This window comes from Paracidovorax anthurii (genome assembly GCF_003269065.1).
In the GTDB taxonomy this organism is placed as follows: domain Bacteria; phylum Pseudomonadota; class Gammaproteobacteria; order Burkholderiales; family Burkholderiaceae_C; genus Paracidovorax; species Paracidovorax anthurii.
The window spans coordinates 55892-99376 of sequence record NZ_QLTA01000015.1 but is presented as its reverse complement, the minus strand read 5'-3'; the positions used below and the strand labels follow the sequence as shown (position 1 = coordinate 99376).

Annotated in this window: 52 protein-coding genes and 1 tRNA gene (1 of these 53 running past the window's edge); 40 read left to right on the top strand and 13 right to left on the bottom strand. The window is 67.5% G+C overall.

The genetic code is table 11. The features are described 5' to 3' along the window. Positions 1 to 763: 763 nt before the first annotated feature. The 4 genes from AX018_RS09935 to AX018_RS09930 all read left to right on the top strand — a co-directional run bounded on the left by AX018_RS09935 (position 764) and on the right by AX018_RS09930 (position 2398). The gene (locus AX018_RS09935; protein WP_245951500.1) at positions 764 to 1315 is read left to right on the top strand and encodes a hypothetical protein; all 552 of its coding nucleotides are present in this window, start codon (positions 764 to 766) and stop codon (positions 1313 to 1315) included. Continuing rightward, on the top strand, positions 1315 to 1491 hold the full coding sequence (locus AX018_RS25235) for a hypothetical protein (RefSeq protein WP_170146224.1): 177 nt from the start codon (positions 1315 to 1317) through the stop codon (positions 1489 to 1491). Before AX018_RS09935 ends, AX018_RS25235 begins: the two co-directional genes overlap by 1 nt. 65 nt (positions 1492 to 1556) lie before the next feature. Continuing rightward, the gene (locus AX018_RS25230) at positions 1557 to 1739 is read left to right on the top strand and encodes a hypothetical protein (protein ID WP_170146223.1); all 183 of its coding nucleotides are present in this window, start codon (positions 1557 to 1559) and stop codon (positions 1737 to 1739) included. Between the two features lie 131 nt (positions 1740 to 1870). Next, positions 1871 to 2398, top strand: a complete 528-nt coding sequence (locus AX018_RS09930; protein ID WP_111877124.1) for a Dps family protein — start codon at positions 1871 to 1873, stop codon at positions 2396 to 2398. A 99-nt stretch (positions 2399 to 2497) separates the two neighbouring features. On the opposite strand, the gene AX018_RS09925 is transcribed toward AX018_RS09930, so the two are convergent. Beyond that, positions 2498 to 3442 carry a LysR family transcriptional regulator gene (locus tag AX018_RS09925; RefSeq protein ID WP_111877123.1) on the bottom strand — a complete coding sequence of 315 codons (945 nt, stop codon included), beginning with the start codon at positions 3440 to 3442 and terminating at the stop codon, positions 2498 to 2500. 80 nt (positions 3443 to 3522) lie between these two features. Here AX018_RS09925 and AX018_RS09920 point away from each other — a divergent pair, with 80 nt between their 5' ends. Genes AX018_RS09920 through ubiA form a run of 5 tightly spaced genes read left to right on the top strand, consistent with a single transcriptional unit; the run spans position 3523 to position 6718 of the window. Beyond that, positions 3523 to 4164, top strand: a complete 642-nt coding sequence (locus AX018_RS09920) for a DsbA family protein (protein ID WP_111877122.1) — start codon at positions 3523 to 3525, stop codon at positions 4162 to 4164. 40 nt (positions 4165 to 4204) lie between these two features. Then, positions 4205 to 5104 (top strand): MBL fold metallo-hydrolase, encoded by a 900-nt coding sequence (locus tag AX018_RS09915; RefSeq protein WP_111877121.1) that lies wholly within the window; start codon positions 4205 to 4207, stop codon positions 5102 to 5104. 17 nt (positions 5105 to 5121) lie between these two features. Then, entirely contained in the window at positions 5122 to 5517 is a 396-nt protein-coding gene (locus tag AX018_RS09910; protein ID WP_111877131.1) for a nuclear transport factor 2 family protein, read from the top strand. A gap of 16 nt (positions 5518 to 5533) precedes the next feature. After that, positions 5534 to 5791 (top strand): hypothetical protein, encoded by a 258-nt coding sequence (locus AX018_RS09905; protein ID WP_111877120.1) that lies wholly within the window; start codon positions 5534 to 5536, stop codon positions 5789 to 5791. Between the two features lie 42 nt (positions 5792 to 5833). Next, entirely contained in the window at positions 5834 to 6718 is an 885-nt protein-coding gene (gene ubiA / locus AX018_RS09900) for a 4-hydroxybenzoate octaprenyltransferase (protein WP_111877119.1), read from the top strand. 127 nt (positions 6719 to 6845) lie between these two features. Here ubiA and AX018_RS09895 read toward each other — a convergent pair whose 3' ends face one another. The 6 genes from AX018_RS09895 to AX018_RS09870 all read right to left on the bottom strand — a co-directional run bounded on the left by AX018_RS09895 (position 6846) and on the right by AX018_RS09870 (position 14917). Beyond that, a complete protein-coding gene (locus AX018_RS09895; RefSeq protein ID WP_111877118.1) occupies positions 6846 to 7484 on the bottom strand; it encodes a LysE family translocator in 639 nt (212 codons plus the stop codon). A gap of 200 nt (positions 7485 to 7684) precedes the next feature. Continuing rightward, the gene (gene proC / locus AX018_RS09890) at positions 7685 to 8530 is read right to left on the bottom strand and encodes a pyrroline-5-carboxylate reductase (protein ID WP_111877117.1); all 846 of its coding nucleotides are present in this window, start codon (positions 8528 to 8530) and stop codon (positions 7685 to 7687) included. A 136-nt stretch (positions 8531 to 8666) separates the two neighbouring features. Continuing rightward, a complete protein-coding gene (locus AX018_RS09885) occupies positions 8667 to 11327 on the bottom strand; it encodes a hypothetical protein (RefSeq protein WP_111877116.1) in 2661 nt (886 codons plus the stop codon). Positions 11328 to 11537: 210 nt separating this feature from the next. Further along, positions 11538 to 12272: a hypothetical protein gene (locus AX018_RS09880; protein ID WP_111877115.1), complete on the bottom strand. Its 735-nt coding sequence runs from the start codon at positions 12270 to 12272 to the stop codon at positions 11538 to 11540. Between the two features lie 216 nt (positions 12273 to 12488). Further along, on the bottom strand, positions 12489 to 14066 hold the full coding sequence (glpK, locus tag AX018_RS09875) for a glycerol kinase GlpK (protein WP_111877114.1): 1578 nt from the start codon (positions 14064 to 14066) through the stop codon (positions 12489 to 12491). 86 nt (positions 14067 to 14152) lie between these two features. Next, positions 14153 to 14917 (bottom strand): DeoR/GlpR family DNA-binding transcription regulator, encoded by a 765-nt coding sequence (locus AX018_RS09870; RefSeq protein WP_111877113.1) that lies wholly within the window; start codon positions 14915 to 14917, stop codon positions 14153 to 14155. A gap of 177 nt (positions 14918 to 15094) precedes the next feature. Between AX018_RS09870 and AX018_RS09865 the strand changes: the two genes are divergently transcribed. From AX018_RS09865 to AX018_RS09740, 26 genes are all read left to right on the top strand, one after another. Next, positions 15095 to 16174, top strand: a complete 1080-nt coding sequence (locus tag AX018_RS09865; RefSeq protein WP_111877112.1) for an ABC transporter ATP-binding protein — start codon at positions 15095 to 15097, stop codon at positions 16172 to 16174. A gap of 1 nt (position 16175) precedes the next feature. Beyond that, entirely contained in the window at positions 16176 to 17252 is a 1077-nt protein-coding gene (locus tag AX018_RS09860; RefSeq protein ID WP_111877111.1) for an ABC transporter ATP-binding protein, read from the top strand. Beyond that, positions 17249 to 18145, top strand: a complete 897-nt coding sequence (locus tag AX018_RS09855) for a carbohydrate ABC transporter permease (protein WP_111877110.1) — start codon at positions 17249 to 17251, stop codon at positions 18143 to 18145. Before AX018_RS09860 ends, AX018_RS09855 begins: the two co-directional genes overlap by 4 nt. After that, the gene (locus AX018_RS09850; protein ID WP_111877109.1) at positions 18138 to 18950 is read left to right on the top strand and encodes a carbohydrate ABC transporter permease; all 813 of its coding nucleotides are present in this window, start codon (positions 18138 to 18140) and stop codon (positions 18948 to 18950) included. The genes AX018_RS09855 and AX018_RS09850 overlap by 8 nt, the downstream gene beginning before the upstream one ends. Before the next feature lie 13 nt (positions 18951 to 18963). After that, positions 18964 to 19272 carry a DUF2160 domain-containing protein gene (locus AX018_RS09845; RefSeq protein ID WP_111877108.1) on the top strand — a complete coding sequence of 103 codons (309 nt, stop codon included), beginning with the start codon at positions 18964 to 18966 and terminating at the stop codon, positions 19270 to 19272. An 89-nt stretch (positions 19273 to 19361) separates the two neighbouring features. Next, a complete protein-coding gene (locus AX018_RS09840; protein ID WP_111877107.1) occupies positions 19362 to 21095 on the top strand; it encodes an ABC transporter substrate-binding protein in 1734 nt (577 codons plus the stop codon). A 149-nt stretch (positions 21096 to 21244) separates the two neighbouring features. Then, the gene (locus tag AX018_RS09835; protein WP_111877106.1) at positions 21245 to 22837 is read left to right on the top strand and encodes a glycerol-3-phosphate dehydrogenase/oxidase; all 1593 of its coding nucleotides are present in this window, start codon (positions 21245 to 21247) and stop codon (positions 22835 to 22837) included. A gap of 194 nt (positions 22838 to 23031) precedes the next feature. Then, positions 23032 to 23400, top strand: coding sequence for a 50S ribosomal protein L14 (gene rplN, locus AX018_RS09830; protein ID WP_013593070.1), 369 nt, complete (start codon positions 23032 to 23034; stop codon positions 23398 to 23400). A gap of 9 nt (positions 23401 to 23409) precedes the next feature. Beyond that, positions 23410 to 23730 (top strand): 50S ribosomal protein L24, encoded by a 321-nt coding sequence (rplX, locus tag AX018_RS09825; protein WP_111877105.1) that lies wholly within the window; start codon positions 23410 to 23412, stop codon positions 23728 to 23730. A 9-nt stretch (positions 23731 to 23739) separates the two neighbouring features. After that, complete coding sequence (rplE, locus tag AX018_RS09820; protein ID WP_111877104.1) at positions 23740 to 24279, top strand: 50S ribosomal protein L5; 540 nt, start codon at positions 23740 to 23742, stop codon at positions 24277 to 24279. Positions 24280 to 24287: 8 nt separating this feature from the next. Then, positions 24288 to 24593, top strand: coding sequence for a 30S ribosomal protein S14 (rpsN, locus tag AX018_RS09815; RefSeq protein WP_111877103.1), 306 nt, complete (start codon positions 24288 to 24290; stop codon positions 24591 to 24593). 20 nt (positions 24594 to 24613) lie between these two features. Beyond that, positions 24614 to 25009 (top strand): 30S ribosomal protein S8, encoded by a 396-nt coding sequence (gene rpsH, locus AX018_RS09810; RefSeq protein WP_111877102.1) that lies wholly within the window; start codon positions 24614 to 24616, stop codon positions 25007 to 25009. Positions 25010 to 25034: 25 nt separating this feature from the next. After that, a complete protein-coding gene (gene rplF / locus AX018_RS09805) occupies positions 25035 to 25568 on the top strand; it encodes a 50S ribosomal protein L6 (RefSeq protein WP_111877101.1) in 534 nt (177 codons plus the stop codon). A gap of 11 nt (positions 25569 to 25579) precedes the next feature. Continuing rightward, on the top strand, positions 25580 to 25945 hold the full coding sequence (gene rplR / locus AX018_RS09800) for a 50S ribosomal protein L18 (protein ID WP_111877100.1): 366 nt from the start codon (positions 25580 to 25582) through the stop codon (positions 25943 to 25945). A 17-nt stretch (positions 25946 to 25962) separates the two neighbouring features. After that, the gene (gene rpsE, locus AX018_RS09795; RefSeq protein ID WP_111877099.1) at positions 25963 to 26481 is read left to right on the top strand and encodes a 30S ribosomal protein S5; all 519 of its coding nucleotides are present in this window, start codon (positions 25963 to 25965) and stop codon (positions 26479 to 26481) included. A 14-nt stretch (positions 26482 to 26495) separates the two neighbouring features. Continuing rightward, on the top strand, positions 26496 to 26678 hold the full coding sequence (gene rpmD, locus AX018_RS09790) for a 50S ribosomal protein L30 (protein ID WP_111877098.1): 183 nt from the start codon (positions 26496 to 26498) through the stop codon (positions 26676 to 26678). Between the two features lie 8 nt (positions 26679 to 26686). Next, on the top strand, positions 26687 to 27118 hold the full coding sequence (gene rplO, locus AX018_RS09785) for a 50S ribosomal protein L15 (protein ID WP_111877130.1): 432 nt from the start codon (positions 26687 to 26689) through the stop codon (positions 27116 to 27118). A 26-nt stretch (positions 27119 to 27144) separates the two neighbouring features. Then, positions 27145 to 28464 carry a preprotein translocase subunit SecY gene (secY, locus tag AX018_RS09780; protein ID WP_111877097.1) on the top strand — a complete coding sequence of 440 codons (1320 nt, stop codon included), beginning with the start codon at positions 27145 to 27147 and terminating at the stop codon, positions 28462 to 28464. 145 nt (positions 28465 to 28609) lie between these two features. Further along, the gene (rpmJ, locus tag AX018_RS09775; RefSeq protein WP_011793797.1) at positions 28610 to 28723 is read left to right on the top strand and encodes a 50S ribosomal protein L36; all 114 of its coding nucleotides are present in this window, start codon (positions 28610 to 28612) and stop codon (positions 28721 to 28723) included. Between the two features lie 22 nt (positions 28724 to 28745). Next, positions 28746 to 29111, top strand: coding sequence for a 30S ribosomal protein S13 (gene rpsM, locus AX018_RS09770; RefSeq protein ID WP_111877096.1), 366 nt, complete (start codon positions 28746 to 28748; stop codon positions 29109 to 29111). An 18-nt stretch (positions 29112 to 29129) separates the two neighbouring features. Further along, the gene (rpsK, locus tag AX018_RS09765; RefSeq protein WP_011793799.1) at positions 29130 to 29534 is read left to right on the top strand and encodes a 30S ribosomal protein S11; all 405 of its coding nucleotides are present in this window, start codon (positions 29130 to 29132) and stop codon (positions 29532 to 29534) included. Between the two features lie 100 nt (positions 29535 to 29634). After that, a complete protein-coding gene (rpsD, locus tag AX018_RS09760) occupies positions 29635 to 30258 on the top strand; it encodes a 30S ribosomal protein S4 (RefSeq protein WP_111877095.1) in 624 nt (207 codons plus the stop codon). Between the two features lie 112 nt (positions 30259 to 30370). Beyond that, on the top strand, positions 30371 to 31363 hold the full coding sequence (locus tag AX018_RS09755) for a DNA-directed RNA polymerase subunit alpha (RefSeq protein ID WP_092952097.1): 993 nt from the start codon (positions 30371 to 30373) through the stop codon (positions 31361 to 31363). Between the two features lie 95 nt (positions 31364 to 31458). Continuing rightward, complete coding sequence (rplQ, locus tag AX018_RS09750) at positions 31459 to 31863, top strand: 50S ribosomal protein L17 (RefSeq protein ID WP_111877094.1); 405 nt, start codon at positions 31459 to 31461, stop codon at positions 31861 to 31863. A gap of 19 nt (positions 31864 to 31882) precedes the next feature. After that, positions 31883 to 31959, top strand: a tRNA-Met gene (locus AX018_RS09745). A gap of 114 nt (positions 31960 to 32073) precedes the next feature. Then, positions 32074 to 33321, top strand: a complete 1248-nt coding sequence (locus tag AX018_RS09740; protein WP_111877093.1) for an Hsp70 family protein — start codon at positions 32074 to 32076, stop codon at positions 33319 to 33321. A gap of 213 nt (positions 33322 to 33534) precedes the next feature. Here AX018_RS09740 and rsmI read toward each other — a convergent pair whose 3' ends face one another. Beyond that, a complete protein-coding gene (gene rsmI, locus AX018_RS09735; protein ID WP_111877092.1) occupies positions 33535 to 34488 on the bottom strand; it encodes a 16S rRNA (cytidine(1402)-2'-O)-methyltransferase in 954 nt (317 codons plus the stop codon). On the opposite strand from rsmI, the gene AX018_RS09730 reads away from it, so the two are divergent. The 3 genes from AX018_RS09730 (at position 34488) to AX018_RS09720 (ending at position 36252) form a co-directional block, all read left to right on the top strand. Continuing rightward, positions 34488 to 34874, top strand: coding sequence for a YraN family protein (locus tag AX018_RS09730; RefSeq protein WP_111877091.1), 387 nt, complete (start codon positions 34488 to 34490; stop codon positions 34872 to 34874). The genes rsmI and AX018_RS09730 overlap by 1 nt on opposite strands. 107 nt (positions 34875 to 34981) lie before the next feature. Beyond that, entirely contained in the window at positions 34982 to 35584 is a 603-nt protein-coding gene (locus tag AX018_RS09725) for an SIS domain-containing protein (RefSeq protein WP_111877090.1), read from the top strand. Further along, complete coding sequence (locus AX018_RS09720) at positions 35581 to 36252, top strand: BON domain-containing protein (RefSeq protein WP_111877089.1); 672 nt, start codon at positions 35581 to 35583, stop codon at positions 36250 to 36252. The genes AX018_RS09725 and AX018_RS09720 overlap by 4 nt, the downstream gene beginning before the upstream one ends. A 76-nt stretch (positions 36253 to 36328) precedes the next feature. Here AX018_RS09720 and AX018_RS09715 read toward each other — a convergent pair whose 3' ends face one another. From AX018_RS09715 to AX018_RS09700, 4 genes are all read right to left on the bottom strand, one after another. Then, positions 36329 to 37264, bottom strand: a complete 936-nt coding sequence (locus tag AX018_RS09715) for an NAD(P)-dependent oxidoreductase (protein WP_111877088.1) — start codon at positions 37262 to 37264, stop codon at positions 36329 to 36331. Positions 37265 to 37342: 78 nt separating this feature from the next. Continuing rightward, positions 37343 to 38479: a PilT/PilU family type 4a pilus ATPase gene (locus AX018_RS09710; protein ID WP_111877087.1), complete on the bottom strand. Its 1137-nt coding sequence runs from the start codon at positions 38477 to 38479 to the stop codon at positions 37343 to 37345. A 33-nt stretch (positions 38480 to 38512) separates the two neighbouring features. Next, positions 38513 to 39151, bottom strand: coding sequence for a cyclic nucleotide-binding domain-containing protein (locus tag AX018_RS09705; protein ID WP_111877086.1), 639 nt, complete (start codon positions 39149 to 39151; stop codon positions 38513 to 38515). Positions 39152 to 39222: 71 nt separating this feature from the next. Continuing rightward, entirely contained in the window at positions 39223 to 40266 is a 1044-nt protein-coding gene (locus AX018_RS09700; protein ID WP_111877085.1) for a type IV pilus twitching motility protein PilT, read from the bottom strand. A gap of 40 nt (positions 40267 to 40306) precedes the next feature. Between AX018_RS09700 and AX018_RS09695 the strand changes: the two genes are divergently transcribed. Further along, positions 40307 to 41032, top strand: a complete 726-nt coding sequence (locus AX018_RS09695; RefSeq protein ID WP_111877084.1) for a YggS family pyridoxal phosphate-dependent enzyme — start codon at positions 40307 to 40309, stop codon at positions 41030 to 41032. Between the two features lie 105 nt (positions 41033 to 41137). Here the strand turns inward: AX018_RS09695 and ltaE are convergent, their stop codons facing one another. Continuing rightward, on the bottom strand, positions 41138 to 42202 hold the full coding sequence (gene ltaE / locus AX018_RS09690; RefSeq protein ID WP_111877083.1) for a low-specificity L-threonine aldolase: 1065 nt from the start codon (positions 42200 to 42202) through the stop codon (positions 41138 to 41140). Positions 42203 to 42520: 318 nt separating this feature from the next. Here ltaE and AX018_RS09685 point away from each other — a divergent pair, with 318 nt between their 5' ends. After that, on the top strand, positions 42521 to 43485 hold the 5' portion of the coding sequence (locus tag AX018_RS09685; RefSeq protein WP_111877082.1) for an aminotransferase class V-fold PLP-dependent enzyme. Its footprint extends 169 nt past the window's final position; only the first 965 of its 1134 coding nucleotides appear in the window; it begins with the start codon at positions 42521 to 42523; the stop codon falls past the right edge of the window.

The window sequence follows — 43485 nt, the reverse complement described above, 5'->3', positions numbered from 1 at the left end:
CAAGCCACCACCGTTTGCTTGTGCACATCCAATCCCGCGCAGCGCGGGTAGATCACTTCCATGACAACCTCCTGTTCGCGGCGCCATCGGCGTGCGGCCCACGTCATCGAAGTCTGAAATGCGTGCTCAAGAACCGAAGGCTCAGGGCAACAGTCTGGGGTGCTCGTGAGGCCGCGGGTCCAACTGAGATACGGGCTCGAAGCACCAAGTACGAACCGACCTCGGTGCCGGACGCTGCGCCCGCCATTAGGCGCCTGTTTCATGTCCTGCGGGTGGCGCGCAGCGCAATGGATAACTGAGATGAAATAACAACCCCCTGTGGCGCTTCGCGCCTCGGTGCAGCCGCCAGAGGCGGCAGCTCTTCAGGACCGTCCAAGCCTGCGCAGGCAGGCTTGGAGCCGCGGCCTTCAGCCCCTTCTCCTGCGGGAAGGGGGGCGACGCCAGTGGCCGAGCGAAGCTCGCTCCACGGCGTTTGCTGGCATGGCCTGCTCCGTGGCCTCCGGACGAGAGGCGCGGCGCCGGTTTCATATCGCGGGTGGCGCGCAGTGCTATGGATAACTGAGATGCATGCGAGTGTCGGTGCAACTATTGCGCAATTTGGTCCGAGGCGGATGGTAGTCGTCCCTGTTTCCAAGCGGAACAATTCTCTGGTGCGGGTGTAAGTTTTGAGAAAGCTTGGGCGCACGTAATCCCCGGCGCTGGCGGGGGGCCAGCGCGCTGCGGTGATCTGTGTCCCGCAGCATTCGCAGAAAAAGAGTAATCCATGGCCGACGCTTCAATTTCCTGCCGCCGCGAGGGCTGCGGCACCCCCGTGCAGATTTCCGACGCAGGCACCATCAGCCGCTTCATGTTCAAGCTGCGTCAGCTCTACCGCCAGTCCACCCTGGCGGCCGACAATGCGGCGCAGTATTGGGCCGATGTCGCAGCCACTTCCCGGAGCCCTCTCGCGCCGCTGGCACATGTACCGGGTGTGTTCGCGGCGCTATGGACCCCGGATGTAGCTCCGACCACAGCCACGGTCTTGGGTGCTGCGGGATACGGCTTCGCGGCGTTGCCGAAGAATCTCATCCACTTCACCACGGAAGCGGGGGCAGCGGCCATCGCGAGGACTGGCGCCATAAATTCGAGTCGGTTCATTCAGCAGGGGATATACGGCCCCGGGGTGTACATGACCCGCATCGGGAGGCCGCTGAATCTGTTCATCGATAAGGCTTCTCGCGTTCCCATCCACCTCCCTACACCTGCCGGCACGGTGCGTATCTATCCTTACTTCGTTTACGTCCGGTGGGGGGCCACCGGAGTGAAGGTGCCCTGATGAGCAAGATTCGACTTTCCCGCGCAGTGGTGTGGAGCATCGTGCTCACGATATGGGGATGCTGGGCGGTTGCGATCATCTGGTGGGAGTGGTGGTGGGTGCCGGTTGCTTTGTTGCTCCATATTTTTCTGGAGAACTGCGTGGAGAAGGATTCCGGGGGCGGTCATGAAAAATGACGATGCCTCGGTGGTAGCGCGTTACTCATCCTCCACGTCTGTCGCATCCTCTTCCTGATCCTGAAATGAAACTACGCCGTTCACCTCGCCACAGCGGTGACTTGGTAGCCGATCTGCTGCAGTCGCTGGATCAGACGATTGGCGGTTCTGCTGGCGTCCTGGCGGTCGAAGCGGGCTGCCCCCAGGTACGTGCTACGCGGCGCCGGTTTCATGCGTTGCGGGTGGTGCGCCGCGCCATGGAAAACTGAGGTCGTGAAAACGTTCTGAGCGCCGGCCTGCGCTACAGTGCTCCGGGCACGGCGCGCGGCCGGCTCCCGTGATCGGCGGGCCGCCCGGCGCCGCAGGTTCCGTACCCGTTTCCCCACCGAAGGAGTTCTCCATGCCCAAAGCTTCCGGCAAACCCGTTACTGGCAAATCCGCGGCCGCCACGGCGCCGCGCATCAACATCGGGATCAGCGACAAGGACCGCGCGGCCATCGCGCAGGGCCTCTCGCGCCTGCTGGCCGACACCTACACGCTCTACCTCACCACGCACAACTTCCACTGGAACGTGACCGGCCCCATGTTCAACTCGCTGCACGCGATGTTCATGGGCCAGTACACCGAGCTGTGGAACGCCGTCGATCCCATCGCCGAGCGCATCCGCTCGCTGGGCCACGCGGCCCCCGGCTCCTACGCGCAGTTCGGCAAGCTCACCTCGCTGGCCGACGCGCCCTCCACGCCGCCGCAGGCACTGGAGATGGTGCGCATTCTGGTCGAAGGCCACGAAGCCGTGGCGCGCACCGCCCGCGAGCTGTTCCCGCTGGCCGACAAGGCGAGCGACGAGCCCACGGCCGACCTGCTCACGCAGCGCCTGACGGTGCACGAGCAGACGGCGTGGATGCTGCGCTCGCTGCTGGAAGCCTGAGCCCATCCCTCCCCACCCCACGCCCGCCGCAGCGGGCGTCGCCCCGGCCGACGGGCTAGGCGGCCGGTGGCCCGGGCCGCCACGGCGGGAGCGGGCCCGTCACCCCGGCCCGCGGTTCCCCGAAACCCTTTCATGCAGTAGCTCCACGAAGGCGCGGACCTTCGCCGGGCGAAACCGCGAGGCGGGAAACACGGCATGGATGCCGCCCGAGGGCAGGCCCCATTGCGGCAGTGCCTGGATCAGCCGGCCTTCCGCCAAATCTTCCGCGATGGCGAAGTCCGGCAGGACCGACAGGCCCGCGCCCTGGCGCACGGCCTCGCGCACCGCGAGCGTGGCGTCCAGGGAAATGGCGGGGCGGACGGTCACGCTCTGCCGCTCCAGATCGTTGCGTGAGAAGCTCCAGTGCGCGGGATCGCGCAGCGCGGTGTTCGCCACGAAGGGCAGTGCCTCGATGTCTTTGGGCTCCTCCAGGCGCGCCACCGGCCCGGCGAGGGAGGGCGCTGCCACCAGGAGCTGCCTGAACGTCCCGATCTGCCGGGCCTGCAGGTTCAGGTCCGTCAACCAGCCCACGCGGATCGCCAGCTCCACCTGCCCCGACATCAGGTCGAGCGATTGGTCGCTGAACACGGCATCGACTTTGCATTGCGGGTAGCGGCGCGTGAATTCCGCGATGGCCGGCACGATCGAGGTGATGCCGTAGTCGAGCGTCGCCGTCAGGCGCAGCGTGCCGGTGGGCTCCGCCGCGACCTCGGCCAGTTCATCGAACGCGTCGCCCGCTTCCTTGAGGATCAGCGCGCACCGCTGGTAGAACGTCCTGCCGGCATCCGTGGGCGCGACCCTGCGGGTCGTGCGGGTGAGCAGGGTGGTTCTGAACTCGCGCTCCAGCCGCGCGACCTGCTGGCTGACCACGGCCTTGGTGATGCCGAGGCGGTCCGCCGCCGCCGTGAAGCTGCCGGCCTCCACCACGGCCGCGAAGTACGCCAACCGCCGGAGGTTGGCGAGGCTGCCCGGGCCGGAGTCTTCTGGATTGTTTGCTTCTTGCATACGGTCTATCTATTTCATCACCATTTATCTGTCAATGCGTCGCTCCTACCATCACGGCATCGAATGAAGCGAAGCCCTCCATGAGCAAGACCCTGCATTACGTTTTCGACCCCCTCTGCGGATGGTGCTACGGCGCCAGCGGCACGGTCGCCGCCCTGGCGGACAGGGCCGGCATGGCGCTGCATCCGTGGCCCAGCGGACTCTTCTCCGGCGAGGGCGCGCGGCCCATGGACGCCGACTTCGCCGCCTACGCGTGGAGCAATGACCAGCGCATCGAACGCCTGACGGGCCAGCGCTTCACCGAGCGCTACCGCAGCGAGGTGCTGGCCTCTCCTCGCCAGCAGATGTTCGACAGCGGCCCTGCCTCCGTGGCGTTGACCGCCGTTGCCCTGGCCGCGCCCGAGCGCGAAATGGAGGCGCTCAAGGCCATCCAGCAGGCCCGCTATATCGATGGCCTGGACATCACGCGGCTGGACACGCTGGCCGCCGTGCTCGAAGGCCTCGGCATCGACCACGCGGCGGCCCTGCTGGTCCGGCCCGATGCCGGCTTGACCGATGCCCACCGGGCCCGGGTCGCGCAGGCACAGGCACTGCTGCGGGAATTCGGCGCGCGTGGCGTGCCCGCCTTCATCCTGGAGGCGGAGGGCCTGCGCCACCTGCTGCATTCGAGCGCCCTGTTCTCCAACCCGCAGGCCTTCATCGAGCAGCTGGCCGCCGCCTGACGTTCTTCTTCTTTTTCCCAACCTTTGCCTGAGGCCCACCATGATGACTCGCCGAGATTTCGTTCAGACCGCCGCCGCCGCTGGCGCCACCACCGCGCTGGCCGGCTGCGCCACCGCATCGGGCACGCCGGCCCCACTGCAGTGGACGCACTTCCCCGCCGGGGAAAAGGGCTTCTTCCGGGCGCCTGTGCTGCTGTCCGGCGCCAGGGAGGCCCTCCTGATCGACGGCGGCTTCTCCCTGCCCGACGGCCGCGCCGTGGCCGACGCGATCAAGGCCTCGGGCAAGGCGCTGACCACCATCTACATCAGCCAGAGCGACCCGGACTACTACTTCAGCCTGGCGCCCATCCGGGCCGCCTTCCCGCAGGCCCGGGTGATCGCCGCGCCCGAGACCCTCGCCGCCATCCGCGCCAACGTGCAAAAGAAGATCGCCACCTGGGCCCCGCAGCTCAAGGAGAACGGCCCGCAGAAGCTGGACGACATCGTCTTCCCCGAAGCCTTCGATGGCCCGGCGCTCACGCTGGAAGGCCAGGCGATCGAGATCGTGAAGGCCCAGGGCCTGGAGAACCGCCGCTACCTGTGGGTGCCCTCGCTGAATGCCGTGTTCGGCGGCGTGCTGGTCTTCTCGGGCCTGCACGTCTGGACGGCCGACACCCCGACACCCGCGGCGCGTGCGGCCTGGGTCAGGAACCTGGAAGCCATCGCCGCGCGCAAGCCGTCCGTGGTGGTGCCCGGCCACCTGGCCGCCAACGGTGCGCTGGACGTCTCGGCCGTGAATGACACCCGGGAATACCTGCTGGCGTTCGAGGAAGAGCTGGCCAGGGCGGCCAGCGGCGACGCGCTGATCGCGGCCATGAACCAGCGCTACCCCCGGGCGGGCCTGGCACCCGCCCTGCAGATCGGGGCCAAGGTGGCCAAGGGCGAGATGCAGTGGGGCTGAGCCCGGAGGACAACCCCATGGCGACGAACCTCGACATCATCCGTGCGACCTATGAAGGCTCGTCGCAGGACAACGGCAAGAACCTGCTGGCGGTGCTGGCACCGGACGCCACGTGGACGGAGGCCGCCGGCTTTCCGTACGCGGGCACCTACGTCGGCCCCGAGCAGATCGTCGCGGGCGTGTTCCAGCGACTGGGCACGGAGTGGGAGGGCTACCAGGCCCGGGTCCACACCTACCTGGCCGACGGGGACCGCGTGGCCGCCTTCGGCGTCTATTCGGGCACTTACCGCAAGACCGGCCGCGCCATGACCGCGACCTTCGCCCACCTCTACCGCCTCCGGGACGGCAGGATCGTGAGCATGGAGCAGTACGTGGACAGCCACAAGGTGCAAGAAGCGCTGCGGGCCGATTGACCGGGACACGCCCGCCATGGAAGCCCCCGCCGATCTGCACGACATCCTGGCCTGGCTGCGGGAAGGCCGGTGGAACGCCGCGCACGACCATGTCCAGCGCCACGAGGGTCTGCTCGCCGCCTGGCTGCACGGATTGCTGCACCTGCAGGAGGGCGACCTGGAGGATGCGGAGAACTGGTACGAGCGGGCGGGCCGGCGGTTCCGGCAGCGGGGCACGTTCGAAGAAGAACTGGCACGGTTCGAGGCCGCGTTGACGAATGGCACGGCGCCGTAAGATCGCGACACGTTCCCGCGTTCTTGTTACTCCACGGCTTCCATGCAGAGCACCGCACCGCACCCCCCGCCACCGTCCCGCCTCGCGCTCTACCTTCACCTGATCCGCTGGCGTCGGCCGGCCGGCTGGCTGCTGCTGCTCTGGCCCACGCTCTCGGCGCTGTGGATCGCGGCGGGGGGCTTTCCGGGCTGGCACCTGCTGGCCGTGTTCACGCTGGGCACCATCCTCATGCGCAGCGCGGGCTGCTGCGTGAACGACGTGGCCGACCGCGACTTCGACCGCCACGTCAAGCGCACGGCGCAGCGGCCGGTCACGAGCGGCGCGCTGTCGGCGCGCGAGGCGCTGGCCGTGGGCGCGGTGCTGGCGCTGGTGTCCTTCGGCCTGGTGCTCACGACCAATGCGGCCACCATCGCGTGGTCGCTGCCCGCGCTGGCCGTCACCATCGCCTACCCCTTCGCCAAGCGCTTCGTGTCCATGCCGCAGGCGGTGCTGGGCGTGGCCTTCAGCATGGGCATCCCCATGGCCTTCACGGCGGTGCAGGGCCACGTGCCGCTGCTGGCGCTCTGGCTGGTGCTGGGCAACCTGTGCTGGGTGCTGGCCTACGACACCGAATACGCCATGGTGGACCGCGACGACGACCTGAAGATCGGCATGAAGACCTCGGCCATCACCCTGGGCCGCCGGGACGTTGCGGCCGTGATGGCTTTCTACCTCGGCTTCGCGGCCCTGTGGGGCTGGGCGCTCGCGCCGCTCGGCCTGGGCGCGCCGCTGGCCGTTGCCGTGGCGGCCGTGCTCGCGCAGGCGGCATGGCACTGGCGCCTCATCCGCCACCGCACGCGCGAGGGGTGCTTCCGCGCGTTCAGCCAGAACCACTGGCTGGGCTTCACGCTGTTCGCGGGCATCGTGGCGGGGTTCGCGCTGCGGTGAGGGTGTCTGCTATTTAATTAATAGCAAACTATTCAATGGATACGGCGACCCAGGGGCCAAAAGAGCACGCAAGCGCCTCCATGCCGCCCGCCCGCGGCGCCGTGGCTGCCCTGCACGGGCCCGGCGTTCAGCCCAGCTTGTGCCGCGTCTTCAGCAGGCCCAGGCCCAGCGCGATGAACGTGCCGCCCACGATGCGGTTGAACAGCTTCGCATGCGCTGCCACGTGGCCCTTCACCAGCGAGATGAGCACCACGTAGAAGGCGTGCGAGATCAGCGCGCAGACCGCGAACGTCGTGGTCAGCAGCAGGTACTGGGTGAACAGGGGCGCGCCGGGCACGATGAACTGCGGGAACAGTGCCGAGAAGAACAGGATGGACTTGGGGTTCGTCAGCGACACCCCCAGCCCCTGCGCCACCAGCTGCCAGTTCTTGCGCTCGCGCCGCTCGGTGGGCGCGAGGCCCGCATCGCCGCCGATCAGCGCTTCCTTGCTCCGCCAGCGTTTGACGCCCAGCCAGATCAGGTACATCGCGCCGACCACCTTCATGACCAGGAAGGCGTTCGCCGACATGCGGAGGATGGCCCCCATGCCGATCATCGCCAGGCCCGAGACCACGAAGATGCCCGCCGAGCTGCCCATCGAACTGAACGCCGTCCGTTTCGCCCCGACGTCCACCGAGTTCGACACCGCGAGCAGCACGGCCGGGCCGGGGGTGAAGCACATCAGCAGCGAGACGCCGCAGAAAAGGAGCCAGTGGGTCAGCGTCATGGTCGGGTGCCTCGGGTGGATGCCAGCAGCGGGTATTGTCGCCGGGCGCGGCCGCGCTGTCTGGCGCGGCCCGGCAGGTCGATCCGTTTGCTATTCTTTCAATAGCAAACTATCGAATGGATACGGCGACATGGAGCCCGAAAGGCGCTGCGCCGGCCTCCACGTCCCCCGCCCGCATGCAGCGCCGCGGGGCGGGGCCTTCACTTCCCGAATTCATCCCCCAGCTCCCGCGCGCGCGCCTGGGCGGCCTTCATCGCGCGGATGAAGTGGCCCGGCACGTCCGCCTGCTCCATCGACTGCACGGCGGCGAAGGTCGTGCCGCCCTTGGAGGTCACGCGCTGGCGCAGCACGGTGGGCGACTCGTCGGAGCGGCGCGCGAGTTCCGAGGCGCCGGTGAAGGTGCCCACGGCGAGCTGGTGGGCCTGCTCGGGGGCGAGGCCCATCTCCACGCCCGCGCGGGCCATGGCCTCCAGGAAGAGGAACACGTAGGCCGGGCCGGAGCCCGAGAGCGCGGTCACCGCGTCGAGCTGGGTCTCGTCCTCCACCCAGAGCAGCTCGCCCGTGCTGGACAGCACCTGCTGCACGGCATCGCGCTGCGCGGAGCTGACCTGCGGGCGGGCGTAGAGCGCCGTCATGCCGCGCGCGATCAGCGCCGGCGTGTTGGGCATGGCGCGCACCACGCATTCCGAGCCCAGCCAGCCGGCGATGCTGTCCGAGCGGATGCCCGCGGCCACGCTCAGGTGCACCGCGCCGGCCGTGTGGGCGCGGGCCTGCCCGGCGGCCTCCTTGAAGGTCTGGGGCTTGACGGCCCACACGACCACGCCCGCGCGCTCCAGCGCCGCGCCGGCCTCGGGCCGGGCCTCGATGCCGTGGTGGGCGCGCAGGGCGGCGCGGGCCTCTTCCCAGGGCTCCACCACCTCGATCCGGGACGCCGGCAGGCCCTGGCGGATCAGGCCGCCGATGATGGCGCTGGCCATGTTGCCGCCGCCGATGAAGGCGATGGCGGGCAGGTCGGGGGCGGGATTCGGGGAGGTGTCGAGGGTCATGGCGTGCAGGGTGCCGGCCGGGGCCGGTGGAACGAAAAAAAGCCCGCATGCGGACGCTCCGCAGGCGGGCAGGCATCGCCGGATGGTAGCGCCCCCGGTGCCGCCAAGGCGGCGGGGGCGCGCCGGCCGTGGGCGCTCAGGCCCTGACGGCGACCTGGGCGCTCAGGGTCACGCTCACCTTCAGCTCGATCTGCACCACGCGCTGCTGCTCGCGTGCCTGCAGGCCTTCCAGCACCTGGGTCAGCAGCTCGCGGATGGCGGCGGCCGGGTTGCCCTGCGCGGCGGTGTTGGCGGCGGGGGTGCCGCCCAGGCCCGGGATCTCGCCGCGCGCGGCGGCCAGCATGTTGCCCACGCCGGACTTGCCGTCGGCGCCGGGCGCGTCGTAGGTCTCGATGGCCCGGTAGATCTCGGGGTTCTGGAGCATGAACTTCGCGGCCGCGGCGACCGCGGGCGAGGCCGTGCCGCTCTCGGCCAGCTTGTAGAGGCGGTCGGGCGACATGTCCGTGTCCTCGAAGACCTGGGCCAGCTCGCTGGCGTTCACCTGCAGCATGTGGTCGGACAGGATGCGCGCGGAGCCCTGCCCGTCCAGTTGCGGCGGCTGCGGCGCGGCGCCCTGGCCCTTGAGCTGCTGCAGGACCTGCAGCAGCATGTCCAGCACCGAGCGGCTCGCGCCGGCGGTGCGGTCCGCCGCGCCGCCCTCGACGCCGGGCACCTTGCCGTTGGCCGCGGCCAGCAGGTTGTCGATGCTGGATTCGCCGTCGGCGCCGGGCAGGTCGTTCGTCTCGATGGCGCGGTAGATGTCCGGGTTCTTGAGCATGAACTTGGCGGCCTCGGCGACCGGGCCCTGGCCCTGGCTCAGCTGGTAGAGGCGGTTGGCCGTCATGGTGCCGCCACCCTGCTGTTGCAGGAAGTCGGCCAGGGTGCGCGCGGCGCTGCGGCCATCCAGCGGGGCCTGCACGCCGGACGTGGCCTGCAGCAGCTGCAGCAGTTGCAGCAGCAGCGGCAGGAGCTGCTGGGCGCCGCCGGCCTTGCCCTGCACGCCGGGGATCTCGCCGCGCGCGGCGGCCAGCAGGTTGCCCACGCCGGACTTGCCGTCGGCGCCGGGCACGTCATGGGTCTCGATGGCGCGGTAGATGCCCGGGTTCTGCAGCATGAACTTGGCGGCCTCGGCGACGGGGCCCTGGCCCTGGCTCAGCCTCAGGAGGTGAAGGGGCGTCATGGGCATGAGCCGGGCCAGGCCCTTGCGGCCCAGCATGTGGTCGGCCAGGATGCGCGCGGCGCTCTGGCCGTCCATCGGCGGGTTCGGCTCCGCGTCGGCCTTGAGGAGCTGCAGCAACTGCTGCAGCAGCTGGAGCACGTTGCGCAGGCCGTTGTCGGTGCCGCCCTTCACGCCGGGGATGTCGCCGCGCGCGGCGGCCAGCAGGTTGCCCAGGCCGGACTTGCCGTCGGCGCCGGGCACGTCGCGCGTCTCGATGGCGCGGTAGATGTCCGGGTTCTTGAGCATGAACCGGGCGGCCTCGGCGACCGGGCCCTGGCCCTGGCTCAACTGGTAGAGGCGATCGACCGTCATGGGCTGGATCTTGGGCAGCAGGCGCTTGCCGAAGAAGTTCCGGGCGCCGCCGGCCTCCGCCACCATGTGGTCGGCCAGGATGCGCGCGGCGCTCTGGCCGTCCAGCGGCTGTGCCTGCGGCTGTTGCTGGGACGCGCCCCGCAGCTGCTGCAGCAGTTGCAGCAGCAGCTGCAGGACGTTGCGCGTGGCGCTGGTGACGTTGCCGCCCACGCCCGGGATCTGCCCGCGCGCGGCGGCCAGCAGGTTGCCGACGCCGGACTTGCCGTCCGCGCCGGGCACGTCATGGGTCTCGATGGCGCGGTAGACGTCCGGGTTCTGCAGCATGAACTTCGCGGCCGCCGCCAGCTCGGGCGAGGCCTTGCCGCCCTCGGCCAGCCGGTAGAGGCGCTCGGGCGTCATGGGGATGAGCCGGGCAAAGCCCTTGCGGCCCAGCATGTGGTCGGCCAGGATGCGGGCGGCGCTCTGCGCATCCAGGGACTGCGAGCCGTCCGCGGACTGCTGGGCGCGCGGGGCCACCGGCGCGACGCGGCCCAGGTCGGGCAGGCGCGGCGGCGTGGCCGTTGAGCCGATCCGGGCCGTGGACAGCCCCCGCAGGATGCCCTGGGCGGCGGCCTCGAAGTTTTCCACGCCCGAGATGCCGTCGGCACCGGCCACGTCGTTCGTCTCGATCCTGCGGTAGGCCTCGGGGTTCTGGAGCATGAACTTCGCCGCGGCCGACACCGTCGGGGACGTGTCGCTGTTGGGCCGCATGGCCAGCTTGTAGAGCGTGTTGGGGTCGATCCGGCTCCCCGGGCTCTGGCGCATGAAGGCCGCCAGCGCGCCGGAGGCGGCCTGCTCGGTCATGGAGGACGCCGCGGCATCGGGTGCATAGTCCCGCAGTTCGGCGTCGAGCCCGCCACGCGCGGCGAAGTCGAAGTTCGCTACGCCCGAGATGCCGTCGCGCCCCGGTGCGTCCCGCGTCTCCAGCAAGGCGTAGATGTCCGGGTGGGTCAGCATGAAGTTGGCCGCCTCCGACAGGTCCTGCGGCGTGTCGCCCGAGGTGTTCCGGGCCAGCCCGTAGAGCTGGTTCGGCGTCAGCGTTTCGATGCCGTTCTGGCGCATGAATTTCGCCAGCGCCGCAGCGGCCTGCTGGGTCTGCGCTGCCGTGCTGCCCGTCGTCTTGCCGGAGCGGGTCACACCGATGCTGATGCTGAGCGAGGCGGTGTAGCTGTTGACCGAGGTGTTCATGGGAACTGCTCTCTCTTCGGACAGCGGAGACGGATTTCCAGGCCCGCTCCCCTGCCATGTTGGGGGGAGGATGTGGTCTCGAATTTCGAGCCGGAATGTGGATAGTGGAACGCTACCGGCAGCCATCATGGAAAACCGCCTGGAAGCCTGCCACCCCGGGTGCGAAGCCGCTGCGCGAAATCTGAAGCGATGCGGCGGGCGGGGGGGGGCTCAGTGCAGCGACATGCGCAGGTCGAAGCCCGGCGCCAGGGAGCCCTGCGCGAGCGGGCTGGCGGCCAGCGCGGTGCTCTGGAGGAAGCGGCCCAGATAGGCGTGCTCCGCCGTCGGCGGCTCCTGCGGCTTCAGTGGCTCCGGCGGCTTGCGCGGCACGCCCGGGCCGTCGTCCAGCCGGAGCTCGCGCAGCAGGTCGGTGTTGCCCAGCGCACGCCGCGCCGCCTGCGCCAGCGCGGGGGGCGCGTCGGGCTCGGGATGCTGCGCGAGCTGGTAGAGCGTCTGGGCGTCCAGCTGCTTGCCGGGGCTGCCGGCCCGGAACGTATTCAGAAGGTCCAGCGCCTCGTGACCGGGCATGGCGGCGGGGCCCCTGCGGAGGCCCTCGTCGAGCGTGGCGTCGAAGGCGCCCGTGGCGGCGTGGTCGAGGCTCTCCACGCTGGCGATGCCGTCCTGCGTGCCGGCCGCCTCGTCGCGCGACTCCAGCTTCGAGAACAGCTGGGGATGCGACAGCATGAAGCTGGCGGCATCGGAGACGTGGGCGGGCACGCTGCCGCCCTGGTTGCGGGCGATCTTCATGAGATCGTTCATGTTCGCCGCCGGCTGGCCGTTGGCGCGCAGGAAGTTCGCCAGCGAGGTGCTGGCCTGCCGCGCTGCCTGGCTCCGGTTTTCGGGCAGGGTGCTGGGGCCTCCCGCGATGTTGGTCTGCGGTCGGCGGAGGCGTTGGATGGCTCCCATGGGATGGACTCCTTGCCCGGGAACGGGATGGCGCCGGAGGGCCCCGGCGGGGTGGAAAAGGCCCGTCGGCGGAGGCAGGCGGGGGCGGAAAGCCGTGGGGCTCTCGGGCCTGATCCTAGGAATCCCGCATGAAGGAATCACCCCGGGGACGCGAAGGGCCTGCCTGAAAACGGAAGCGGCTGCGCGGCGGCGCGAAGCGCCACCGGGGGCGCCTCATCAATCCAGCGAGGCCTGCCGCACCGCGTGCTCCCAGCGGTCCATCAGCTCCCGTGCGCGGGCCGCGCCCAGCGTCGGCAGGAAGCGGCGCTCGGCGCGCCAGAGCGAGGCGAGGTCTTCGGTGCCGCCATAGACGCCGCTGGACAGCCCGGCCAGATAGGCCGCGCCCAGCGCGGTGGTCTCGATCACCGCCGGCCGCACCACCGGGATGCCCAGCAGGTCGGCCTGGAACTGCATGAGCAGATCGTTCACGCAGGCGCCGCCGTCCACGCGCAGTTCGCTCACCGGCGCGCCGCCGGCGGCCACCGCGTCGCGGCTCATGGCCTGCAGCAGCGCCGCGCTCTGGTAGGCGATGCTCTCCAGCGCCGCGCGCGCGATGTGGGCGAGCGTGGTGCCGCGCGTGAGGCCCGTGATCGTGCCGCGCGCGTCCGGCTTCCAGTAGGGTGCGCCCAGGCCGGTGAAGGCCGGCACCATCATCACGCCGCCCGAGTCCGGCACGCTCTCGGCCAGCGACTGCACCTCGCTGCTGGACGAGATGGCGCGCAGCCCGTCGCGCAGCCACTGCACCACCGCGCCGCCCACGAACACGCTGCCTTCCATCGCGTACTGGGGCGGGGCGTCGGTCCGTCCGGCGCCGGGCCGCCCCACGCCGGATGGGGCCCCCTCGGGGGGCAGCGCCGCATGCGAAGCAGCCAGCGTGGGTGCCACTTGTGCCGCGCTCGTGGTGAGCAGGCCGTTGCGCGATGTCTGGAAGGCCCTGCCCGTGTGCATGAGCATGAAGCAGCCCGTGCCGTAGGTGTTCTTGGCCATGCCGGCCGAGAAGCACGCCTGCCCGAAGAGCGCGCTCTGCTGGTCGCCGGCCACGCCGCCGATGCGCACCGCGCCGCCCAGCAGGGCTGCATCGGTCGTGCCGAAGTCGCTGGCCGAGGGCTGCACGCGCGGCAGCAGCGCGCGCGGGATGCGCAGCAGCGCGAGCAGGTCGTCGTCCCAGTCGTTGGCGCGCACGTCGAAGAGCATGGTGCGCGCGGCATTGGTCACGTCGGTCACGTGCGCCTTGCCGCCCGTGAGCTGCCAGATGAGCCAGCTGTCCACCGTGCCGAAGGCCAGCTCGCCGGCCTCGGCCGCCTCGCGCGCGCCGGGCACGTGGTCGAGCAGCCAGCGCAGCTTGGTCGCGGAGAAATACGCATCGATGCGCAGGCCGGTCCGCGCCTGGATCAGCGGCTCGTGCCCCTGCTCGCGCAGCTCGGCGCACAGCGGCTCGGCGCGGCGGTCCTGCCACACGATGGCGTGGTGCACGGGCTGCCCGGTGCGGCGGTTCCAGAGCACCGTGGTCTCGCGCTGGTTGGTGATGCCCAGGGCCCGCACGTCCGCGGGCTGCAGGCCCGCCTGCGCCAGCGCCTGCCGGGCCGTGGCGAGTTGCGTGCGCCAGATCTCCATCGGATCGTGCTCCACCCAGCCGGGCCGGGGGTAGATCTGCGGCAGCTCCTGCTGGGCCTGCGCGACGATGTGGCCGCGCTCGTCGAACACGATGCTGCGGGAGCTGGAGGTGCCTTGGTCGAGGGCGAGCAGATAGGTCATGGCGGGCGGGGAAGGGGTTGGGGGCGTCGTCGTGCGGATTGTCGTGCGCAAGGCCGTGCCGGAGGGGAGGCGCGCGGGCGCGGGGATCACTCGGCCACGGTGCTGTGCACGCCGGCCTCGCGCAGCAGCGCGGGGAAGGGGCCGGGCGGCGGCGCGTCGGTGAACAGCCGGCCGATCTGCGCGAGCGTGGCCACCTGCACCATGGCCGGGCGGTCGAACTTGCTGTGGTCGGCGGCCAGCCACACCTCGCGGGACTGGGCGATGATGGTCTGCGCCACCTTCACCTCGCGCAGGTCGAAGTCGCGCAGCGAGCCGTCCGGCTCGATGCCCGAGATGCCGATGAGCGCGATGTCCACCTTGAACTGGCGGATGAAATCCACCGCTGCCTCGCCCACGATGCCGCGGTCGCGCGCGCGCACCACGCCGCCGGCCACGATCACCTCGCAGTCCGGGTTGCCGGCCAGGATCGCGGCCACGTTCAGGTTGTTGGTGATCACGCGCAGACCGCGGTGGTGCAGCAGCGCGCGCGCGATCGCCTCGGTGGTGGTGCCGATGTTGAGGATCAGCGAGCAGTTGTGCGGCACCTCGCGCGCCACCGCGCGCGCGATGCGCGCCTTGCCCTCGGCATGCAGCGTCTCGCGCTGCGTGTGGCCGAGGTTCTCGGTGGTGGAACTGGGCACCCGCACGCCCCCGTGGAAGCGCATCAGCAGCCCGTCGTCGGCCAGCCGCTGGATGTCGCGGCGCACGGTCTGCAGGGTCACGCCCAGCGTCTCGGCCAGCTGTTCGACGGTGGTGGAGCGGCGGGCGCGGACTTCTTCGAGCAGGAGGAGTTGTCGGGGATTGGTGTTCACGCGGTCGGGGCGGGGAAGGGGTCGAAGCGGGTGCCCTCACTGTAAAACGAACAAAAAGGAAACAATCAAGGGTAAACCTGGATTCGAATCGAACAATAAAGAACAAAAATGAACCAAATCGAAAACGCTGCCCGTTTGAGGGGTGGCCACGGTTCCGACAACAGGAAAGGGTGCGGGATGCATCTGGTACTCGAGCGCATCGGCAAGAAGGTCGGTGCGCAAACCTGGCTCCACGGCATGGACATGGCGCTCCAGCCCGGGGCCGTGACCGTGCTGCTGGGCGCCACCCAGGCCGGCAAGACCAGCCTCATGCGCATCATGGCCGGGCTGGACGCGCCCACCGAGGGCCGGGTGCGCGTGGACGGCACGGACGTGACGGGCATGCCCGTGCGCGAGCGCAACGTCGCCATGGTGTACCAGCAGTTCATCAACTACCCCTCGATGACCGTGGAGGGCAACATCGCCTCGCCGCTCAGGCTGCGCGGCGAGAAGAACGTGCAGGAGCGCGTGCGCGCGCTGGCCGAGCGGCTGCACATCGACATGTTCCTGAACCGCTATCCGTCCGAGCTGTCGGGCGGCCAGCAGCAGCGCGTGGCCCTGGCGCGCGCGCTGGCCAAGGGCGCGCCGCTGATGCTGCTGGACGAGCCCCTGGTCAACCTCGACTACAAGCTGCGCGAAGAGCTGCGCGACGAGCTCACGCAGCTCTTCGCCGCGGGCGATTCCACCGTGGTCTATGCCACCACCGAGCCCGGCGAGGCCCTGCTGCTGGGCGGCTACACGGCGGTGCTGCACGAGGGCGAGCTGCTGCAGTACGGCCCCACGGCCGAGGTGTTCCACGCGCCGTGCTCGCTGCGCGTGGCGCGTGCCTTCAGCGATCCGCCCATGAACCTGCTGCCGGCCGAATCCGGCGCGAACGGCGTGCGCGTGGCGGGGCGCGATGTGCTGCCCCTGACGCGTCCGCTGCCCGATGGCGCCGCCTCGGGGCTGACCGTCGGCGTGCGCGCCAGCGCCCTGCGCCTGCAGGCCCGGCCGGGCGACGTGGCCGTGCCCGGCACGGTGGAGCTGGCGGAGATCGCCGGCTCCGACACCTTCGTGCACGCCGACACGCCCTGGGGCGAGCTGGTCGCGCAATTCACCGGCGTGCACGACTTCGCGCTGGGGGCGTCCCTCACGCTGTACCTGCAGCCGGGGGACGTGTATATCTTCGGCGCCGACGGCGCCTTGCTGCGCGCGCCCGCGCGCCGGGGAGGGCGCTGACATGGCGCGCATCCAGCTCGAACTCGCCCACTCGTACAAGCCCGACCCGCAGCAGGACAGCGACTACGCGCTGCTGCCGTTGTCGATGGAATTCCGCGACGGCGGCGCCTATGCGCTGCTGGGCCCCTCCGGCTGCGGCAAGACCACGCTGCTCAACATCATCTCGGGCCTGCTCGTGCCCTCGCAGGGGCGCGTGCTGTTCGACGGCCGCGACGTCACCCGCGCCAGCCCGCAGGAGCGCAACATCGCCCAGGTGTTCCAGTTCCCGGTGATCTACGACACCATGACGGTGGCCGAGAACCTGGCCTTCCCGCTCAAGAACCGCAAGGTGCCCGAGGCGCAGATCCGCCAGCGCGTGGGGCAGATCGCCGAGATGCTGGAGATGAGCCACCAGCTCGACATGCGCGCGGCGGGCCTCTCGGCCGACCAGAAGCAGAAGATTTCGCTGGGCCGCGGCCTCGTGCGCTCCGACGTGTCGGCCGTGCTGTTCGACGAGCCGCTCACCGTGATCGACCCGCACCTCAAGTGGCAGCTGCGCCGCAAGCTCAAGCAGATCCACCACGAGCTCAAGCTCACCCTCATCTACGTCACCCACGACCAGGTGGAGGCGCTCACCTTCGCCGACGAAGTGGTGGTCATGACGCGCGGCCGCGCCGTGCAGGTGGGCACGGCCGGCGCGCTCTTCGAGCGTCCGCAGCATGTCTTCGTGGGCCATTTCATCGGCTCGCCCGGCATGAACTTCCTGCCCGCCCAATTGGAGGGCGCCAGCCTGCGCATCGGCGCGCAGCAGTTGCCGGCGCCGGACGGGCGCGCGCTGCCCGAGGGCGCGCTGCAGGTGGGCGTGCGGCCCGAGCATCTGGCGGTCGCGCCCCGGGGGGCGGCCGGCGCGCTGCCCTGCGTGGTGGACAAGGTGCAGGACATCGGCACCTACCAGCTCCTCACCGCCCGCCTGGGCGAGCAGCCGCTCAAGGCCCGCGTCTCGCCCGAGCAGGCCCTGCCGGCCGCCGGCGGTACCGTCTGGCTCCAGGTGCTGGGCCCCCACACCTGCTTCTACCGGAACGAGGAGCTTCTGCCATGAGCGCCACGACCAAACCCGTGAACCAGAAGGCCTGGTTCCTGATCCTGCCCGTCATCCTCTGCGTGGCCTTCTCGGCCATCCTGCCGCTCATGACGGTGGTGAACTACTCGGTGCAGGACATCATCTCGCCCGAGCGCCGCGTGTTCGTGGGCACCGAATGGTTCGCGCAGGTCATGCGCGACGAAGAGCTGCACGGCGCGCTGCTGCGCCAGCTCGGCTTCTCGCTGGCCGTGCTCGCCGTGGAGATCCCGCTGGGCATCTGCCTGGCGCTGTCCATGCCCGCGCAGGGGTGGAAATCGTCCGCCGTGCTGGTCACCGTGGCGCTCTCGCTGCTCATTCCCTGGAACGTCGTGGGCACCATCTGGCAGATCTACGGCCGCGCCGACATCGGTCTGCTGGGCGCGGCGCTGCAATACGTCGGCATCGACTACAGCTACACCGGAAACGCCACCCAGGCCTGGCTCACCGTGCTGGCCATGGACGTGTGGCACTGGACGCCGCTCGTGGCGCTGCTGTGCTTCGCGGGGCTGCGCTCCATCCCCGACGCCTACTACCAGGCCGCGCGCATCGACGGTGCCAGCAAGTGGGCCGTGTTCCGCTACATCCAGCTGCCCAAGATGCGCGGCGTGCTCATGATCGCCGTGCTGCTGCGCTTCATGGACAGCTTCATGATCTACACCGAGCCCTTCGTCCTCACGGGCGGCGGGCCGGGCAACGCCACCACCTTCCTCAGCCAGTACCTCACGCAGAAGGCCGTGGGCCAGTTCGACCTCGGGCCGGCCGCCGCCTTCTCGCTGATCTACTTCCTCATCATCCTGCTGCTGTGCTTCATCCTCTACAACTGGATGCAGCGCGTGGGCACCGACACCGCCACGGAGGACGGCCATGCCTGAGAAGCGATTCCGCAAGCGCAGCCTGTTCCTGGCCGCCTACCTCGTCTTCGCGCTCCTGCCCATCTACTGGATGGTGAACATGAGCTTCAAGACCAATGCCGAGATCCTCTCCTCGTTCTCGTTCGTGCCGCAGCACTTCACCTGGGACAACTACAAGACCATCTTCACCGACGAGTCCTGGTACTCGGGCTACATCAACAGCCTGATCTACGTCGCCATCAACACCGTGATCTCGATCACCGTGGCGCTGCCGGCGGCCTACGCCTTCTCGCGCTACCAGTTCCTGGGCGACAAGCACGTCTTCTTCTGGCTGCTCACCAACCGCATGACGCCGCCGGCCGTGTTCCTGCTGCCCTTCTTCCAGCTCTACACCACCGTGGGGCTCATGGACACGCACATCGCCGTGGCGCTGGCGCACCTGCTCTTCAACGTGCCGCTCGCGGTGTGGATCCTCGAAGGCTTCATGAGCGGCATCCCGCGCGAGATCGACGAGACGGCCTACATCGACGGCTACAGCTTCCCGCGCTTCTTCCTCACCATCTTCCTGCCGCTCATCAAGGCGGGCGTGGGCGTGGCCGCGTTCTTCTGCTTCATGTTCAGCTGGGTGGAGCTGCTGCTGGCGCGCACGCTCACCAGCGTGAACGCCAAGCCCATCGTGGCCACCATGACGCGCACCGTGAGCGCCTCGGGCATGGACTGGGCCACGCTGGCGGCCGCCGGCGTGCTCACCATCGTGCCGGGCGCCATCGTGATCTGGTTCGTGCGGCACTACATCGCGAAGGGTTTCGCGATGGGCCGGGTTTGAAAGGAAACGCCCCATGTTCGAGTGGATGGCCTGGACCACGCCCGTGGCCGTGTTCTTCGTCTGCATCGTCCTCATGCTCGCGGGCATGACGGTGTGGGAAATCAAGTCGCCCACGACCCTGCGCAAGGGTTTGCTGCCCATCGCCACCACGCGCGGCGACCGGCTTTTCATCGGCCTGCTCACCGCGGCCTACATCAACCTGGCCTTCGTCGGCCTCTCCGGCCGCATCGCGGAATGGATGAAGCTGGAGCAGGAGCCTTCCGTGTGGATCAGCTTCGTCGCGTCGATGCTGGTGCTCGCGCTCATCCTGCGCAAGGGCTGAGTTTTCGTGGGCCGGGCGGTCCCCCGATCCCCGGGGCCGCCGGCCGGTTGCAATGACAGCAGGGGACACCCACCTACAAGGAGACAGTCATGAAGATGCGTTTGACCGCCCTGGCGTTCGCCGCCACGGCCCTGATGATCGGGCAGGCCGCCTGGGCCGGCGAGGCGGAGGCCAAGAAGTGGATCGACAGCGAATTCCAGCCGTCCACGCTCAGCAAGGACCAGCAGATGGCCGAGATGAAATGGTTCATCGAGGCGGCCAAGAAGCTGCAGGCCAAGGGGGTGAAGGAAATCTCCGTCGTCTCCGAGACCCTCACCACGCACGAATACGAGTCCAAGACGCTCGCCAAGGCCTTCGCCGAGATCACCGGCATCACCGTCAAGCACGATCTCATCCAGGAAGGCGACGTGGTCGAGAAGCTGCAGACCTCGATGCAGTCGGGCAAGTCCATCTATGACGGCTGGATCAGCGACTCCGACCTCATCGGCACGCATTACCGCTACGGCAAGATCATGTCGCTCACCGACTACATGGCCAAGGCGGGCAAGGAGTGGACCAACCCGGGTCTGGACGTCAACGACTTCATCGGCCGCAGCTTCACCACCGCGCCCGACGGCCAGATGTACCAGCTGCCCGACCAGCAGTTCGCCAACCTCTACTGGTTCCGCGCCGATCTGTTCGAGCGCAAGGACCTCAAGGACAAGTTCAAGGCCAAGTACGGCTACGACCTGGGCGTGCCGCTGAACTGGAGCGCCTACGAGGACATCGCCGAATTCTTCAGCACCGACGTCAAGCAGATCGACGGCAAGCCCATCTACGGCCACATGGACTACGGCAAGAAGGACCCCTCGCTGGGCTGGCGCTTCACCGATGCCTGGCTCTCGATGGCGGGCTCGGCCGACAAGGGCATTCCCAACGGCCTGCCGGTGGACGAGTGGGGCATCCGCGTGGCCGATGACAAGTGCACCCCGGTGGGCGCCAGCGTCTCGCGCGGCGGCGCCACCAACTCGCCCGCCGCCGTCTATGCGCTGACCAAGTACGTGGACTGGATGAAGAAGTACGCGCCCAAGGAAGCCCTGGGCATGACCTTCACCGAATCCGGCCCCGTGCCCGCGCAGGGCCAGATCGCGCAGCAGATCTTCTGGTACACGGCTTTCACCGCCGACATGACCAAGCCCGGCCTGCCCGTGGTCAATGCCGACGGCTCGCCCAAGTGGCGCATGGCCCCCGGCCCCAACGGCCCGTACTGGAAGGACGGCATGCAGAACGGCTACCAGGACGTGGGCAGCTGGACCTTCTTCAAGGACCACGACCCCAACCGCACGGCCGCCGCCTGGCTCTATGCCCAGTTCGTCACCGCCAAGACCACCTCGCTCAAGAAGACCCTCACGGGCCTGACGCCGATCCGCGAATCCGACATCCGCTCCAAGGCCATGACCGATGCGGCGCCCAAGCTGGGCGGCCTGGTCGAGTTCTACCGCAGCCCGGCGCGCGTGGCCTGGACGCCCACCGGCAACAACGTGCCCGACTATCCCAAGCTCGCGCAGCTCTGGTGGAAGAACGTGGCCCAGGCCGTCACCGGTGAAAAGACCCCGCAGGGCGCCATGGACACGCTGGCCGAGGAGATGGACCAGGTCATGGCCCGCCTGGAGCGCGCCGGCATGGCCCGCTGCGCGCCCAAGCTCAACCCCAAGGGCGACCCCAACAAGTGGCTGAGCGACCAGCACGCCCCGTGGAAGAAGCTCGCCAACGAAAAGCCCAAGGGCGAAACCATCGCCTACGACCGCCTGCTCCAGGCCTGGAAGGACGGCAAGGTGCGCTGAGCGCCGGCGGCCCTTCCGGGGCCGCTTCCGCCCTCGCCGTCTCCCGCCCGGCCCTTCTGAGACAGGGCATGGAGCGGGAGTTTGTTTTTGCGGATGAAACCAAGGGTTAACCCTTGGTTCTTGCGCCGCCGAATGGACAATCCACACCCATGACGACCCCCAACGCCCCCCTGCCCACCGTGCGCGCCGACCTGCTGGCGCGGCTGGCCGAGCCCCGGCTCTACGATCTGGCGGTCATCGGCGGCGGGGCGACGGGACTGGGCGTGGCGCTCGACGCTGCGGCACGCGGGTTCAGCGTGGTGCTCGTGGAATCCCACGACTTCGCCAAGGGCACCTCCTCGCGGGCCACCAAGCTGGTGCACGGGGGGGTGCGCTACCTGGCGCAGGGCAACATCTCCCTGGTGCGCGAGGCGCTGCACGAGCGCACCACGCTGCTGGGCAATGCGCCGCACCTCGCGCAGCCGCTGCCCTTCGTCATGCCCTCCTACCACCACTGGGAAACGCCGTTCTACGGCCTGGGCCTGAAGGCCTATGACCTCCTCGCGGGCAAGGCGGGGCTCGGCGCCACCGAGTTCCTCGGCCGCGATAGCACCCTGCGTCTGCTGCCCACGGCGCGCCGCGAAGGCCTCAAGGGCGGGGTCAAGTACTGGGACGGGCAGTTCGACGATGCGCGCCTTGCCCTGGCGCTGGCCCGCACCGCGGCCCTCCGGGGCGCGCTGCTGGTCAACTACTGTCCGGCGCGGGAGCTGATCCACGAGGGCGGCAAGGTGGCGGGCTTCACCTGCGAGGATACGGAGACCGGTGCCCGCCATACCGTGCGGGCCCGCTGCGTCGTCAATGCCACGGGCGTGTGGGTGGACGGCCTCCGGCAGCAGGACGCGGCGGCCCTCGGCCGGCCGGCCAAGCCCATCGTGGCGCCCAGCCAGGGGGTCCACATCGTGGTGGACCGCGACTTCCTGCCGTCCGACCATGCGCTGATGGTGCCCAAGACCGCCGACGGCCGCGTGCTGTTCGCCGTGCCGTGGCTCGGCAAGCTCATCCTGGGCACGACCGACAGCCCGCGCCAGGACCTGGAGCGAGAGCCCATGCCCTTCAAGGAGGAGGTGGACTTCATCCTGCGTGAATCGGCCCGCTACCTCACCCGGGCACCGGGCGCGGCGGATGTGCGCAGCATCTGGGTGGGGCTGCGTCCCCTGGTCCGCCCCCCGGACGACGAGGGCGGCAACACCAAGAGCATCAGCCGGGAGCACACCGTGCTGGCCAGCACCAGCGGATTGGTCACGGTCACCGGCGGGAAATGGACGACCTACCGGGCCATGGCCGAGGATGTGTTGCAAAAATGCTTCACGGCCGGGCTCCTGCCCGCGCGCCCCGGCGGGGTGACCCAGCGCCTTCCCGTGGTGGGGGCTCCCGATGGCCCCGTCCGCCACGGCATGGAAGCGGCCCAGGGTGCCCATTCCTATGGCAGCGAGGCGGGATTCCTGGCCACCCTTCCCGGGGCAGACAATCCGCTGCTCCCCGGGCTGACGGAGGCCATGGTGCGGTTCGCCGCGCGCCACGAATACGCCCGCACCGTGGAGGACATGCTGGCGCGCCGCAGCCGGCTCCTGTTCCTCGATGCCTCCCTGGCCCGGCGGGTCGCGCCCGGCGTGGCGAAAATCCTCCACGACGAGCTGGGCGTGGACCCCGGGCTGCCTGCCTTCGAGGCCCTGGCGGCCCAATATCTCGCAATACCACACTGATGCTTGACGCCTGCGCTCTTTTTTGAAAGAATCGAGGGCTTCGCGTTTCTCATGAGCGCGAAATTTCTGCCCAGCGGGAAGCGATGCAAATGGTTTGCATCGCGGACGACGGGCCCAAGACTGACCGGCTGATATGCGGCCCTGAGAAGTTCTTCAGGGCTGTCGATCTTCTGGTGCAAGTTGGGAATATTGAAATGATCCAGACAGAATCTCGGTTAGACGTTGCCGACAATACCGGCGCGAAGTCCGTCCTGTGCATCAAGGTGCTGGGTGGTTCCAAGCGTCGTTATGCCAGCGTGGGCGACATCATCAAGGTGAGCATCAAGGAAGCTGCTCCGCGTGGCCGCGTCAAGAAGGGCGAGGTTTACAGCGCAGTGGTGGTCCGCACGGCAAAGGGTATCCGCCGTGGCGATGGCTCGCTCGTCAAATTCGATGGCAACGCAGCCGTGTTGCTGAATGCAAAGCTGGAGCCCATCGGCACCCGCATCTTCGGCCCCGTGACGCGTGAACTGCGTACCGAGCGCTTCATGAAGATCGTGTCCCTGGCTCCCGAAGTTCTCTGAGGACGCGCCATGAACAAGATTCGCAAGGGCGACGAAGTGATCGTGCTTACCGGGCGCGACAAGGGCAAGCGCGGCACTGTGGCGCTGCGCAAGGATGACTCTCATCTGGTCATCGAAGGCATCAACCTGGTCAAGAAGCACGTCAAGCCGAACCCCATGAAGGGCACCACCGGCGGCATCGTGGAAAAGGCCATGCCGATCCACCAGTCCAACGTGGCCATCTTCAATGCTGCCACCGGCAAGGCCGATCGCGTGGGCATCAAGGTGCAGGCGGATGGTTCGCGCGTTCGCGTGTTCAAGTCCAGCGGCGCTGAAATCAAGGCGGCCTAAGGAGTCAACATGGCACGACTGCAACAACACTACCGCGAAAAAATCGTTCCCGAACTCACCAAGCAGTTCAGCTACACCTCGTCGATGGAAGTTCCCCGTCTCACGAAAATCACCCTGAACATGGGCGTGAGCGAGGCTGTTTCCGACAAGAAGGTGATGGACAACGCTGTGGCCGATCTGACCAAGATCGCCGGCCAGAAGCCCGTGGTGACCAAGGCCAAGAAGGCCATCGCCGGCTTCAAGATCCGCGAAGGCCAAGCCATCGGCTGCATGGTGACGCTCCGTGGCGTTCAGATGTATGAGTTCCTGGATCGCTTCGTGACGATCGCGCTGCCCCGCGTGCGCGACTTCCGTGGTATCTCCGGCCGCGCCTTCGACGGCCGTGGCAACTACAACATCGGCGTTAAAGAGCAGATCATCTTCCCCGAAATCGAATACGACAAGGTGGATGCCCTGCGCGGCCTGAACATCAGCATCACCACGACGGCCAAGACCGATGAGGAAGCCAAGGCGCTCCTCGCAGGCTTCCGTTTCCCCTTCAAGAACTGAGGCAGCGTATGGCTAAAGTAGCTTTGATCCAGCGCGAACTGAAGCGCGAAAAACTGGCCGCCAAGTACGCCGCGAAGCACGCGGAACTGAAGGCCATCGCCGGTGATGCCAAGCGCAGCGACGAAGAGCGCGAAGCCGCTCGCCTCGGCTTGCAGAAGCTTCCCCGCAACGCCAATCCGACGCGCCAGCGCAACCGCTGCGAAATCACCGGCCGTCCCCGTGGCACGTTCCGCCAATTCGGCCTGGCACGCGCCAAGATCCGTGAATTGGCGTTTGCCGGTGACATCCCGGGTGTCACCAAGGCCAGCTGGTAAGCAGGCAGGAGAGAACCAACATGAGCATGAGTGATCCCATCGCCGACTTGCTGACCCGCATCCGCAATGCGCAAATGGTGTCCAAGGCCACCGTTTCCGTGCCTTCTTCCAAAGTGAAGATCGCCATCGCGCAAGTGCTGAAGGACGAGGGTTACATCGACGGCTTCCAAGTGAAAACGGAAGACGGCAAGTCCGAACTCGAAATTTCGCTGAAGTACTACGCCGGTCGTCCGGTGATCGAACGCATCGAGCGCGTCAGCCGCCCTGGCCTGCGCGTGTACAAGGGCCGTGACTCCATTCCGCAGGTCATGAATGGCCTCGGCGTGGCAATCGTCACCACCCCCAAGGGCGTGATGACCGACCGCAAGGCGCGTGCTACCGGTGTCGGTGGCGAAGTGCTTTGCTACGTCGCTTAAACGTGGCATTGAGGAGAAAACTGAAATGTCCCGCGTAGGAAAAATGCCGGTGACCATCCCCGCAGGTGTGGATGTGTCCATCAACGAAAGCCAGATCAACGTGAAGGGTGCGGGCGGTACGCTGTCCGTGGCCCAGAACCGTCTGGTCAAGGTTGTCAACAAGGATGGCAAGCTCAGTTTCGAGCCTGTCAACGACTCCCGTGAAGCCAATGCCATGAGCGGCACCATTCGCCAGCTCGTGAACAACATGGTGCTGGGCGTCAGCAAGGGTTTCGAAAAGAAGCTGAACCTGATCGGCGTGGGCTACAAGGCCCAAGCCTCGGGTGCCAAGCTGAACCTGAACGTCGGCTATTCGCACCCTGTGAACTTCGATATGCCCGCAGGCATCACCGTGGCGACCCCCACCCCGACGGAAATCGTCATCAAGGGTGCTGATCGTCAGCGCGTGGGCCAGCTGGCCGCCGAGATCCGTGCTGTTCGTCCGCCCGAGCCTTACAAGGGCAAGGGCATTCGCTATGCGGACGAAAAAGTCACGATCAAAGAGACCAAGAAGAAGTAAGGAGCTGCAGCATGTTGACCAAGAAAGAGCAGCGTCTTCGTCGTTCGCGCCAGACCCGCATTCGCATTGCACAGCAAGGCGTGGCCCGTCTGACGGTGAATCGTACGAACCTCCACATCTACGCCAGCGTGATTTCCGGCGACGGCAGCCAGGTGCTCGCCAGTGCGTCCACGGCAGAAGCCGAGGTTCGCAAGTCGCTCGGTGGTTCGGGCAAGGGCGGCAATGCCGCCGCGGCCCAGATCATCGGCAAGCGCATTGCCGAAAAGGCGAAGGCAGCCGGGATCGAGAAGGTTGCATTCGACCGTGCAGGCTTTGCCTACCATGGCCGCGTGAAGGCCTTGGCAGACGCTGCGCGTGAAGCCGGCCTGCAGTTCTAAGCGGAGCGGAATACAAAATGGCTAAATTTCAACCCAAAGTGCAAGACGAAGGTCGTGACGACGGTCTGCGCGAGAAGATGATCGCGGTCAACCGCGTGACCAAGGTCGTGAAGGGCGGTCGTATCCTCGGCTTCGCCGCACTGACGGTGGTCGGCGACGGTGACGGTCGTGTTGGCATGGGCAAGGGCAAGTCCAAGGAAGTGCCCGCTGCTGTGCAGAAGGCGATGGAAGAAGCCCGTCGCAACATGGTGAAGGTGTCGCTGAAGAACGGCACGATCTATCACAACGTGACGGGCCACCATGGCGCTGCGGTCGTGATGATGGCACCGGCCCCCAAGGGTACCGGCATCATCGCCGGCGGCCCGATGCGTGCCGTGTTCGAAGTGCTGGGCGTGACGGACATCGTGGCCAAGAGCCACGGTTCTTCCAACCCCTACAACATGGTTCGTGCCACGTTCGACGCGCTGGTGAATTCCACGACCCCTGCGGAAGTGGCGGCCAAGCGCGGCAAGACGGTCGAAGACATCTTCGCCTGAACGGAGCTGAGTAAATGACTACCCAACAAACCGTGAAGATTCAACTGGTGCGCAGCCCCATCGGCACCAAGGAATCGCACCGTGCCACCGTCCGTGGTCTGGGCCTGCGCAAGCTGAACAGCATCAGCGAGCTCAAGGACACGCCCGAAGTGCGCGGCATGATTAACAAGATCAGCTACCTGGTCAAGATCCTCTGAGGTGAATGATGGAACTCAATAGCATCAAGCCCGCAGACGGAGCCAAGCATGCCAAGCGCCGTGTCGGCCGCGGCATCGGATCCGGGCTCGGCAAGACCGCCGGGCGTGGCCACAAAGGCCAGAAATCGCGTTCGGGCGGCTATCACAAGGTGGGCTTCGAGGGCGGTCAGATGCCTCTGCAGCGTCGCCTTCCGAAGCGCGGCTTCAAGTCGCACCTGCTGAAGTTCAACGCGGAAGTCACCCTCACGGCTCTGCAGAAGCTGGATCTCGCAGAGATCGATGTGCTGGCGCTGAAGAGTGCAGGCCTGGTCGGTGAGCTGGTCAAGGTGGTGAAGATCATCAAGAGCGGTGAAATCACCAAGGCCGTGAAGCTGAATGGCGTGGGCGCCACGGCAGGCGCCAAGGCAGCCATCGAAGCTGCCGGCGGCAGCCTGGCCTGATTTGTCGCTGAGTAAGGAACCCATCCGTGGCTACTAGTGCAGCTTCGATTGCAAAGACCGGAAAGTTCGGCGACCTTCGTCGTCGGCTGGTTTTTCTGCTTCTGGCCTTGATCGTGTACCGCATCGGAGCGCATATTCCGGTGCCTGGTATCGATCCGGCCCAGTTGCAGCAGCTGTTCAGTGGGCAACAGGGCGGGATCCTGAACCTGTTCAACATGTTCTCGGGCGGGGCGCTGTCCCGCTTCACGGTGTTCGCACTGGGGATCATGCCGTACATCTCGGCATCGATCATCATGCAGTTGATGACCTATGTTTTGCCTACTTTCGAGCAATTGAAGAAAGAGGGCGAAGCAGGGCGCAGGAAGATCACGCAGTACACGCGCTATGGAACACTGGGCTTGGCCATCTTCCAATCGTTGGGCATTGCCGTGGCGTTGGAGAGTTCGGCAGGGCTGGTTCTGAGTCCTGGTTTCGGGTTCCGCCTCACGGCGGTCGTGAGTCTCACGGCCGGCACCATGTTCCTCATGTGGCTGGGTGAGCAGATCACGGAACGCGGCCTGGGCAACGGTATCTCGATACTCATCTTCTCCGGCATTGCCGCGGGTCTGCCCAGCTCCATCGGGGGCTTGCTTGAATTGGTCCGCACAGGTGCCATGAGCATCATCGCGGCCATCTTCATCGTCATCGTGGTGGCGCTGGTGACCTACTTCGTGGTGTTCGTGGAGCGTGGGCAGCGCAAGATCCTGGTGAACTATGCACGCCGCCAAGTGGGCAACAAGGTTTATGGCGGGCAATCTTCCCATCTGCCGTTGAAGCTCAACATGGCAGGCGTGATTCCGCCGATCTTCGCGTCGTCCATCATCCTGCTGCCTGCCACGATCGTGAACTGGTTCAGTGCGGGTGAATCGATGCGCTGGCTGCGTGACATCTCGGGTGCCCTGACCCCTGGTCAGCCCATCTATGTGATGTTTTACGCCGCCGCGATCGTGTTCTTCTGCTTCTTCTACACGGCACTGGTATTCAACAGCCGGGAGACGGCAGACAACCTGAAGAAGAGCGGTGCGTTCATTCCCGGCATTCGTCCCGGAGAACACACGGCCCGCTATATCGACAGGATCCTGGTTCGGCTGACGCTGGCTGGCGCGGTGTACATCACCTTCGTCTGCCTGCTGCCCGAATTCCTGATTCTGAAATACAACGTACCGTTCTATTTTGGTGGTACGTCTCTGCTGATCATCGTGGTTGTCACCATGGACTTCATGGCCCAGGTGCAGAACTACATGATGTCCCAGCAGTATGAGTCGTTGCTCAAGAAGGCCAACTTCAAGACAACACCAGGCACTTGAGGTCTGGCGGAGTGGGAGCGGATGCGATATAGTCGCGGGTTCGCCTCCTGTATGTGACGGTTAATGGATGCCCTTCGAACCATCGCGGGCACGTATCGTGTTCCGCGTTTGGCCGGAACGATTGGAAGAGTTTTAGGAGAGTGAAATGAGAGTTTCGGCTTCGGTCAAGAAAATCTGCCGCAACTGCAAGATCATCCGTCGCAAGGGTGTGGTGCGCGTCATTTGCACAGACATGCGCCACAAGCAACGCCAAGGTTGATTGAGAAGTTTAGAGGACGCAAATGGCACGTATCGCTGGCATCAACATCCCGCCGCATCAGCACGCTGAAATTGGCCTGACGGCTATCTACGGCATTGGCCGTACGCGCGCTCGCAAGATCTGCGAAGCATGTGGCATCGCTTATTCCAAGAAGATCAAAGATCTGACGGATGGCGATCTCGAAAAAATCCGCGACCAGATCGCGCAATTCACCATCGAAGGTGATCTGCGTCGCGAAACCACGATGAACATCAAGCGCTTGATGGACATCGGCTGCTACCGCGGCTTCCGCCATCGTCGCGGCCTGCCGATGCGTGGCCAGCGCACCCGCACCAACGCCCGCACCCGCAAGGGTCCGCGCAAGGGTGCCGCAGCGCTCAAGAAGTAAGCAGACTGAAAGAACCACATGGCCAAGTCTCCCGCCAATAACGCCGCACAGCGTGTTCGCAAGAAGGTCCGCAAGAACGTCTCCGACGGCATCGCGCACGTGCACGCATCGTTCAATAACACGATCATCACGATCACTGATCGCCAAGGCAATGCCTTGTCCTGGGCCTCTTCCGGTGGCCAAGGTTTCAAGGGTTCCCGCAAGTCCACGCCGTTCGCGGCCCAGGTGGCTTCCGAGGTGGCCGGTCGCGCAGCGATCGAACAGGGCATCAAGAACCTCGACGTCGAGATCAAGGGCCCCGGTCCTGGTCGCGAATCTTCGGTGCGTGCCCTGGGCGCGCTCGGTATTCGCATCACCTCGATTTCCGATGTGACGCCGGTGCCCCACAACGGCTGCCGCCCTCAGAAGCGCCGTCGCATCTGATTTTTTCGTAAGCCCACCGCCACCCGATGCATGCCTTTCGGCATGGTGCGGGTGGCTCCCGCGTTTTTGCCGCGGTAGATGACAATTCAAGGAAGCTCAAGTGGCACGTTATCTCGGCCCCAAGGCCAAACTCTCCCGCCGTGAAGGCACCGACCTGTTCCTGAAGAGCGCACGCCGCTCCATTGCGGACAAGGCCAAGTTCGACTCCAAGCCCGGTCAGCATGGCCGTACTTCCGGCGCCCGCACGTCCGACTACGGTCTGCAGCTGCGCGAGAAGCAAAAGGTCAAGCGCATGTACGGTGTGCTCGAAAAGCAATTCCGTCGCTATTTCGAAGCAGCCGACAGCCGCAAGGGCAACACCGGCGCCAATCTGCTGACGCTGCTCGAATCCCGCCTGGACAACGTCGTGTACCGCATGGGCTTCGGTTCCACCCGTGCAGAGGCTCGCCAGCTCGTGTCCCACAAGGCCATCACGGTGAATGGTCAGTCGGTGAACATTGCGTCCTACCTCGTGAAGGCGGGCGATGTGGTGGCCGTGCGTGAGAAGTCCAAGAAGCAGGCCCGAGTGATCGAAGCACTGCAACTGGCCCAGCAAGTCGGCATGCCGGCTTGGGTCGAGGTCAATATCGACAAAGCCGAAGGGACCTTCAAGAAGACGCCCGATCGCGATGAGTTTGGTGCAGATATCAACGAGTCTCTGATCGTTGAGTTGTATTCGCGCTAATTGAACAGCGCTCATCGATAGAAACTGTTTCCCGTATCGCGAGGCATCGCGGTACGGGTGCTTCGCCAGCCTTACCGGTGTAACGAGCTGGGGGTATTGAGAGGAAGTCTGCATGCAAACCAATTTGCTGAAACCCAAGACGATCAACGTCGAGCAGCTGGGCCATAACCGCGCAAAAGTAGCGCTGGAGCCTTTCGAGCGTGGCTATGGTCACACGCTCGGAAATGCCATTCGGCGTGTGTTGCTGTCGTCCATGGTGGGTTACGCAGCAACGGAAGTGACGATCGCGGGCGTGCTGCACGAGTACTCGTCGATCGACGGTGTTCAGGAAGACGTGGTCAACATCCTCCTGAACCTCAAGGGCGTGGTGTTCAAACTTCACAATCGCGATGAAGTGACGCTGAGCCTGCGCAAGGACGGTGAGGGCGTGGTCACGGCGCGTGACATCCAGACGCCCCATGACGTTGAAATCGTCAACCCGGACCATGTGATCGCCCATCTGTCGCAAGGCGGCAAGCTGGACATGCAGATCAAGGTCGAGAAGGGCCGTGGCTATGTGCCGGGCAACCTGCGGCGCTATGCCGACGAATCGACGAAGTCGATCGGCCGCATCGTTCTGGATGCCTCCTTCTCTCCCGTCAAGCGCGTGAGCTACACGGTGGAAAGCGCTCGTGTGGAGCAGCGCACGGACCTGGACAAGCTGGTGGTCGAGATCGAGACCAATGGCGCGATCACCGCGGAAGATGCCGTGCGCGCTTCCGCCAAGATCCTGGTGGAGCAACTGGCGGTGTTTGCACAGCTGGAAGGTGGCGAATTGGCTGCTTTCGATGCACCTGCAGGCCCGCGTGGCAGCGCCACCTTCGATCCGATCCTGCTGCGTCCCGTGGACGAGCTGGAACTGACCGTGCGTTCCGCGAACTGCCTCAAGGCGGAGAACATTTACTACATCGGTGATCTGATCCAGCGCACCGAGAACGAACTGCTGAAGACCCCGAACCTGGGCCGGAAATCTCTCAACGAGATCAAGGAAGTGCTGGCCTCGCGTGGCCTCACCTTGGGCATGAAGCTCGAGAACTGGCCACCGGCCGGCCTGGACAAGCGTTAATTCGGCAGAGCAACCCATTCGGCCCTTCCATGGGCCAGTGCCTCGGGCAGTACCTGATCCGGCTGCCTGATTTAATTCACCATAAGGAAAGCACCATGCGCCACCGTCACGGCCTTCGCAAACTCAACCGCACCAGCTCGCACCGCCTTGCGATGCTGCAGAACATGATGAACTCGCTGATCCAGCACGAGGCCATCAAGACCACTGTGCCCAAGGCCAAGGAACTGCGCCGCGTGATCGAGCCGATGATCACCCTGGCCAAGGAAGATACGGTGGCGAACCGCCGTCTGGCATTCAACCGCCTGCGCGACCGCGACAGCGTGACCAAGCTCTTCAACGTGCTGGGTCCTCTGTTCAAGGCCCGTCCCGGCGGCTACACCCGTATCCTGAAGATGGGCTTCCGCGTGGGCGACAATGCCCCGATGGCTTTCGTGGAGTTCGTGGAACATGCGGAAGTGGCTGAAGAAATTGCAGATTCTTCCGCAGAAGCCGCAAAGTAAGCTATAATTTATTTCTTACCGCGCGATGGAGCAGTCTGGTAGCTCGTTGGGCTCATAACCCAAAGGTCGGAGGTTCAAATCCTTCTCGCGCAACCAAATAACGGTGCCTAGCACTGTCAGAAACGCCCACTCAACAGTGGGCGTTTTTGTTTTTGTGCCTTCTCTTTCGTTCTGCCCCCACGGCACAGCGGTTGCCCACTCCATTCGCATATGAGTCTCACACTCGGCATTGATTTCGGAACCTCCAACTCCGCGATGGCGCTGCGCAGGAATGGGGAACGCGCGCAGATGGTGCCGGTGGAAGGCCGTTTCCATACGTTGCCCACGGCGCTGTTCTTCAACACGGAGGAGTCCCGTACCCATGCCGGCCGCGATGCGATTGCGCAGTACCTCGCGGGGACGGAGGGGCGGCTGATGCGTTCGCTCAAGAGCCTGTTGGGCAGCGCTTTGCTGCAGGACAAGACCGCCGTGCACGGGGCGCTCGTGAGCTACCAGGACATCATCGCGATGTTTCTGCGCCTGCTCTCCGAGCGGGTCCGCGATGTGGCGGGGGAGGTGCCTTCCCACGTGGTCCTGGGGCGGCCGGTGCATTTCGTGGATGGAGACAGCGAACGGGACACGCTGGCCGAGAATGCGCTGAGGCAGGCGGCCCGCGAGGCGGGTTTCCAGGACGTCTCCTTCCAGCTGGAGCCGATCGCTGCGGCGCTGGATTACGAGCAGCGTGTGGACCGGGAAACGCGCGTGCTGGTGGTGGACATCGGCGGGGGAACCTCGGATTTCACGGTCGTCCGCCTGGGGCCCGAGCGAGCACTGCGTGCCGATCGCAGCGATGACATCCTCGCCACGGCCGGCGTGCACCTGGGCGGAACGGATTTCGACCAGCGGTTGAGTCGGGCGCAGGTCATGCCGCTGCTGGGGCTGGGGCACCGGGGCCCCTCGGGCCGCGAGGTGCCGAGCCGGGTGTTTTTCGATCTCTCCACCTGGCACCTCATCCAGTGGCTGTATGCGCCGCGTGCGCTGGCGGAAGCCCGGTCGCTGCGGCCGGATTACCTGGAGCCGCACTTGCACGATCGGTTGATGGAGGTCTTGACGGAACGCTGGGGCCACCGCCTGGCCGAGCATGTCGAGCAGGCGAAGATCCAGGCGTCCAGCGGTGGCGCCGAGGCTCCGATCATGCTGGAGTGGCTGGAGCGGGATCTGCAGGCGCATGTCACTCCGCAAGCACTGGCCGAGCAATTGCAGGCGCCGCTGCAAAAGATCGTCGACTGCGCCCGTGAGTGCCTTCGCGACGCGGGATTGGGGGCTTCGGGGGGCGTGGATGCCATATACCTGACGGGGGGCTCTTCCGCATTGCGCCCCCTGCGCGATGCGCTGGCCACGGCGTTCCCGGGTGTGCCGCAGGTGGAGGGCGATCTGTTCGGCGGGGTGGCCGCGGGGCTGGCCTATACGGTTCGATAGCACCGGCACCCTGGGGCGGGGGGCGTGCTCTTTGGTGAAGGAGCGCGGCGCATTCTGCCCCCCTCGCCGCGCGGACGATGGACGCATGTCTTGCTCCTGCGGCAGCGGGTCCCACAGAGGCCCTGCGCCGTGGCCCTTGCGCCGGGGCCTGCGGACACCATATGGGTGCCGCTCCCCTTTCCTGCGTAGCGGGAGAAGGGGAACAGGCGCGCTTCAGTCCGCCGCGCCTTCCTGCTTCAGTGCCAGGGCTGCGTCGTACAGGGCATTGCGGGGGGCGCCGGTGATGTCGGCGGCCAGGCGCACGGCGGTTTTCAGCGGCAGTTCGGCGAGCAGCAGGCGCAGCACGCGGAGGCTGGCTTCCGGTGCCGCATCGTCCGCGGGAGGTGGCGGGGCCGGGTGGACCACGATGACGAATTCACCGCGGGACCGGGATGGCCCGCCGGCCGCGAGCCACGGGGCCAGCGCGTGGGCCGGCTGGGTGGCGATTTCCTCGAACTGCTTGGTGATCTCGCGTGCGAGCGTGACGGAGCGCTCGCCCAGCGGTGCCAGCGCCGCGGCGAGTTCGCCGATGCGGTGAGGGGCTTCCAGCAGCACGGTACAGCGTGGTTCGGCGGCCAGGGCCTGCACGGCCGCCGCACGCTCGGCGCCGCGCGTGGGCAGGAAGCCCGCGAAGAGGAATCCACCGGACAGCGCGGCGTTCGCGGCGGTCCCTGCGGTGACGGCACCGGCCACGCTGAGCGCAGCGGTCACGCTGCTGGCGCCCGGCAGGGGCAGGCAGCGCAGGCCGGCCGCTTGCGCCGCCGCGACGAGCCGGGCCCCGGGATCGCTCACGCCCGGCGTGCCGGCATCGCTCACATAGGCCACGCGCTCGCCGCGCTGCAGGCGCGCCACCACGGCCTGCGCGGCTTCCGCTTCGTTGTGCTGGTGCACCGCCAGCAGTTGTGCCGGGGCCTTGTCGATCCCGTAGGCCCGCAGCAGGGCCTGGGTGTGCCGGGTGTCCTCGCAGGCGATGGCATCCACCAGTTGCAGCACGTGCAGGGCGCGCAGCGCGATGTCGGCCAGATTGCCGATCGGCGTCGCCACGACGTAGAGTGCGCCCTGCGGATAATGCTGCGCGGAGGCCGCGTCGCGCGCGGCGTGCAAGGCAGAAGCGAAAGAGGCGCTCAATGGGATTCCTTGGGAAAAAACCGGGCGGCACCACGACGCGGGCGGCGGGGCAGGCGGCCGAGGACCGGGCGCTGGCCCATCTGCAGGCGGCGGGGCTGCGGCCCGTGGCGCGCAATTATCGGACGCCCGGGCGGGGCGGCGGGGAGATCGACCTGATCCTGCGCGAGCGGGACGGCACGCTGGTCTTCGTCGAGGTGCGCAGCCGCGCGGGCGGCGCGTTCGGCGGCGCGGCGGCCAGCATCGGCGTGGCGAAGCAGCGGCGCATCGTGTTCGCCGCGCGGCACTATCTCATGCGCCTGCCGTCGCCGCCTCCGTGCCGCTTCGACGCGGTGCTGGTGGAGGGCACGCAGGTGCAGTGGCTGCGCGCGGCGTTCGATGCGGGATAGCGGCGGCGGCGGCATGCAGGCTGACAGCGCCATGGGGCGATGGCCGGCGTCCCGCATCAACCCTTTGCTACAAAAGCGATAACACCCGGCAGTTATCATCGCGCTCCATGCTCGAGCAACGCATTCAACAGCATTTCATCGACAGCGCGGATCTCAAGTACCAGGCTGCGCAACTTCTCAGCCAGCCGATCGGATCGGCCGTGCAGGCCATCCTGGCCTGCGTCACGAGCGGCGCCAAGGTGCTGGCCTGCGGCAGCGGCACGTCGTCTGCGCAGGCCCGCCAGTTCGCCGCGCTCTGCGTGGCCGGCTTCGAGCGCGAGCGGCCCGAGCTGGCGGCCGTCGCGCTGGAGCCGGACGCCCTCTGGGCCACGCCGGGCGCGCCGGGTGGCGACGCGCAGGTGCTGGCGCGCCAGGTCCGGGCGCTGGGGCAGGCGGGCGATGTCCTGCTGGCGGTGTCCGATGGCGGCGCCGGCTCGGATGCCGCGCTGGTGGAGGCCGCCGAGGCCGCCCACGAGCGCGACATGACCGTGGTCGCCCTCACGGGGCGCTCCGGCGGCGCGCTGGCAGGCCTGCTGCGCGAGACCGACGTGCTGATCAGCGTCCCCCACGACCGCGCCGCCCGCGTGCGCGAGGTCCACGCGCTCGTGCTGCACTGCCTGTGCGATGGCGTGGATGCCCAGTTATTTGGTGAACAGGAGATACCGCTATGACCTTGCAGACGATGACCCGTACCGCCAGCGCCGTGCTGGCCGCCGTGGCCCTCGGGACGGCGCTTTCGGCGTGCGCGCCCCTGGTGATCGGAGGCGCCGCGATGGGCACCCTGATGGCCGCCGACCGGCGTACCGCCGGCACGCAGGTGGAGGACGAGGGCATCGAGATGCGCGCCGGCAACCGGCTGCGCGATGCCTTCGGCGAGCGCGTGCACGTGAACGTGACGAGCTACAACCGCCAGGTCCTGCTGACCGGCGAGGTGCCCTCGCAGCAGGATCGGGAGCGCGCGGAGCAGACGGTGCTGGCCGTCGAGAACGTGCGTTCGGTGGTGAACGATCTGGCCGTGATGCCCGCGACCACGTTCACGCAGCGCTCCAACGACACGCTGATCACCGGCAAGGTGCGCGCGAGCCTCGTGGATGCCAAGGACCTGTTCGCGTCCGCGTTCAAGGTGGTCACCGAGCGCAACACGGTCTACCTCATGGGCCGCGTCACGCAGCGCGAAGCCGATCGCGCGACCGAGATCACGCGCGGCGTGAACGACGTGCGCAAGGTGGTGCGCGTGTTCGAGATCATCACGCAGGAAGAGCTGGAGCGCGGCTTCGCGCAGCAGCCGCAGCGCCCCGCGCCGGTGACGACCGATCCGGCGGCGACGCAGTCGCGCTGACCGCGGCCTGCCGCCTTCCGGGCCCCGTGCATTTCGCAGGCGCGCATGGCGCCCCGCGGGCACGGGGTTTTTGCCGTCAGGCGCCGGGCTTTTTGCGGCCCAGGCGCGTGATGAGGCTGGAGGTGTCCCAGCGGCCGCCGCCGGCCTGTTGCACGTCGGCGTAGAACTGGTCCACCAGGGCCGTCGCCGGCAGGCGCGCGCCGTTGCGGTGGGCCTCGTCCAGCACCAGCCCGAGGTCCTTGCGCATCCAGTCCACGGCGAAGCCGAAGTCGAAGCGGCCCTCGACCATGGTCTTGCCGCGGTTGTCCATCTGCCAGCTCTGCGCGGCGCCCTTGCCGATCACGTCGAGTACCAGCGCCATGTCCAGGCCCGCGTGCTGGCCGAAGGCGATGGCTTCCGACAGCCCCTGCACGAGGCCAGCGATGCAGATCTGGTTGACCATCTTGGCGAGCTGGCCGGCGCCGCTGTCGCCGATGCGGGTGAAGGCGCGCGAGAAGGCCAGGGCCGTGGGGCGCACGGCCTCGAAGGCGTCCGCGTCGCCGCCGCACATGACGGTGAGCTGGCCGTTCTGCGCGCCGGCCTGGCCGCCCGAGACGGGGGCGTCGATGAAGCGCAGCCCCAGGGTGCGGGCGGCGGCATCCAGCTCGCGGGCCACCTCGGCCGAGGCGGTGGTGTGGTCCACGAAGAGGGCGCCGGGCTGCATGCCGGCGAAGGCGCCGTCGGCGCCCAGCACGACGGAGCGCAGGTCGTCATCGTTGCCCACGCAGCAAAAGACGATGTCGGCGCCCTGGGCCGCCTCGCGGGGCGTTGGGGCATGTTTTGCGCCCGATGTCGCCGAGAATTCTGCACACCATGCTATTGATTTGGTAGCGGTCCGGTTGTAGACGGTGACCTGGTGGCCGGCGAGCGCCAGGTGCCCCGCCATGGGATAGCCCATGACGCCCAGGCCCAGGAAGGCGACCTTGCGCGCAGGGGTGGCGTCGTAGCTGCGCGGATTCGTGCTGGATGGCATGGGGAGTCTCCTGTGGCGTGGATCGTGACAAAAGAAAAACCCGCCGGGCAAGGGCGGGCGGATGGGTGAGGGGGGGGGTCAGACGATCGCGAAGTGCTCGGTGCCTGACGCCAGGTCGGTGGTCTTGGCGCGCTGGCTGCCGAGCTTGATCTGCAGGCGCAGGTCGTTGAGCGAGTCGGCGTTGCGCAGGGCGTCTTCGTAGCTGATGACGTTGGCCTCGAACAGGTCGAAGAGCGACTGGTCGAAGGTCTGCATGCCCAGGTTGCGGCTCTTCTTCATGATCTCCTTGATCTCGGCGACCTCGCCCTTGAAGATCAGGTCGGCGATGAGCGGCGTGTTGAGCATGACCTCCACCGCCGCGGCGCGGCCCTTGCCGTCCTGCTTGGGGATGAGGCGCTGCGACACCATGGCGCGCAGGTTCAGCGACAGGTCCATGAGCAGCTGCGCGCGGCGCTCTTCGGGGAAGAAGTTGATGATCCGGTCCAGCGCCTGGTTGGCGCTGTTGGCGTGCAGCGTGGCCAGGCACAGGTGGCCGGTCTCGGAGAAGGCTACCGCGTGCTCCATGGTCTCGCGGTCGCGGATTTCGCCCATCAGGATCACGTCGGGGGCCTGCCGCAGCGTGTTCTTGAGGGCGGCTTCCCAGCTGTCGGTATCGAGGCCCACCTCGCGCTGCGTGATCACGCAGTTCTTGTGCGGGTGCACGAATTCGATCGGGTCTTCCACGGTGATGATGTGGCCGAAGGAGTTCTCGTTGCGCCAGTCCACCATGGCCGCGAGCGTGGTGGACTTGCCCGAGCCGGTCGCGCCCACCAGGATGCACAGCCCGCGCTTGGCCATCGTGATTTCCTTGAGCACCTGCGGCACGCCCAGGCCGTCGATGGTGGGCAGGGTGAGCGGAATCGTGCGCAGCACCATGCCGACGCGGCCCTGCTGGATGAAGGCATTGACGCGGAAGCGCCCGATGCCGGCCGGCGAGATGGCGAAATTGCACTCCTTGGTGCGCTCGAAATCCGCCACCTGCTTGTCGCTCATGATGGCCCGCGCCAGGGTGAGCGTGTGGGCGGGGGTGAGCGGCTGCGGAGAAACCTTGGTGACCTTGCCATCCACCTTGATGGCGGGCGGGAATTCCGCCGTGATGAACAGGTCGCTGCCGCCGCGGCTCACCATGAGCTTGAGCAGGTCGTTGATGAATTTGCTGGCCTGATCGCGTTCCATGCGTGTTTCTCCGGTCGGTCCGCTGGGGCCGTTCTACCGTTGATTGTCACTCAGGCGGGCGCTCACGACGCGCAGGCGCAGCGACAGTTTGCGCGCGAGCAACGCCACCAGGCTGGCGGCGAGCTGGGGGTCCTTGGCCATCATGTCGTCCAGCGCCTCGGCGCTGAGCACGGCGATCTCGCAGTCGGTGAGCGTGGTGCAGGCGGAGAAGCGGATGCCGCTGTCGAGCAGCGACATCTCGCCCAGGATGTCGCCCGGGCGCGTCTCGGCCAGGCGCAGGTGCTCGCCCCAGGGCTGGACGCGGTCCACGGCGATGGTGCCGGTGAGCAGCACGACCATGAAGTTGCCGTATTCGTCCTGCCGGATCACGTCGCGGCTCGCGGGCACCGCCGCGAACTGGAAGAAGCGCTCCATGCGCTCGACCGCGCTCGCGTCCAGGTGCGCCATGTAGCGGTCCTTGGACCAGAGTGCCTGCAGCAGCTTGCCGCCCCGGCTCTCGGCCAGGCGCTGGGCACCGATCTCGCCGGCGCGTGCCTCCCAGGGCACCAGCATGGAGGTGTCCACGCCCTGGCCGGCGAACGCCGTGGTGAAGAAGACCGAGTCGCTGCCGCCTTCGCCGCTGGGCTTGTTGCCGAGGGTCTTGGCTTTGAGCAGGCGAAGGATGCCTTTCATGGGAAGTGCTCCGGTGCGCGGCGGTGATTCCGCCGCGGGGGGTCAAAAAGGAAGGGCCGGCGGCCCGCCGGTCAGCCCGGGAAGTTCTCGGGGATCTTGGCCTTGCCGCGGGCTTCCGCGGGACTGATGATGTTGCGCCGGACGAGGTCGATGAGGTTCTGGTCCAGCGTCTGCATGCCCACGCTGCTGCTGGTCTGGATGGTGGAGTACATCTGCGCCACCTTGGCCTCGCGGATCAGGTTGCGGATGGCGCTGGTGCCCAGCATGATCTCGTGCGCGGCAACCCGGCCCTGGCCGTCCTTGGTCTTGCACAGCGTCTGCGAGATCACGGCCTGCAGCGATTCGGAGAGCATGGCGCGCACCATTTCCTTCTCTTCGGCGGGGAACACGTCGATGATCCGGTCGATGGTCTTGGCGGCGCTGGAGGTGTGCAGGGTGCCGAACACGAGGTGGCCCGTCTCGGCGGCGGTCATGGCGAGGCGGATGGTTTCGAGGTCGCGCATTTCGCCCACGAGGATGGCGTCAGGATCTTCGCGCAGCGCGGATTTCAGCGCGGCCGCGAACGACAGCGTCATCGGCCCCACCTCGCGCTGGTTGATCAGGCACTTCTTGGACTCGTGCACGAATTCGATCGGGTCCTCCACCGTGAGGATGTGGCCGTACTCGGTTTCGTTGAGGTGGTTGACCATGGCGGCCAGCGTGGTGGACTTGCCCGAGCCCGTGGGGCCCGTCACCAGCACGAGGCCGCGCGGCTTGAGCGCGAGGTCGGCGAAGATCTTGGGCGCGTTCAGCTGCTCCAGCGTGAGGATCTTGCTCGGGATGGTCCGGAACACGGCGGCCGCGCCGCGGTTCTGGTTGAAGGCGTTGACGCGGAAGCGGGCGAGGCCCTCGATCTCGAAGGAGAAGTCCACCTCCAGGAACTCTTCGTACACCTTGCGCTGCGCGTCGCTCATGATGTCGTACACCATGGCGTGGACGGTCTTGTGGTCCAGTGCATCGACGTTGATGCGCCGCACGTCCCCGTGGACCCGGATCATCGGCGGCAGCCCTGCGGACAGGTGCAGGTCGGAGGCCTTGTTCTTCACGCTGAAAGCGAGCAGTTGGGTGATGTCCACGAGAGCCCTTGGTCGTTTGGTACGCTAGAGAGCAAGCATTATGACGACGATTGATAACAACATCCAAGGGGTTTCGGACCGCATCGCGCGGGCCTGCGAGGCGGCCGGACGGCCCGTTTCACAGGTGCGGCTGCTGGCCGTTTCCAAGACATTCGGCCCGCACGCGGTGCGCGAGGCGGCGATCGCCGGGCAGCGCGCTTTCGGCGAGAACTACATCCAGGAGGCGGTGGAGAAGATGGCCGCCCTGCGCGGCCCCGGGGCAGGCTTGCCCGCGCCGCTGGAGTGGCACTGCATCGGCCCGGTGCAGAGCAACAAGACGCGGCTGGTGGCCGAGCACTTCGACTGGGTGCACACGGTGGACCGGCTCAAGACCGCCGAGCGCCTCTCGCAGCAGCGGCCGACGCACCTGCCGCCGCTGCAGGTGTGCATCCAGGTGAACGTGGACGGCGGCGCCACCAAGGCCGGCGTGCCGCCCGCGCAGGCCGAGGCCCTCGCGCGCGCCGTGGCGCGGCTGCCGGCGCTGCGGCTGCGGGGGCTGATGGGCATTCCCGAGCCCGCGCCGGATTTCGCGGCGCAGCTTGCCGTGCACCTGCGGGCCCGGGCGCTGTTCGACCAGTTGCGCGCGGCCGGCGGCGAGGGCATGGAGGTGTTCGACACGCTTTCGCTGGGCATGACGGCGGACCTGGAGGCCGCCATCCACGCCGGCAGCACCCTGGTGCGCGTGGGCAGCGGGATCTTCGGCGCGCGGACGTATCCAGCGCCCTGAGCGGGCCCCGGTGCGCCCCCTTGGGAGCGTTTCAGGGGTGAAACGCTTCCATGTCGCCGTATTTATTGGTTTGTTTGCTATATAAAGAATAGCAAAAGACAGACATCAGCCACTGAACTGTTCCACGCAGGCCAGCGTATGGGCCACGTCCTCCGGGCCCACGTTGAGGTGGGTGACCCAGCGCAGGCGGATCTGGCCGCCGCAGAGGCTGCGCGTCACGCACACGCCGTGGTGCGCCAGCCACGCCATGAGCGCCGGGGCGATGTCGGAGTGCACGTCGGTGAAGAGGATGTTGGTGTGGGCCGAGGCCACGGCCAGGCGCCGGCGCAGCACGGGGTGGCTGCGGCCCGCTTCGGCCAGGCCCTCGGCCAGCGTGCGCAGCAGGGCGTGGTCGTCGGCCAGGCGGCGCACGTGGTGGTCCAGCGCGTAGTGGCCGGCCGCCGCCAGCATGCCGATCTGCCGCATCGAGCCGCCCAGCATCTTGCGCGTGCGCCGCGCGTGGGCGATGAAGTCGTGCGTGCCCAGCAGCAGCGAGCCCACGGGCGCGCCCAGGCCCTTGCTGAGGCAGACCGAGGCGGAGTCGAAGTGCATGCAGATGGTGCGCGCCTCGTCGTACACGTCGGTGCCGTGGGCCGTGGCGTTGGCCGCGGCGGCGTTGAAGAGGCGGGCGCCATCGAGGTGCATGGAGAGGTCGCGGCTGCGCGCGAGCTGCGCCACGTCGGCGATGTAGGGGTTGGGCAGCACCTGGCCGCTGGCGGTGTTTTCCAGCACCACGAGGCGGGTGCGCGCGAAGTGCGGATCGTCGGGCTTGATGGCCGCCGCGATGTCGCGCAGGCACAGGGTGCCGTCGGCCCGGTTCTCGATGGGCTGCGGCTGGATGGAGCCCAGCGCCGCCATGCCGCCGCCTTCCCAGCGGTAGGTGTGCCAGTTCTGGCCCACGATGGCCTCGTCGCCGCGCTGGCAGTGGCCCATGAGGGCGATCAGGTTGGCCTGCGTGCCGCTGGGGGTGAACAGCGCGGCATCGAAGCCGAGCATCTGCGCGGCGTGCTCCTGCAGCGCGTTGACGGAGGGGTCGTCGCCGAAGACGTCATCGCCCAGCAGCGCGTGCTGCATGGCCTCGCGCATGGCCGGGGTGGGGTGGGTGACGGTGTCGCTGCGAAAGTCGTGCATGGGGGCAGGCTCCAGGGGCGTGTCGGGGAGGGGGGCTAAGGGGCGTGCGGTCCGGTGGGGGACGGGAGCGGAGGAAGAGTGCGGGCGGCGGAAGCGGGGGCTTGGGGGAAGACCTGCGTGGACAGCGTGATGGTAGCCGTGGCGGTGGCCGCCTGCGCGCTGCGCAGCGCATTTCCGGGCAAACCCCTGGGGCGGGGCCCCCGGGGCGCGGGTGTAAGCTGCACCGCTTCCGCCGCGCGGCGGCCGCCCCGGGCCACGGGGCGCGGCGCCGCGCGGCTCGTCCGGAAGTCCGAAGCTTTTTCAAGGAGACGCCCCGCCATGCCCGGTCTGTTGCCCGATGTCGATCCCGATGGCCTGCTCGAGTTTTCGGTGGTGTACACCGACCGCGCGCTCAACCACATGTCCCGGCGCTTCACCGGCGTGATGCAGGACATCCTCGCCACGCTCAAGTCGGTGTACGGCGCGCACACGGCGGTGCTGGTGCCCGGCAGCGGCACCTTCGGCATGGAGGCCGTGGCGCGCCAGTTCGCCAACCGCGAGAAGGTGCTGATCGTGCGCAACGGCTGGTTCAGCTACCGCTGGAGCCAGATCTTCGATGCGGGCGCCCTCGGTGGCGGCGCGGTGGTGTGCCAGGCGCGCCGCCAGGGCGAGGGCCCGCAGGCGCCCTGGGCGCCGTGCCCGGCCGAGGAGGTGGCGGCCGCGATCCGCGCCGAGCGCCCCCGGGTGGTGTTCGCGCCGCACGTGGAGACGGCCAGCGGCATCCTCCTGCCGGACGACTACCTGCGCGCCGTGGCCGAGGCCGCGCACGAGGTGGGCGCGCTCTTCGTGCTCGACTGCGTGGCCTCCGGCGCGGTGTGGGTGGACATGCGGTCCACGGGCGTGGATGTGCTCATCTCCGCGCCGCAAAAAGGCTGGAGCGGCTCGCCCTGCTGCGCGATGGTGATGCTGAGCGAACGCGCGCGCCAGGCGATCGAGGGCACGCAAAGCTCCAGCTTCTCGTGCGATCTCAAGAAGTGGATGCAGATCGCCGAGGGCTACGAGCGCGGCCAGCACGCCTACCACACGACCATGCCCACCGATGCGCTGGTGAAGCTGCGCGACGTGATGCTCGAGACCCGTGACTACGGCTTCGACCGCGTGCGCGCCGAGCAGATCGGGCTGGGCGCGAAGGTGCGCGCGCTGCTGGAGTCGCGCGGCTTTCCGAGCGTGGCGGCCGAGGGCTGGAAGGCCCCGGGCGTGGTGGTCAGCTACACCACCGACCCCGGCATCCAGAGCGGCCGGAA

Bases quoted from the DNA above. Each gene is read 5' to 3' on its own strand.
- AX018_RS09935 (WP_245951500.1), top strand. From the start codon at position 764: ATGGCCGACGCTTCAATTTCCTGCCGCCGCGAGGGCTGCGGCACCCCC.
- AX018_RS25235 (WP_170146224.1), top strand. From the start codon at position 1,315: ATGAGCAAGATTCGACTTTCCCGCGCAGTGGTGTGGAGCATCGTGCTC.
- AX018_RS25230 (WP_170146223.1), top strand. From the start codon at position 1,557: ATGAAACTACGCCGTTCACCTCGCCACAGCGGTGACTTGGTAGCCGAT.
- AX018_RS09930 (WP_111877124.1), top strand. From the start codon at position 1,871: ATGCCCAAAGCTTCCGGCAAACCCGTTACTGGCAAATCCGCGGCCGCC.
- AX018_RS09925 (WP_111877123.1), bottom strand. From the start codon at position 3,442: ATGCAAGAAGCAAACAATCCAGAAGACTCCGGCCCGGGCAGCCTCGCC.
- AX018_RS09920 (WP_111877122.1), top strand. From the start codon at position 3,523: ATGAGCAAGACCCTGCATTACGTTTTCGACCCCCTCTGCGGATGGTGC.
- AX018_RS09915 (WP_111877121.1), top strand. From the start codon at position 4,205: ATGATGACTCGCCGAGATTTCGTTCAGACCGCCGCCGCCGCTGGCGCC.
- AX018_RS09910 (WP_111877131.1), top strand. From the start codon at position 5,122: ATGGCGACGAACCTCGACATCATCCGTGCGACCTATGAAGGCTCGTCG.
- AX018_RS09905 (WP_111877120.1), top strand. From the start codon at position 5,534: ATGGAAGCCCCCGCCGATCTGCACGACATCCTGGCCTGGCTGCGGGAA.
- ubiA (WP_111877119.1), top strand. From the start codon at position 5,834: ATGCAGAGCACCGCACCGCACCCCCCGCCACCGTCCCGCCTCGCGCTC.
- AX018_RS09895 (WP_111877118.1), bottom strand. From the start codon at position 7,484: ATGACGCTGACCCACTGGCTCCTTTTCTGCGGCGTCTCGCTGCTGATG.
- proC (WP_111877117.1), bottom strand. From the start codon at position 8,530: ATGACCCTCGACACCTCCCCGAATCCCGCCCCCGACCTGCCCGCCATC.
- AX018_RS09885 (WP_111877116.1), bottom strand. From the start codon at position 11,327: ATGAACACCTCGGTCAACAGCTACACCGCCTCGCTCAGCATCAGCATC.
- AX018_RS09880 (WP_111877115.1), bottom strand. From the start codon at position 12,272: ATGGGAGCCATCCAACGCCTCCGCCGACCGCAGACCAACATCGCGGGA.
- glpK (WP_111877114.1), bottom strand. From the start codon at position 14,066: ATGACCTATCTGCTCGCCCTCGACCAAGGCACCTCCAGCTCCCGCAGC.
- AX018_RS09865 (WP_111877112.1), top strand. From the start codon at position 15,095: ATGCATCTGGTACTCGAGCGCATCGGCAAGAAGGTCGGTGCGCAAACC.
- AX018_RS09860 (WP_111877111.1), top strand. From the start codon at position 16,176: ATGGCGCGCATCCAGCTCGAACTCGCCCACTCGTACAAGCCCGACCCG.
- AX018_RS09855 (WP_111877110.1), top strand. From the start codon at position 17,249: ATGAGCGCCACGACCAAACCCGTGAACCAGAAGGCCTGGTTCCTGATC.
- AX018_RS09850 (WP_111877109.1), top strand. From the start codon at position 18,138: ATGCCTGAGAAGCGATTCCGCAAGCGCAGCCTGTTCCTGGCCGCCTAC.
- AX018_RS09845 (WP_111877108.1), top strand. From the start codon at position 18,964: ATGTTCGAGTGGATGGCCTGGACCACGCCCGTGGCCGTGTTCTTCGTC.
- AX018_RS09840 (WP_111877107.1), top strand. From the start codon at position 19,362: ATGAAGATGCGTTTGACCGCCCTGGCGTTCGCCGCCACGGCCCTGATG.
- AX018_RS09835 (WP_111877106.1), top strand. From the start codon at position 21,245: ATGACGACCCCCAACGCCCCCCTGCCCACCGTGCGCGCCGACCTGCTG.
- rplN (WP_013593070.1), top strand. From the start codon at position 23,032: ATGATCCAGACAGAATCTCGGTTAGACGTTGCCGACAATACCGGCGCG.
- rplX (WP_111877105.1), top strand. From the start codon at position 23,410: ATGAACAAGATTCGCAAGGGCGACGAAGTGATCGTGCTTACCGGGCGC.
- rplE (WP_111877104.1), top strand. From the start codon at position 23,740: ATGGCACGACTGCAACAACACTACCGCGAAAAAATCGTTCCCGAACTC.
- rpsN (WP_111877103.1), top strand. From the start codon at position 24,288: ATGGCTAAAGTAGCTTTGATCCAGCGCGAACTGAAGCGCGAAAAACTG.
- rpsH (WP_111877102.1), top strand. From the start codon at position 24,614: ATGAGCATGAGTGATCCCATCGCCGACTTGCTGACCCGCATCCGCAAT.
- rplF (WP_111877101.1), top strand. From the start codon at position 25,035: ATGTCCCGCGTAGGAAAAATGCCGGTGACCATCCCCGCAGGTGTGGAT.
- rplR (WP_111877100.1), top strand. From the start codon at position 25,580: ATGTTGACCAAGAAAGAGCAGCGTCTTCGTCGTTCGCGCCAGACCCGC.
- rpsE (WP_111877099.1), top strand. From the start codon at position 25,963: ATGGCTAAATTTCAACCCAAAGTGCAAGACGAAGGTCGTGACGACGGT.
- rpmD (WP_111877098.1), top strand. From the start codon at position 26,496: ATGACTACCCAACAAACCGTGAAGATTCAACTGGTGCGCAGCCCCATC.
- rplO (WP_111877130.1), top strand. From the start codon at position 26,687: ATGGAACTCAATAGCATCAAGCCCGCAGACGGAGCCAAGCATGCCAAG.
- rpmJ (WP_011793797.1), top strand. From the start codon at position 28,610: ATGAGAGTTTCGGCTTCGGTCAAGAAAATCTGCCGCAACTGCAAGATC.
- rpsM (WP_111877096.1), top strand. From the start codon at position 28,746: ATGGCACGTATCGCTGGCATCAACATCCCGCCGCATCAGCACGCTGAA.
- rpsK (WP_011793799.1), top strand. From the start codon at position 29,130: ATGGCCAAGTCTCCCGCCAATAACGCCGCACAGCGTGTTCGCAAGAAG.
- AX018_RS09755 (WP_092952097.1), top strand. From the start codon at position 30,371: ATGCAAACCAATTTGCTGAAACCCAAGACGATCAACGTCGAGCAGCTG.
- rplQ (WP_111877094.1), top strand. From the start codon at position 31,459: ATGCGCCACCGTCACGGCCTTCGCAAACTCAACCGCACCAGCTCGCAC.
- AX018_RS09740 (WP_111877093.1), top strand. From the start codon at position 32,074: ATGAGTCTCACACTCGGCATTGATTTCGGAACCTCCAACTCCGCGATG.
- AX018_RS09730 (WP_111877091.1), top strand. From the start codon at position 34,488: ATGGGATTCCTTGGGAAAAAACCGGGCGGCACCACGACGCGGGCGGCG.
- AX018_RS09725 (WP_111877090.1), top strand. From the start codon at position 34,982: ATGCTCGAGCAACGCATTCAACAGCATTTCATCGACAGCGCGGATCTC.
- AX018_RS09720 (WP_111877089.1), top strand. From the start codon at position 35,581: ATGACCTTGCAGACGATGACCCGTACCGCCAGCGCCGTGCTGGCCGCC.
- AX018_RS09715 (WP_111877088.1), bottom strand. From the start codon at position 37,264: ATGCCATCCAGCACGAATCCGCGCAGCTACGACGCCACCCCTGCGCGC.
- AX018_RS09710 (WP_111877087.1), bottom strand. From the start codon at position 38,479: ATGGAACGCGATCAGGCCAGCAAATTCATCAACGACCTGCTCAAGCTC.
- AX018_RS09705 (WP_111877086.1), bottom strand. From the start codon at position 39,151: ATGAAAGGCATCCTTCGCCTGCTCAAAGCCAAGACCCTCGGCAACAAG.
- AX018_RS09695 (WP_111877084.1), top strand. From the start codon at position 40,307: ATGACGACGATTGATAACAACATCCAAGGGGTTTCGGACCGCATCGCG.
- ltaE (WP_111877083.1), bottom strand. From the start codon at position 42,202: ATGCACGACTTTCGCAGCGACACCGTCACCCACCCCACCCCGGCCATG.